Genomic DNA, 52,300 nt, shown 5'->3' on the forward strand with positions numbered 1-52,300 from the left:
ACAATTAAGACATCGACTCGTTCCTTATTTATATACAATCAATTATCTGACTCATACGGAAGGGTTGCCTTTGGTGATGCCGATGTATTATTTAAATTCGATGGATGAGCTGGCTTATGAAGTGCCTAATCAGTTTTATTTTGGAACAGAATTATTTGTAGCTCCAATTACAACAAAGTCCGATAGTGATTTAAAATTAAGTCAAGTCGTGGTATGGTTTCCTGCTGGCAAGTGGTATGATTTTTTTACTGGAGTTCGTTACCAGGGTGGAACGATGCTTAAAGTTTTTCGCAGTCAAACGGACTATCCTGTTTTTGCCAAAGCGGGAGGGATTGTCCCGATGAATCGAGATGGTTCTAAAAACGGGGAAGACGTACCAACGAATTTAGAAGTGCATATTTTCCCAGGATCTAATAATGAGTTTACCTTGTATGAAGAGATAGAAAATGCTTGTTTAGAGACGACCTTTAAACTTGATTGGAAGCAACAGCAATTGACGATTTCGTTAAGGGGTGAATTAGAGATACTACCTAAAAATCGTCAAATTACTTGTCTTTTTAGAAATGTGGAATTAGATTCAAGTCAGAAATTAGCCAGTTCAATCGAAGTGGATGTGAAAAATAAAACGGCGATAGTGGAATGGACAAATTTCGCAATCGATACCACGAAAGTAATTGATTTCAGAGGTATCAGAGAAGTTCAGCGTCAGCAGATTGTAGGAGAGGTATTTTCTAAATTAGATCAAGCGAATATTGGTTATTCACTAAAACGTGAGATTTATCAACATTTTATCACCTTTCAAGAAAGTTTGCCGTTAATTGGAATGATGAATAATTTAACCAATCGAATGTTGGCAGATTGCTTGTTTGAAATGATTTATACGATGGAAAGTTAGCACACAATCAATGGATTGTGTGTTTTTTACTGGATGTGAATCGCAAAAAGACTAGTCTTTTTAAATTAAATGGGTTATGATAAAGAAAAGAAGTAGCAAAGAGGTGGATTTCCAATGGTTAAATACCAACAAATCGCAAAAATTATTAGAAAAAGAATTCAAGAGGGTGTTTATCCGGTAGATTCGTTGATTCCAGATCAGGTAACCTTATCAAAAGAATTTGATGTTAGTCGTATGACAATGAAAAAAGCCTTGGATATCTTAGCGATGGAAGGGTTGATTTATCGTCAAAGAGGTGCGGGGACATTTGTAATGAAAAATGCACTGATTAATCAACTTGATACAAAAGCAGAAGAATATGATGGATTAACAAAACAGTTACCAGATAAAAAAATCACAAGTAAAATTATTTACTTTGATATTGAATTTCCAAGTGAAAAAGTGATGGAACAATTGATGTTAAAGGAAAATCAACCGGTCTATAAACTAATTCGCTTGCGCTACTTAGAAGGTCAACCTTACGTTCTTGAACATACGTATATGCCGTCAGATATTGTGACAGGATTAACGGAAGATATTTTATTGGGATCGATTTATCGTTATTTAAAAGAAGATTTGGGCTTGGTTTTTGGTGGAGCGTTTAGAAAAATACATGCAGACAAGGCTTCGGAGTATGACATTGATTATTTAGAGTGTGATCCGCATGATCCGGTACTTGAAGTAGAGCAAGTTGTATACTTACAAAACGGCAAACCTTTTGAATATTCAAGAAGCCGCCATCGTTATGATAAACGTAGTTACACTATTTTAGATGTAAATAAAAGCAGCTAAAAAGGAGAGCCCGAGGGCTCTCCTTTTTATTAATTGTAAATATCATAACTAATGACGGCGCTATTTGGTTTTTTAAATTCATGGCGTAAAAAATTTAAATACGTTCCTGGGGTTAAAATGCCATTCATAGATAACAAATCAATCCCAGATGGTCCAATAATGGAATCAGAAAGTAAGCAACAATTGGTTGTGAGAACAAAATAGGATTTAAAAGGCCCTCGATTGAATTTGTATAGTTTACTGTTTGCTTGGTAACAAGCTAGACTAGCGTAATCTTGATAGTTAGTTCGATCAACCAAAGGATCTTGAGCAAGAGCTAAACTATAATTTGATTTCCATTCATAACATTGAGCCTTGATGTCTTTAATTGCATTTGCGACATCTTGCTTTTCCTGAGGGGTTAACTGAATACCAAAACCAAACAATGTTTTTTGACTATGTTTAATGCAAAATGGAATATAAGACGCTTTGTCTGTTGTCAATAAAACGCCGTCCCCCATAGTGTCAAATAAGTGATAGGAATCTTCATCATAGTTGCCATAAGAAATGATTTCACCTTCAAAACATAGATCCATATGACCAATGGACCCAAAACTTTTTTCTGTAACGTGAATATAAATTTCTAAGTCGGGCATGATGTCTGATTTTCGTTCTGAAAAAACGGCTTTTTCACTGACTACTTCACTAGGTTTTAAAATTTTATTTGTTTCAGTTAAAACGCGTTTTGGAACAAAAGCTTCTAAAAAGATTGGAGGCGTAATTTTTATTTTACGTTTCAAGTGGTCGATGGTTGAATTTGGAAGGTAACTCATTAGCAATAAATAAAGGTTGCCACAACCTGAAAGAATAAAGTACACCCCAAAAGCAATTAAAATTTGTTCCAAGGATAGGAAAGGTGAGAAGATTAATAAAATACCTGTAATCGAAAGAAACAGTCCGCTTACTAAAAGCGTAAAACGTCCAACGAGTTGATTTTTATAATAAGTGCGATAACTAACTAGCTTTGCAAAGCCTTTTAACAACGTATAACAACCGAAAACAGTAAATAAAAATTGATACGACATTGTTGAAAAAAAATAAAAACTCAAGCCGAGTATAATTTTAATAAGACTATCTTTTAAAATTTTCAGGTCTAGTTTGCGTTTTAATAAAAATTGAGAAAAATGAGACAGGCTATCAATTAGCAATGCCAACATCATTAACAAGGTGAAAATAGAAAGCAAGGATGTGTTTATCTTTAAGATAATACTTCCAACGAGAATTAAGGCAAAACTCGATAAAAATAGGTAAAGTCGGTTTAAATGGGTTGTCGACATAGTAAGACCTTTCTTATAAAAATAATCTATCTAATAGATAAAATTGAATTCAATCGTTTTTCATTTTAACACTTAATAGGTAGAAATCAAACTATTGCCAAGATGATTTTTAGATTAACGCTTAAAAGTAACCCGTAAAAATCGTTTTTTTTATTTTTGGTATAGATTGGTTTGGGTCGTTTTCATTCTTTAATTCATTTTCATTCGAACTTATTTAAATATGTGTTATAATTATTGGTATAGCTATTTTATTATGAATGGTGGAGGTTAATACGAGATGAACAGCAATCAAAAATACTTAACTTTATTAGCAAAAGAATTTCCAACAATTGGGGAAACCGCGACTGAAATCATTAATCTGCAAGCAATTTTAAATTTACCAAAAGGCACGGAACATTTCATTAGCGATATCCATGGCGAGTATGAGGCTTTTCAACAGGTGTTACGGAACGGTTCAGGGAATATCAAAGAAAAAATCAAAGATATTTTTAACAATCGGTTGACCCAAAAAGAAAGGACTCAATTAGCCACGTTGATTTATTATCCCGAAGAAAAAATGACGTTGACGATTGAAGCCTTAAATAGCCAACAAGAAATTGACGAATGGTATAAAATCACTTTAAATCGTTTAATAGAGTTATGCGTTTTTGTAGCATCAAAATACACACGTTCAAAAGTCAGAAAAGCCCTTCCTAATGAATTTGCGTATATAATAGAAGAGTTGCTATTTAAGGCGAACGATTCTAATGACAAAGAGGATTATTACAATGAAATTATTCAAAGCATTATCGCGTTAAATCGTGGGTTTCAATTTGTAAGCGCAATCTCATATTTAATTCAACGATTAGTGGTAGATCATTTACATGTTGTGGGAGATATTTACGATCGCGGACCTTTTCCTGATAAGATAATGGACACGTTGATGGACTATCACTCAGTGGACATCCAATGGGGAAACCACGATATTTTATGGATGGGAGCAGCTAGTGGTTCACAAGTTTGTTTAGCGAATGTATTAAGAATTTGCGCACGGTATGACAATTTAGCAATTCTTGAAGAAGGTTATGGGATTCCATTAAGACCATTACTGACATTTGCAGAAAGAGTTTACTCAAAAGAAAGTGGAGCCTGTTTTGCACCTAAAATTGATCAAAAAACAACGCCATATTTAACCGACGAGTTGCAACAGATTACGAAGATTCATCAAGCGATTGCGGTGATTCAATTTAAATTGGAAGGCCCGATTATTAAACGCCATCCAGAATTTCAAATGGAAGATCGGCTACTGTTATCTAAAATAGACTATGACAACCAAACCATTGCCCTTAAAGGAAAAGTTTACCCTTTAACCAATGCTCATTTTCCAACGATTGACCCATTAGATCCCTATCGTCTAACAGAGGAAGAAGAGTACGTGATTGAGAAACTAAGCGAAGCTTTTCAACACAGTGAAAAGTTACAGCGTCATATGGCATTTCTTTATAGTCATGGCAGCATGTATTTAACATATAATAATAACTTATTGATTCATGGCTGTGTCCCTTTAAATGAGGATGGCAGTTTGATGTCTCTCAAATTAAATGGGGTTTCCTATCAAGGCAAGCAGTTGTTAGATCAATTTGAACAAGCGTTAAGAAAAAGTGCGCAGTCAAATGAAACGGACAAAATGGCAGAGTTAGATTTGATTTGGTATTTATGGACAGGAGCAGCTTCTTCTTTATTTGGAAAAGATCAGATGACAACTTTTGAACGTTATTTCATTGAGGACAAAGAAACGCATGTGGAAAAAAAAAATGCGTATTACCGTTTGCGTAATACGGAAGAATGTTGTTGTATGATTTTGGAAGAATTTCAGTTAGATGCTACTTGTGGACACATTATTAACGGACATACACCAGTCAAGGAACGGATTGGAGAAACTCCAATTAAAGCAAATGGAAAGTTAATTGTCATTGATGGTGGGTTTTCAAAAGCGTATCAAAAAACAACAGGTTTAGCTGGGTACACGTTGCTCTACAATTCCTATGGTATGCAACTAGCTTCCCATCAACCTTTTACTTCTCGGATGGATGCCATTGAAAATGAACGAGACATCATTTCAACAAGACGCGTCATCGATTTAGAATTAAAGCGTAAAAAGGTTAGCGAAACAGATATAGGTCAAGAATTAATGAAGCAATTGATTGACTTAAAGAAGTTATTAAAAGCATATCAAGAGGGAATCATTAGTCAAAGATAAGAATCAGAATAATTGATTCTTATTTTTTTATTCTTCAAAAGGGATAGGAAGTGGGATTTTATAGACTAACTAAGAAACTGTAAAAATAAATAAAGCGTAAATCCTAATAAAGTGTTAAAATAAATATTAATATTCTAGGGAAAATAAAAAAATAAGCAGACAAGTCTACTTATTTTTTGCTAGTTTATTCTAATGATGTACCTGTTTTTATTAATGAGAAGTTTCAAGTAAACGACAATCTGATTTGCGGACAATTAACTTACCGTGGTATTTTTCATCGAACTCTTTGTCTGAATTCAGTGCTATTACTAAGAAGGAATTCTCATAAACTTTTTCGATATATCCTTCAAACTCTTTTTCATTTAATGTGAAGATGATTTGATCAGCATACCCCATTGGTTTTCGCCTCCAATAAACTTTTTATTCATCAAAATGGAATAACATCATTATGCAGTAAATGATATAAATTATAAAATGCGAATTCGCATATTTTTTGAAAGTGAGGCACTTTATGGCAAATCTCGGTTCCACTATAAAAAAATTTAGGAAACAGAATAAAATGACCCAAAAAACGTTAGCTGAAAAAATTTGCTCCCAAAGTGTCTTGAGCCGCATAGAAAGTGGACTAGAAGTTCCAAATGCTGTAGTGTTACATCAATTGTGCGAACGACTGGGCATCTCTGTTGAAAAAGCTGTTTCTTCTAATGTGAATCATATTTCTTCAAATAAAGACACGTTAAAAAAGATGAGTGATTATTTTGACAATAACCAATACGATCAGCTAAAAGCATTTTTAAAACAAAATAATTGCATCAACGAATTTCACGAAGATGTTGATCTGCAGTTTTATTACTATTGTAAGGGAAGTTGTCGTTATTACGTAGACAGTGATTATAAAGGTGCACTAAATGATTTAACGATGGCCTTAGAATATACTTATTCTCCTAATAATCATTATTTTACAACCTATGAAGTGCTAATTTTAAGTTGTTTAGGGAAAGTTTACATTGATCTAGGACGAGAAGCCGAAGGAATGAACTTTCTTCACGATAGCTTATTGGCGATTAACAGTGTTTCAATGAATGAAAAGTCTTATTTGCTTACAAAGATATTCTATAACATTGCGTCCATTCATCGACAAAAGAAAGCCTACAGTGATGCTAAAATTTACCTTGAAAAAGGAATTCAGTTTGCGAACGACCTACACAATAGCTACTACTTATCAGAACTATTTTATGAAAAAGCCAGTATTTCTTATGTAGAAGGAGACCACAAAATGGCCTACTTAGATATGTCTGTCGCCTACGGGATTGCGCAAGGTGTTGAAAATAAGAAAATGACGTTATTAACAAAAGAAAAACTAATCAAGTGGGACTTTTATCCTGTTATTTGAAAAGCTTATATCATAGCCATTTTTAGAAAGTCAACAGAAATTTTGTCCCTAATGGTTGTAAAACTTTTTATAATGATTATAATATAGAGTGAAGTTCAAAAAATTAATATCAAAATTAGTTTTATGAAAATGAACATAAAAAGAGGAGGTTTTTTGTAGTGGGATTAGATATCGTTACACTAGCACGTTTTCAGTTTGCGATGACAACCGTTTTTCATTATTTCTTTGTGCCATTATCAATTGGATTAGCTTTAGCAGTTGCTGTCATGGAAACGATGTATGTTGTGAAGAAAAAAGATGTCTATAAAGACATGGCAAAATTTTGGGGACATATTTTCCTATTAAGTTTTGCTGTTGGGGTAGTAACAGGGATCATTCAAGAGTTTCAATTTGGGATGAACTGGTCAGACTATTCTCGATTTGTAGGAGATATTTTTGGAGCGCCACTTGCGGTAGAAGCGTTATTAGCCTTCTTCCTAGAGTCAACATTTATTGGATTGTGGATTTTTGGCTGGGATAAATTCAGCAAAAAAGTTCATATGGTCTTTATTTGGTTAGTGGTCTTTGGTTCGATGATGTCGGCTTTCTGGATTTTAGTAGCCAATAGCTTTATGCAACATCCAGTAGGATACGAATTAAACAATGGTCGCGCTGAATTAAATGATTTTGGTGCATTGTTAACAAGTCCTCAAGTATGGTATGAATTTAGTCACGTATTATTTGGTGCGGTAGTTCTTGGCGGCTTTGTGGTTGCTGGTTTATCAGCATTTAAACTACTTGCTAAAAAAGACACATCATTCTTTAAAAAGTCATTAAATATCGGCTTAACACTTGGCTTGATTGGTGCCGTTTGCTCTATTTTAAGTGGAGATTTACAAACAAAAGCTCTAGTACACGATCAACCAATGAAATTTGCTGCAACAGAAGGTTTGTATGAAGATTCTGGAGATCCTGCTTCATGGGCATTACTAGGCATTCATGACGTTGAAAAGAAAGAAACAACTTGGTCATTGGAAATCCCTTATTTATTAAGTATTCTTTCATTTAACAAACCAGAAGGTGCCATTCGAGGCATGCTGTCAATTAATAAAGAATTGATTGAAAAATACGGCAATCAGAATTACTTCCCACCGGTTCGAACTCTTTTTTGGAGTTTCAGAATTATGGCTGGTAGTGGGGTATTCTTATCACTAGTTGCTGTTCTGGGCTTATGGTTTAATAATAAGAAGAAAACGTTAATGGAAATGAACTGGTTATTACGTGTCATTGCATTTTGTACGTTTGTCCCATTTATTGCGAATACAGCAGGTTGGTTGATTACGGAATTGGGTCGTTACCCATGGACGGTATACGGCGTCTTTACGATTGCGGATAGTGTATCACCAAACGTTTCAACAACGTCGCTATTAATTAGTAATATTATTTACTTCTGTTTATTCTCAGGCCTTGGTGCCGTAATGGTTTACCTTGTGAAAAAAGAGATGGACAAAGGTCCTTACCATGAGCTAGAAAGTCAAGATCATGATTCTAAAGCAAATGTAGATCCATTTGAAAAGGGGGCTTTCGGAGATGAGTGATATCAGTAACTTACAGTTTTTGTGGTTTATTTTAATCGGTGTCCTATTCGCAGGCTTCTTCTTCTTAGAAGGATTTGACTTTGGCGTGGGGATGTCTACTCGTATTTTAGCAAAAGACCGGGAAGAGCGTTCACAAATTATTGAGTCAATTGGTCCTGTCTGGGATGGGAACGAAGTTTGGTTGTTAACTGCTGGGGGCGCGATGTTTGCGTCATTCCCATACTGGTATGCTTCTGTATTTAGTGGCTACTATCTAATTTTGTTTACAATCCTATTCGGTTTGATTATCCGCGGTGTATCGTTTGAGTTCCGTGGCAAAATGGAAACAGAAAAAGGGCGTAACTTCTGGGATTGGACATTATTCTTTGGAAGCATTATTCCACCATTCTTTTTTGGAGTTCTATTTACCAGTATGGTAAGTGGAATGCCACTAGATGCTGACGGAAATATGACTGCAACGTTTACGTCTTACTTTACACCCTTCTCACTTGTTGGGGGTGTTGCATTAACATTATTATGCTTGTTACATGGCTTTAACTACATCCGTTTAAAAACAATCGGTGAAGTAAGAGATCGTGCAGTAGCTTATGGGAAAAAATTATATTTAGTCTTGTTTGTTGGGTTAGTAGCATTTGCAGGCTTGTTGTATGTTTCAACTGACTTCTTTGATATTCACCCTGTATCAACACTAGCATGGTTAGTAGTGATTGTATTGCTAAGTGTACTAGCAACATACGGAATTTATAAAGACAAAGAATGGTTGTCATTTATCACAAGTGGGTTGACTTTAATTGCTTTAGTCGCATTATTGTTCTTTGGTTTATTCCCACGTGTCATGGTAAGTTCAATCTCACCTGACTTTGATTTAATGATTAAAACAGCTTCAAGTTCTCCGTATACGTTAAAACTAATGACATGGTTATCACTTTCAATCTTGCCATTTGTTATTGCGTATCAAAGTTGGAGTTACTACGTTTTCCGCAAACGAATTACTAAGGAAAAAGCGGTGAAATATTAATTATGATGGATAAACGCTTATTGGGTTTATCTGGCATGAAAAAAATGATGATAATGCTTGCAGGAATTTCTTTTCTGCAAGCTTTTATGATTATTTTTCAAGCTAGGTATTTGGCCCTTTCAATTACAGGATTATGGAACGGTGAAGGATTGTCTCATCAGCTGACCAGAATGCTGTACTTTTTTTTAGCTTTTGGTGGTCGTCATTTATTGACACTAATTAGAGAACATCTTCTAGATAAGTATTCATATGAAAAAGGCAAAGAGTTACGAAAAGCATTATTGAACCAAGTTTTTTCATTAGGGCCTAATATGGTTCAAAAATCAGGAACCGGAAACGTTGTGACAATGGCGTTAGAAGGTATCCGTCAAGCGGAAAATTACATCACCTTATTTTTATCAAAAATGATGAATATGATGATGATACCTTGGATTGTCTTAATTTATGTTTTCACATTAGATGTTGATTCAGGTGTAATCATGATTATTGTTTTTCCAATCATTATTCTTTTTATGATTATTTTAGGCTATGCTGCTAAAGGGAAAGCAGATCGACAATATGAAACGTACCGTATTTTATCAAATCATTTTGTGGATGCCTTACAAGGCTTGGAAACCTTAAAGTTACTAGGTCTAAGTAAGAAATACCGTAAAAATGTGCATGATGTGAGCGAAAGCTATCGAAAAGCCACCATCAGTACGCTGAAGATAGCGATTTTATCAACGTTTGCACTAGACTTTTTTACAACCTTATCCATTGCAGTAATCGCATTGTTCTTAGGGTTGCGTTTACTTGAAGGGGCGCTGTTGTTATTGCCAGCTTTGACAGTATTGATTTTAGCACCTGAATTTTTCTTGCCTTTAAGAGAATTTTCAAGCGATTATCACGCAACTTTAGATGGGAAAAATGCCATGGGGGCTATTTTGGATGTTTTAGCATTAGAGACGCCGACGGATGTTGAGGTTTTATCAGATGAGTCTTCTCTTTGGAATGCTGAAAGTACACTAAAAATCAACAACTTAAAGGTTTCCTACGAAAATAATGATCGTTTAGCCATTGATGAGTTGAATTTTGAATGGAAGGGCTTTGGGAAAATTGGTTTGATTGGAGCCAGTGGATCTGGGAAATCAACCTTTATTGATACAATTGGTGGTTTTTTACAGCCAATCGATGGAACTCAAATTGAACTAAATGGTACCAAAATCCCTCATTTTGCACAGCGTAATTGGCAAAAAGAAATGGTTTATATTCCACAAAAACCTTATTTGTTCCATGATACGTTAGCGAATAATATTCGTTTTTATCAACCAAAAGCAAATGATGAAGCGGTTTTAATGGCGGCCCAAAAAGCAGGGCTGAAAGAATTTATTGAAGAGCTGCCAGAAGGGCTGAATACCTTTGTTGGTGAAAGTGGTCGAATGATGAGTGGGGGTCAAGCCCAAAGAGTCGCGATTGCAAGAGCTTTTCTAGAGACGGAACGTAAAATTTTACTGTTTGATGAGCCAACTGCTCATTTAGACATCGAAACAGAAGTTGCCTTGAAAGAAACCATTCTGCCTTTGATGGAAAATCATTTAGTATTCTTTGCTACGCATCGATTGCATTGGACAAATGAAATGGATATGATTTTAGTTTTAGATCAAGGCAAAGTTGTAGATGCAGGCACTCACGAAGAATTACTAGCAAAAAATGGGGCGTATGTCTCCTTGATGAATCAAATGAGAGGAGAGCTACCAAATGAATAAAAAAATGATGCAAAAAATGCGTCAAACGTTTCGTGAAGATAATTGGGTGAAGCCTTATATGGCAAAATATCGTAAATTATTATACCTTGTTTTATTCTTAGGGTTTATGACGCTATTTTGTGGAAGTGCGTTGATGTTTGTTTCTGGGTACTTAATTAGTCGTTCGGCTAGTTTACCTGAAAACATTATGCTGGTTTATGTTCCCATTGTACTAACGAGAGCCTTCGGGATTGGCAGACCAACGTTTCGTTACGTTGAGCGCTTAGTGAGTCATAACTGGGTGTTAAAAATGACCTCTGATTTACGTGTGAAATTGTATCGTTCTTTAGAAAAAGAAGCAATCTTCTTTAAAGGAAAATACAAGACGGGAGATATTTTAGCTATTTTAGCAGAAGATATCGATCACATCCAAAACTTGTATTTACGAACTATTTTTCCAACATTGATTTCATGGGGTATTTATATTTTAGTTGTGATTGGATTGGGCTTCTTTTCAATTCCATTTTCGCTAATGATGTTGTTGATGCTAGCGGTTGTCACAATCTTAATGCCGCTAGTATCGGTTTTAGTGAACGGTGCCAGAATGTACGCTCAAAAAACCGCTCGTAATGGTTTATACGATCAATTAACAGATGCGGTTTTAGGTGTAGGCGATTGGCTATTTAGTGGCAGAAAGCATGACTTTATCACTAGTTATGAAGCGAGTGAAGCAGAAGTTCGTGATTACGATGAAAAAATCAAACGATTTGATCGTGTTCGTGATTTCTTAGTTCAGCTTTGCTTTGGGTTAATTGCACTAGCTGTTTTAGTTTGGACAAGTACGGTTTTTCAAGGGAATCATGGCGGTGGTGCCAACTGGATTGCCGCTTTCGTGCTAGCCGTTTTTCCATTAATTGATGCTTTTGCACCGATTCCTCAAGCCGTTTCTGAATTGCCTATCTATGAGGATTCAGTGGAACGTATGAACGCGTTACCGAAGATTGATGATTCTAATGATGAAGCAACTGAACGTGCGGCAGCAATAACAGAAGGTGCTTTTCAAGAACTTTGTATTCAACAGGTGTCGTTTTCTTATGAGAAGAGCCATAAAACAATTATTGATGAGTTGTCGATTACTTTAGCGAAAGGGGAAAAACTTGCGTTGTTAGGTAAAAGTGGCGCTGGTAAAAGTACGCTTGGCAAAATGCTTCGTGGCGATTTAATGCCAACAGCAGGCGAAATTACGATTAATGGTATTCCAACTTATGAATTTGGAGATAGGATTTCAAATTGGGTTGGAGTGATGAATCAAAGTCCGTATCTATTTGATACCACAGTACTAAATAATGTCCGTCTAGGGAATATTAAAGCAACGGATGAAGAAGTGATCGCAGCGCTTTATCAAGTTGGATTAGGTGAAATGATTGCAAGTTTGCCAGAAGGCTTTCATACACTAGTAGAAGAAGCTGGTGGTCGCTTTTCTGGAGGCGAAAGACAACGTTTAGCCTTGGCACGGATTCTATTGCAAGATACACCCATTGTGCTGTTAGACGAGCCGACAGTAGGCTTAGATCCAATTACAGAACAAAAGTTGTTAGATACATTGTTTGATGTATTGAAGGATAAAACGATTGTTTGGATTACCCATCATTTACAAGGCGTGAATCAAATGGATCAAGTAATTTTTCTTGAAAATGGGAAAATTGAGATTTTTGGCACCCCAACGGAGCTTTTAGCTACGAATGAACGTTACCAAAGGTTATATCGTTTAGATCGAGGCGAATAAACATAAAAAGAGGAAGTTCATCTTAGATGAACTTCCTCTTTTTATGTTGAAATTAATAATTTCGATTAAGTAACTGTTTTGTTAAAGCCAATAAAAGATGTTTTTCCGGTTGTTCAGGCAAACTATTGATGCCTTTCAAGGCTTTGTTTGTATAGCGTTCGGCTAAGTGTTTAGCTTCTTCAACGCCTTGGTATTTGTCAATTAAGGAAAGAACCATCGTGACATCTTCTTGACTCATAGCAGCCCCATTTTTTAAATAAGGAGCAAATTCCTTTTGATGGCCACGCATTGCTAAAATCAAAGGTAGAGAGTAAACGCCTTGCTTCACATCTTCTAAGACAGGTTTTTTTAAAACTTCACTGTTTTCAGTATAGTCTAAAATATCATCTAGAATTTGAAAGGCAATTCCAATATTATGTCCGATATGATGGCTGCTAGTAATTACTTTTAAATCAGCCTTCCCCATCTGAGCACCCTCAAAGCAACTTAGTGAAAAAAGTTGAGCTGTTTTGCCCGTAACGCGTCGTAAGTATTGGCGAAGAGTCACATCTGTGTTGTAGCGCAGATGCATTTGATCTAACTCTCCAATTAAGATGCGTTTCATTGTAAAGGCATTTAATTTTATGGTGCTAAAAGAATCTGTCGCATCGGCGATTAAGTCAAAATAAACCGTAAAAAGAAAATCTCCTGTATACACAGCAATATCTTTTCCGTATTTTGCTTGCACAGTCGGTGTTCCTCTTCTTGTAGGAGAGTCGTCAATAATGTCGTCATGTATCAGCGTTGCCATGTGTAGTATTTCAAGTGAAGCGGCAGTATAAATTAATTTTTTATGTTTTTTCTTTGTGGCGCTACCAAAACGTGAAAAAAGAATAAAGTAAGCAGGGCGTAATAATTTCCCACCAGAATGTAGGAGGTCATGAATGGTAGTTTCAACTTCTTTATTACGAATTCGAACTTTTTTTTCCATCACTGCGTAGCTTTCAGCTAAATCGTCTTTGATTGCTGGAAAATTTTCCCACATAGGATGAATTGGCATAGTTGGTTTCCTTTCAAGTAGCACGGATGGCCACTTCTATTTTATCGGTTTTTAAATGGATAGTATCATTCATAAATCTATCGCATTCTACCGCCTGTGTCAACGATTGTGAATTAAAAAATAAGTTTTTTTGGAGAGAAAAAGGAAAAAAGAAAAATTACTTGACATTAATCGGGGTTCATCGCATATTTAGGTAATAGAAGAATTTAATTTAGGTAAAATCAATTAGGATTGGTTTAGATGAAGGATGGGTTATATGAAAGTTAAAACTTTTTTAGAATTAGTTGAAATACAAGCAAAGACTGCAAGTATTTTGCCCTATTTTATGGGCATCATTTATGCGTGGTATCATTATCAAGAGCTTCATTTATTGAATCTGCTGCTCTTTTTTATTGCGATGTTTTTATTTAATATGGCGGTGGATGCGATTGACAATTATATGGATTATAAGAAAGCATCAAAGGAGCACAATTACCGTGAAGAGGTGAATATCATTGGACGTGAAAACATTCCAATTCAATTAGTAGGAATGTTGATTGTCATTATGGTTGTCATTTCAGCAGGGTTAGGCCTTTATCTAGTGAAACAAACGGGTTGGCCGTTACTTTATATGGGATTATATTGTTATTTTATCGGTATTTTTTATTCCTCTGGTCCAAAGCCAATTTCAAGCATGCCTTTAGGAGAAGTTTTTTCAGGTTTTACAATGGGCTTTATGATTTATTTAATCAGTATCTATGTAAATGCGTATAATGTGATGACGTTCGATAGTCAGACATTCTTTATTATTCTATTTGCATCGATTCCGAATATGTTTGCAATTGCCAATTTGATGTTAGCCAATAATATTTGTGATTTAGAAGAAGATGTGACGAACAAACGCTTCACATTGCCCTATTATCTAGGAAAAGCCAATGCGTTGAAGCTTTTTAAATGGCTGTATATTCTAGCTTTCGTATCATTAATTATTTCAGTTTATGTCGGAATTTATCCAAAAATGATGTTAGTGACATTACTTGCCATTCCGTTTGTTAATAAAAATGTCACCAAATTTTTACACCTACAAGATAAACGTAAAACCTTTGTCTGTGCCGTTCAAAACCTAGCCTTAATTACCACCTTACAAGTTGTTACATTTTTAATAGGAATATGGGTAGATTTTTAAATTCCCTTTCTCATTATAAAATTAAAAATTAAAAAACATTGAATCTTGTATAAAAGATTGCGATAATGTAAGTAGAAATTTGATTATTAAAAAAGGGGCTATAACTAACATGAACATTTTAAGAGGACAGGTTTCAGTAGATAAATACAATTTTGAACTAGTTGAAGGCGAGCCATCGTTAACTACGAACGTTGAAGTGAAAATTAATGAAGTCGTACCATCAGATGAAGCCGATAAAAATATTTTAGAAAACGGCAAAATTTTCCGTATAGAAGTACCATTTGCACTAGAATTAGATCGTTTTAAAATTGAAGGACTAATCAGCCAAATTGCTCAAATTGAAGAATTTTTTGGACAACCAAATGAATTGGAAGTAGATACAATGCGCGAACTTTCAAAACCTTTAATTGAGTATATTGAACGTCTAACTTATGAAGTAACCGAAATTGCTTTTGATGAACCTGGTGTGACATTAAATTTTGAATCGAATTAAAAAAGATTGAGAAGAATCATTCAAACTTGAGTGGTTCTTTTTTTATAGATAAAATTTAGATAAGAAGCCTTGCAATGCATCCTTTTGACTGAATTAAGAAACGTCTGTTTGTGAAAAAAATATCCAGTTTTATAAAGGTTTATGTTTTGTTTTTCACAAACAGGGTTGTTGACGAAAGGACTAGAAAGTTGTAAGCTATTCAATGGATAAACAAATATGAAACGTCATACATAAATGATGTAGAAAGAGTGATAAAAATGGCTAAAACAAAAATCGTTATTTTAGGTGCAGGCTATGCTGGTTTAAGAACGTTAAAGCAAGTTCAAAAGGAACACCTTGATGCGGAAATCACAATTGTAAATAAAAATGAGTACCATTATGAAGCGACTTATTTACATGAAGTTGCAAGTGGAGCAAACCCACCAGAAAAAATCAGCTTTCCAATTATGAGTGTTGTTGATCAAAAACAAACAAACTTTATTCAAGATACTGTTGTCATGGTCAACAAAGATGAAAAAACGGTTGAGCTAGCAAAAAATGGCACAATCGAATTTGACTATCTAGTCTTTGCCTTAGGTTTTGAATCTGAATCATTTGGTATTACCGGAGTAGACGAATTTGCTTTACCGATGGTTGATATCCCAACTGCTGTAAAAGTAAGAGAGCATATGCATGCTCAATTTGCAAAATACAATGAAACAAAAGACGAAACACTCTTAAGTATCGTTGTATGTGGTGCTGGTTTTACAAGTATCGAATATCTTGGAGAGTTAACGCAACAAATGCCAAAATTAGTTAAAGAATACAATTTACCAGCGGATAAAATTTCAATTACGTGTATTGAAGCAATGCCAACCTTATTGCCAATGTTTGTTGAAAAATTATCAACGTATGGCATTCAAAAATTAAGAGACCGTGGCGTTAAATTCTTAGTGGGCACACCAATTAAAGAAGTAACTCCAGAAGCAGTTGTTTACCAAGAAAATGATGAATTAAAAGAAGTAAAAGCTAAAACAATCGTTTGGACAACCGGCGTTAAAGGCAGCAGCCTTGTTGGAAAATCAGGCTTTGAAGAACGTCGTGGCCGTGTAATGGTAGCAGAAGATTTAACGGCCCCAGGTTACCCAACTATCTTTATTATTGGTGATTGCTCTGCCGTAATGGATAAAACTTGTGACCGTCCATTCCCAACAACCGCACAAATTGCGTTGAAACAAGCTGACAATGTAGCGAAAAATTTAGCTGCAAAAATAAAAAATCAACCAATTGTACCCTTTACATTTAAATCACAAGGCTCTGTTTGTTCAATTGGGAACAACGAAGCGATTGGTGAAGTAATGGGGCATAACTTGAAGGGTTACCCAGCATCAATGATGAAAAAAGTCATTGAAAATAAATCATTAATGACAACTGGTGGCATGAAAGTGATGTTTGAAAAAGGTCGCTTTGATTTATATCATTAAAAAGAATTAAAAAAGTTGAAAGGTGATGTTAAATCAATGATTTAGCATCCCTTTTTTTGTTTTTTAGCAATTAAAGCTAGTAAAAAAGAACGAGTTTGTTACAATAGGAGAGTAAGGATGTGTTCATTAGATGACAAAAGTCTTAGGAATTTTAGGAACATCAAATAAGTTCGGCATCACGGCTCAAATGTTACAAGCAGTCCTAGCAGGAGCAACATCAGATGGTTGTGACGTTGAAATGATTTGCTTAGCGGATTATCCACTAGAAATGAATCCTAGTAAAGAGCACAATCAAATTCTGGATCAATTGCACCACAAGATGCTAGCAAGTGAATGCTTGATTTTTGCAACTCCAACTTATTGGAAAGATGTATCCGGTTTAATGAAGCAGTTTTTAGATTGTATGAGAAGTCGGATGGTGCGTTTTGGGAAAAAAGACGGCGAAATGTTGCCAGATTTGTATGCAAAAAAGAAGTACATTTTATTAACCAACTGCTACACCAAAACACTAGAAAACTGTGTAACAGGAGTAACCGATTCTACCTTTATTGTGATGGATCGAGTATGCACGACGGCTGGAATGGAACTTGTTGGTGAAGCCGTTACAACAAATACTTTCGCTATGAAAGAACTGCCAGATTGGAAACATGCAGAGTGTGTAAAACTCGGAAAAAAAATCCAAATAAGCATTGAAAAGAGGGACTTTACTGTGAAACGTTACATTCAATTATTTTTTATGTTGGCATTCAGTACATTGATTACAATGGGAATTCAATCCTTGCTAGAAAACTGGCTTCCAATCACAGGTTTTTGGGGAAATTATGTCACATTTGTCTTAATCTTTTTTATCTTACTTTCTGTAGTCTTACATTACTTTTCAGTAAAAAAACATAAACGCAACTAACTATAAATGAAGAAACCACTTATTGGAGGAGATTTTTTTGGCTAAAGGATGTACATTTTATTTTGTTCGTCATGGGAGAACGTTTTTTAATGAATATATGAGAATGCAAGGGTGGTCAGATACGCCGTTAACTAGAGATGGTATATTTGAAGTTAGACAAAGTGCCAGAGGGTTGTCAGAAGTGAAATTTGCTGCTGCTTACTGTAGCGATTTAAGTCGAACGAAAGAAACAACTGAAATTTTTTTAGAAGAGAATTATCATTCAAGAAAATTACCAATTACAGAAATGGCTGAATTTAGAGAAGCTTTTTACGGTAGTTTTGAAGGATTAGATATTGCGGAATCATGGGAAACCATTGCGCACGAATTAGGGTACAAAACTGCCCATGAAATGCGTGAAAAAGCAACACTCGCAGATCGCATGGATGGAACGAAAAAAGCAGATCCAAGACACGATGCTGAGGATTTCTTAACTTTTTGGTTACGTGTAGAAAAAGGCTTGCTTAAACTAATTGATAAGCATCGTGATACTGGAGATCACGTACTTGTGGTTTCTCACGGCAATACGATTCGCAATATGTTGAATGGAATTGTTCCAGAATTAGATGTTCCGACTTCTTTAGATAATGCTAGCATTTCTGTGGTGAATTATCAAAATGGCCAATTTCATTTGGAAAGCTTTAACGATACCAGCCACTTTAGATAAGAAAATTGATTACAAGGGAGCTTTTAATTTGGAACCAAATGCATTAGTATTTTTTGATTTAGATGGAACACTTTTAAACCAACAGTCACAAGTAAATCCAGAAGTAGCAAGCGCGATTCATCAATTACGTGAAAATGGCAGTATGCCTATTATAGCAACGGGGCGTACGAATATTGAAGTTGATGAAATTATGGAAATGACTGGAATTAATTCAATCGTATCTATGAATGGTCAACACGTGACTTTTGATGGAGAAGAGGTCTATGCGTCTGTTTTAGAAACAGCAGTCTTAGATCGTTTAAAGGAAGCAACCAATGAACGAAATGAAGGCTTGTCGTTTTATTCAAATCGTTTAATTCGTTGTACGAGACACAACGAATTACTAGAAAAAGCGTACAATATGATTCACAGTCCAATCCCACAAATTGACGAATCGATTTATCATCGAGAAGATATTCATATGGCCCTTGTGCTAGCTGAAGCGGGTGATGAGTATTACCACCGTGAATTTCCAGAACTGTTCTTTATTCGCAATTCGCCCTTTAGTATGGATACGATTGTAAAAGGTGGGTCAAAAGCAAAAGGGATTGAAGCGTTGATTGAGCGATTAAACTTTCAGCATATTCCAACATTTGCCTTTGGAGACGGACGCAATGATATGGAAATGTTTGGCGCTGTAAAGCATCCGATTGCGATGGGCAATGCAATATCTGATTTAAAAAATATCGCGGAATTTGTTACGACGAGTAACGTTGAGGGTGGCATTATTACAGGGCTTAAGAAATATGATTTAATCTAAAAGCGGAGAGGGTCTGTGAAATTCAAGCACAGCCCTTTTGTTTTCTCCATTTTCATGTTAAAATAAAAAAAGAGAGTTCAAAAGAAGACTTCGTTTATAAGTTATTCTCCCGCGTCGCTTTAACCCGATGTTCATTGAAAGAAATTTTCAATTTTACTAGGGGGCGTTACGGATTCGACAGGTGTAGGTCGAGCTTGGATTGCGTTTCGTAGGTTACGACTACGTAAAAACGTTACAGTTAAATATAACTGCTAAAAACAATAATAACTCTTACGCTCTAGCTGCCTAAAAACAGTTGACGTAGATCCTCCCGGCATCGCCCATGTGCTCGGGTAAGGGTCCTATAATAAGTGGGATACGCAAAACTTTTCCGTCTGTAAGGTTTTGAAGAGATGATCAGACTAGCGACACATGATGCCTGTCAGGCGGCTAGTGTTCAGCGAAACCTTAATAGCATGACTATGAACGTAGACGTCTAAGTGCCGATATGCTTGGACAGGGGTTCGACTCCCCTCGTCTCCATATGAGTGAATACCTTTGAAATGTTGCTTTACCAACGTTTTGAAGGTGTTCTTTTTTTATTGACCAAATTTTGACCAAAATCATGACTTTAATAGTTTAGAAAACTGTGTAACGATTTCTTGATTTAATTCCTTTGTGACATGTAAATAAACTCCTGTAGTTGTTTCTGAACTTTCGTGTCCAAGTCTTTCTTGAATTGCTGGCAAACTGACACCTGATTGAGCAAGCAGACTAACATGTGTATGTCTAAATTTATGAAGAGTAATGGGTTTTGTAATTTTTGCTTTTCTCAAATACTCATTAAGGCGGTATCCAATACGACGTCTTAATTCAGGATAACCTGCATATTCTCCCTCGAGTTTCGCAAACACAAAATTTTCATTCAAATACCCAGGAAATTGTTTTTTGACATCTTCTTGTTTCAAGAAAAGCTGACTCAATATTGCTATTACTTCAGTATCAACAGCAATTAATCGGTTTGATTTAAATGTTTTTGGCGGTGTTAACTCGAATAAACTAACTGTATTTTTTTCACGGAAAAGAGTTTTACATATCCTAATTGAATTTTCTTTAAAATTTATATCATCCCATTGTAATGCTAGAAGTTCTCCTATACGCATTCCAGTATATGATAGTGTTAAAAAAATAGCATAATCGATTAAATTTTTTTCTTTTTTGATTACTTCAAGGAGCCGAATTAATTCGCATTTTTCTAAAAATTGTTCATCAAAGGTTAGTTCTTTCAGTTCTTGAACAGTTTTTCTTCTTAATGGAAGTTTCGCATAGGTTACTGGTGATTCTCTAATATATTCTTGTTCAATTGCGTATTTAAATACCATTCTACCGACGATATTTACAGTATCAATTGTTCCTTTAGCATATCCTTCATCAGCAAGGTCATTTAGCATGTTTTGATAAACTTTTCTTGTTATTGCTGATATTTGCAGTTTATTAAAAAAACGTAATAAATGCGGGATGCCAGTAGTTTTTCGATTAATAATTGTACTAGTTTTAACACCAGATACTTCATAAGATTCTAACCATTCATTTAAAACCTCTCCAAAAATTTTCCTTGGAACAGTCACTTTTTTTCCTTTTCCAATATCTCTGAGCATTTGTGAAGCTACAATTTGTGCTTCTTTTTTAGTTTTAAATCCTCTCCTTGTAGTATGTTTGTATTTTCCAGTTTCTGGGTCTATTCCAGTAGTCATTTTGAAAAGCCAAAACTCTCCACTGTTGTTTTTATACTTTTTAAAACTTGCCATATTTTTTTCCTCCAATTTTTGGAATTTCTAAAAATATGGTATACTCTATTTCTGAGGGAGAGCGCCATAGTTTTAGAAATTCATTTTTCTGAGCTAGGCCTCTTTTTTTAGTATAACCGATTCATCTATCAATTTGAATTGATTTTTGTAGGGGTTATCTTGTAACAGAGTCTCTAGTCTTTTTTCATTGTGGGGATTTAATTCTGTTTGTTCCATAAATACCTGGAAAAGTTCGTTAATTGAGATATTCGCATCTTCAAGGGTTTTTAAATAGACGAAGAGCGTTTGAGAAACAGAGTGCCTTAACCATAGTTCACTATTTAAAATAGTTTGTGCTTTTGGTTTCATTGAAATGTTTATTCCTTTAATATCTTTCATCAATTATGCCCAAGGACGCCATGTTTTCCATCGTGAACGCTTTGTGTCCGTTCCTCTATTTGTTACTCTCATATAGTCATTCATGATGCTTAGAAGTAAGGAATCAGCTAATAGACCAGTCGCAAAATGATAAGCGACTTCTTGAGCATTTTCTTGTTTACAGACAATTTCATAGCGATTCCAGTTTTGATAATAGTCAAAGTTAATGTCTTCATAGTAAGGATTTTGATTTAAATCAATAGCTGGATCATTTCGTTCAGTAATCTCTTTTGCTTGATAAAGTTCTTCAAGATATTTAAGATCCATGTCAGCTTTGATCTTTTTTAGTTGCTGTAATCCTTTTTCATAGAAGCGAAACATTTGACGAGAGTAATTAGAACCAAAATAGATTGTTTTACCAAAACTTTCTGCACTAGCAAGTGAAACTTCTTCCATAATTCTAGACTTACGAAATTTAGCAACGACTTCTTGTTTTTTGACCTTTTTCCAAAGTGCTTCTAAACGGAAGTAGGGAGTGTAATCATCAAGGGCAATGTCAATTCTTGTAAAGTGTCCGTTTAATTGAATGCAGTCTTTAAAAAAATGATTCCAATTTCTTTTTTGAGCTTTTAAAATTGACTCAAAATAGCGACAATCAGTTCCTGACATCATGAGCAATACTCCCATTTCAGGTCGTTTTTGGTTGATAAAGACTTTCATGAATTCGGCTCGTTGATAACATTCCGTATAGCCATTTAATCCTTTATCATAAAAAATGAACTGACCTTCGGGCATTTTTAGAATCTGGGTAAAAACTTCATGAAATTTGTCACATGTAAAAGTGACACTAATCCAGTCTACTGTTGCTTGTAGCCGTTCTTTCTTTGTCCTTTCTGCCCCCGTATTACTATACGGGGGCTTTAATGCGTAATCTTCCATAGTTATGCCTCCTAATAGGTAGTTGTCAGCAAGCTGCCAACTTGTCTGGTGAAGCATACTGCGGCTTTCGCGTTGCACGCCACGTATGCTTCACCAGAATGTTGGAATTGCTTTTACTTCGGGTAATTTTTTTCAAATGGATCAAATCCAATGATTTCGTGGATGGCCTGTTTAGGCACTCTTCCTAAACGTTTATTCTCATAAAATTGAAATCCATGATTCACTAAATGGATTTTTGCTTTTCTAATAATGCAGCTTGCAGTGTATTCGGAGTATCCGACAGTCATTAATTCATTTTTTGAAATCGTGGTTAGCATGTAATTCACTTCCTTTTTGAAAAAAGTAGGTAAAAAAACTACCTAAATGTATATTAGTATGTTTTATTTAACTTTTCAACAATAAAGTAGAAAAATATTTACTTTTATCTAGAAAGTTTGTTATACTCTATTTGGAGGTGTTGACATGGAAAATTTAAATAGAAATTTAGCAGAGAATATAAAAAAATTACGAAAAGAGAAAGGCATGACACAAACGGATCTTGCGGTTGAACTTGGCGTTTCAAAGCATAGTATTATTAGTTATGAAAAAGAGGGGACTTTTCCTACAAGTGATATTATTGGAAAGTTAGTTGAATTTTTTAGTATCTCACCAAATGAATTATTTTTGTATTCTGTAAACAATGATCAAAAAAGCACTGACAAAGAAAGAAAAGTTGAAGAACTGAAAGAGTTTAAAAGTATTGTTTTGGATAAGGTTATTGATTTACGTTATTCTGGTGAAGAAAAGCAATTTGGAGAAGAGCAATATATTGAAGGCGAAATTGATAGAGTTGAATTTAAAACTATTACACCCGAAGAGCAAGCTAAGACGTATCTAATTCAGTCTATGAATTTAAATAGTCTTTCTTTTGACTTGTTGGAAGAATTTTTTGAAAAATCGATTAATGAGCAAATTGCTAAAGTTATTGAAGGTAATTGGAAAGACTAGGAGAGTTGTAAAATTATCATAGTTAAAACTAACTAGTGCTCTATTATTAGTCTAATGAATAGAAACATACATCAGTTTGCAAGTATATGAACACCGCTATATTAGCATTCTACAAATCGTAGAATGCTTTCTTAATGGATTCTACAAAATTCAGGTAGCTAAAACTGATTTGTAATATAAACTGAAAGTAGAAAGGAGATTTGAAATGGAGTTAAGCACACAGTTAAAATCATGTAGAAATATGAATGGATGGACACAAAAAGATTTGGCAGAAAAATTAAATGTATCGGATAAAACGATATCTAGTTGGGAAACAGGAAGAACCTATCCAGATGTTTCGATGTTAATCAATCTTAGTGAACTATTTAATATTTCTTTGGATGAATTCATGAGGGGAGATTCAAAAATGATAAAAAAATTGACAAAGATTTAAAACTAAAAAAGACTTACAAAATTATTCTAATTATTGGGATAGTTTTAATTGTTGGAGGATCCATTTTCTTAAACTTATATCAGGGTAAAAATGAGTGGGTCGATCGATATAACCCATTTATTGAAATGAAAATTGGCTATGCTACATTACCACCAACCGTAACTTATAATAATGGAAAAGAGTACCATGACGATGGTAAATCAAGACAATTTCCTGATCCATATGAAAATATCTGGGTTGCAGATGATCCATTTGGAGATGGTATGAGATTAACCTTTAAGGCTGGTCAGTCTCCAAAAGGAAAAAATTATGCTCTTGTGCAGCACAAAGGAGCTTATGTTCGAAGAATATCCTTTGTTTCTTGGGACTCTATACCTGGTATATACAGAGATACATTAAACAAAGAGTATATTGAAATTCCCAAAGAAGTATAATCTTATTTTTTTAATTTAGAAGCATCTATAATTGGAAATTCAATCTATTTTAAAGCAAATAAACTTTAGTTAATGCATACTCAAAAATAATTGGGAAGAAAACAAAACTATTTGGTAATTTAAAAAATTATTTACGTTGAATTAAACACAACGTAAATAGTTTTTTATTTTGTCAATTATTGATGAACTAGATAAGTGTAGGCTGCTTATATAGAAATATACGATATTAGCTAATCAATTTCTTTCATAATCGAATAAAGCAAAGTTATTCTAAACTTATAAATTAAGAATAAAAATATTAGAAATATTTAATGATTAATTTTTTTCTTCTAGTTGTTAGTTACCAGTGGAGAAATAGTAATTCCAAAAAGAAACTGAATCAAATGAGGGTGAATAGTTTATACGATTCGATTACCAATAAGAAAATTTTTAACCGCGAGAGAGTAAAATACAAATTTATATAGTGCGAGCTGTCTATGATTGAAAATTAAGTTGATTTTTAAACAGATAAAATACAGTTAATTAACGTTAAAAGTAAAAAAGGAAGAATAAACAAAATGGAAAGTTAGTATATATTGTGTGAAACTATTTGTTCTATCAAAAACACAATTTTTGCATCAGTGATTCTATCAATCAACTTTTTTGTGGTATTTTTCATATTATAATAGATGTTTTGAAAATTTAAATTAGCAATAATATGATTTTTATGCAATCGATTGCTTTATTTTGTTCATAGAGAGGGGATTGAGGATTATTGGTAATAATGTGATATACAAATATGTTAATTTAATAAATTTATAAAAAATAGTTTTCCTGTCTGATTTAAAGGGATTTACAGCCTGAGTTCTATTTGTAACAGTTCCCTATTTTGATGCATTTTTTATTTTTTATAATAATTATGTATTGTAAATATAAAACAATAATAGTATTATTAACATAAAGTATTATTCAACGCAATCGGTTGTTTTGTAAATAGAAAGGATTTGATGGAATGGTAATAATAATGTCGCATACTGATTTTTGTATACGAGCATTAACGGAAGAATGTTATCTTTTTTTAAAGAAATATATTGAAGTAACGAAAGAAAAAAGATCTAAAAAACGTAATACAGTTGATGTATCCGTTAGGTATATCAGTGAGGAAAGGCATGTGATTTTGTTCACATTTCTTGGGAACTCAATAACCAAGGAATTAAATTACAAAATAGATTCGTATATGTATAAAAAAAATATGCTTAGAATGATAAGGTATATGAATGAATTTTTTATGAGAAGAGATGGATATTTATTTTTTCATGCCGCAGCAATAATTTCAGAGAATTTGCCAATTATTATTAGTGGGAACAAATTTTCAGGAAAAACAACTCTAACTCTAGCATTACTGGATTCTGATTCGCTTATTAACAAACTGTATGTATCAAATGATAAATTAGCAATCAAAAAAAACGGGAATATTTATGACGCATATTCATCGCCAATTTCTATGGGTATCAGGAGACCAACTTATGATATGTTTAATAAAAATGGTAGATTTAATTCATTAAATTTAGAAAAAGATGGCGACAAAATTGGGCATCTTACAACCCAACAGATTGAAGATGCTTTCGGTTGTGGGTCAAGTAATTACATTGATAAATTCAGAACTATTTTTAAGCCAGCATATAGTGAAGATAATAAATTTTGTGTAAATAAATTAGATGAAGAAGATAAATATCTATTCTTTAAAGAACAACATCTTGATAGATTGACAGATTGTCCGTTTGGAGATGATGACCATCACTATTTTGGAAAAAACGTTATAAAAAATAATGAAATAGACAGATACGTATCCTCAGAAATACAAGTTACAGAGATATCATATGGAAAAAATGATATTCAAAAATTGATAGAATATATTAAATCGGAGCTTAATTATGGATGAAAAAGTATTGATAAATGGTGAGCCAGAAGTAGGTAGTATTTATGGTGTTGAAGAACTATCGTCTATTTTAAAGGAGTTAGAAAAATATTCTACAGAATTGAATTACAAACCATACAAGACTATAAAAAAATTTGAGGATAAATTTTCTGGATTTGTTGGAACAAAATATGCAGTATCCGTTAACAGCGGTATGAGCGCTTTAAATACAATACTACAAGCTTTTTTTGGTGACAGGAAAGGGACTGTTATATCTAATGCTATAAACTTTTCAGGGACACACATTGGAATATTAAATAAAGGGTATCGATTAATATTGTGTGAATCGGATGAAAATATTAATACAGATTTATTGGATTTATTCCATAAAGTTGAAGAGTATAAACCGGAAGCAGTTGTTTTAACAAATATGAATGGATTAAGTCATGATGAAAAGTATATTAACCAAGAAATTAAGCGTATTTCTCCAAATACTATTTTTATAACAGATTGTTGTCGTTCCTTAGGCTCTAAATGTAATTATATACATTGTGGAGTATATAGTGACGCTTCGTTTTTTAGTTTTCAACGAAAAAAAATGATATCAACTTTAGGTGAAGGAGGAATGATTGTCACAAACGATTCTAGTATTTATGAAAAGTGCAAAAAAATTAGATCTTTTGGTTACTTTGAAGGCGAAGGAGAAAATTTTAAGTTAACTAGTTTTCAAGCAGCCGTTGGTCTTGTACAACTAGATAAATTAAATGATTTAGTTAACAAAAGACGTCAGATATCATTAAACAGAACAGACTTTTTGAAAAAGCATTTGAGAGGTTGGGTTTATCCAGTAAATAATGAAATCGATTACAACAGTTTCTATTTGTATACATTACTTGCCCCTGTAACTTGGGCTTCAGAACAACGTGATAATTTGATAGCACTATTATTAAAAAAATACGGAATAGGATGTGTAGTTGCCAATAAAGTTACGTATGAAAGTAGTAGTTGGGTGAGAAAGAATACTCAGCAAAGACTAACAAAGTCTGAAACAATTAGTAATCGAATTATTTGTCCGATTATTCATCCAATATTAACGAATGAACAAGAAAATTATATTAATGAATCAATTTTAAAAAGTATAGAAGAGGTGGAAAATAATGAAGGAAGAATATGTAACAATTAGAAAAGATATCCCAATGGAATTTAATGAACTAAAATTACTTAAATATGAAGGTGATCGAATAAAATGTGTGGAAAATGGTATTGTTATTCCTCCTTTTGAAATACTTATTCATCCAACAGCTAAGTGTAATTTAAAATGTTCATGGTGTATTGGGCAAAATATAACTGAAGATAAAAATGAACCAATTAATAATGTTCTAACAGCTGATGACAATTTAATGAATTTGGCACATTCAATTATTTCCTACAAAAAAGAAGTAGAAATAGATAACCAAAAAAAGATATTTGGAGTAGAAAGAGTTAGTTTTTCTGGTATTACTGGTGATCCAATGATGGCTCAAAGACAGTTGATTCCTGTATTAGATGAACTTCATTCAAACAACATACAAACAGGCATGTTTACTAACGGACTTTTAATAAATAAGAATAATATTGATACAATAAGCAAAATGGACTATATATTGATTAGTGTTGATGCTGGTAATAGCGATACGTACAATAAAATGAAAAATAATGGCAAATCGTCAAATTATTTTGAGCAATTAATGAAAAATATTGAAAGACTTAATGATTACAAAATAGCAAATAATAGAAGTATAGAGGTAAATGTCGGTTTTGTTTTAAATCAATATAATTATACTGAATTATACTCGTTAGCGGAAAATTTAAAATTTATTGGCGTTTCTAATTTAAGAATTAAAACAGATATTTCTCGTAAACTGTTAATTGATAGTAAATTATTTGATCAGGTAGAAGAACAATACGATTTGATAAGAAAGAATTTAGAAGATGAATGCTTTAAGCTAGTGGAACTTCATCGAATCTTTAATTCTGAAGATCGTGAAAGATATTTCTCAAAGTGTTTGATAAATAAACTGTATGCAAATGTTAGTTCAGATGGATATGTATATGCATGTAACTATCATCCTGCTATACGGGGAATTAAATTTGGAAATGTAACTGAAAAACCATTCAATATTATTTGGGAACAAGCAAATAAAGATTTTGATATTAGCAAATGTCCACGTACCTGTGATCCATTTAAAAATAGAGCTAATAATATGTTGAATAGTTACTTAAATAATGAAAGCTATAAGAACAAAGTAGATGAATATTTGGGAACAATATGAAAAAAATTCCATCTAGAACAAAAATATTTGTTGGAGAAGTAAGAGTTAGTAATAAAAGATACATTGTTAATTCAGTAGATCACTTAAAAAATCCTGAATTAATTATGTACATTCAAAATCAGTGTTATGAAGCAGGTTTAGCACCTAAAGTTTATTATACTAATGAGGTGTATATGATTCAGGAATATGTAGAAGAAGTAGAATTAACAATTGACAACAAGAGTTTATTTTACGGGGAAAATATTGCTAGATTACACTTTATGATGCAGTCCCTTGTTGTTGATACAAAAAAACTTCGTCCAATGAATAAATTCAGTTGTAATTATTCTGAGCAAAAACTTAAAAAAAATCATCAAAATAAAGATGCTCAAGTAATGCTTGAAGTTTATAACGAATTTTTTAATATGATCAATAATATCGATAATTTGTTACTAGATAGATATCTAATTCATGGAGATTTAAATTTATCTAATATTATGATTACAGGCGCGGGAGTGCAATTTATCGATTTTGATAATTGTTCCTATTTTCCACGGTCATATGAAGTATTAAGATTTTTTTTTCAATCGCTAGATTTTTCACAAAATAAAGAAAAAACTATTAAGCAATTATTTACTTATCTTACTGCCTATCACTCCATTAACAAATTGAAAATTCAAGAATGGAAAATTTCACTTCAGTTCTATTTAAGTATTTTAGTAACAGATGTTTCAATGATCGAAAATAAAATTTTTTTTAAAGAACGATCGAATTGTGCCCGATTTATTGCAGATAATTTTATTAGTTTACAAGACTGCATAAATAAAGCAACCAGTAAAGGAGAAAAAAAGATGAGAGCAAAATATAATACGCTAGTTATCCCATTTCTTTTTAAAGATGAACCACTATTTTGTATTTTAAAAAGAGAAGATATGAAAATTTGGCAATTTGTTGCAGGTGGTGGAGAAGATGATGAGGCAATTGAGTTAGGAGCAGCAAGAGAACTGGAGGAAGAAACTGGTTTGGATAAAATCAATGCTAACTTTCTTAAACGTTTAGATAGTCAAGGGACGGTTCCTAGCAACATTTTTAAAATATTTAAAGAAAGTTGGAAGGAAGGTTTGTATGTTATACCAATTTATACTTTTTCATACTTTATGGAAGACAGTGGGATTCATCTTTCTGAAGAACATTTAGAGTATAAATGGGTGACTTATGATCAAGCAGTAGAACTTTTGCATTATGATTTAGATAAAACCGCATTATGGGAGTTAAAGATGCGCATAGAAAATAATGAATTTTAACTTATGACTTCAGAAAAGAGTGGATAGTTTGAAAGCAAAAATTTCAGATAAGGAGAGCACCTATCAGCGTTTAATTCGAAGGGAATTAAGTATTGCAGTAATTGGTATTGGTTATGTAGGATACCCATTGGTTGAAGCGTTATCTAAAAAATTTAACGTAATTGCTTATGATAATGATAGCCAAAAAATTTCAGATTTAAAAATGGAAAATACCTTTTTCACGACTCGCGAAAAAGATTTAGCTAAAGCTACAGTTTATATAATTACATTTCCTACACCTATTAATGAAGATAAATCTCCTAATTTATTTTGTATAAAAGAAGCGACAAAAGCTATTGGACGTAATATGAAAAAAGGGAGTGTTATCATCTATGAATCCACAGTTGCTCCTGGGACAACTGAAAGAGTGTGTAAGGAATTATTAGAAACAACATCAAAATTAGCATTTGAAAAAGATTTTTCTTTAGGTTATTCTCCAGAACGAATTAGTCCTGGAACAGACGATGCAACACTAAAAGAGATAAATAAAATTGTTTCAGCATCAGATAAAAAAACGTTGAGATTAATTTCTCAACTTTATCGTGAAATTTTAAACAGCAAAATAGTTGAAGTATCATCAATTAAAGTTGCAGAAACTTCAAAAATAGTCGAGAACATTCAAAGAGATGTCAACATAGCCTTAATGAATGAGTTGTCAAAGAATTTTTATGATACAGATATTGATTTTAGAGAGGTATTAGCTGCGGCAGCAACAAAATGGAATTTTATGGAAGTCAAGCCAGGTCTTGTTGGGGGGCATTGTATAGGAGTTGATCCGTATTATTTTATTGACTACTCAAAAAAAGAAAAAATGAATATAAAGTTAATTGAGTTATCAAGAAAAATAAATGAATCAGAAATAACGTTTATTCTAGAATTAATTAACGACTATTCAAAAAAAAATAATTACCAAAATTGTAGCATTGGAGTATTTGGAATTGCCTATAAAGAAAATATTGGAGATATTAGAAATAGTAAGATGCTAGATTTATGTAATTTATTGCTGGAAAACAAAAAAATGGAATTATCAATAATAGATTTTGAAGTACCTCATGGAATATGTTCAGAAAAAATTGAAAAATGCCGTGTAAGCAACATATCGAATAAGTCTTTTGATATTGTATTGATTGGCAATTCACATGGCTCTTTTGATACTTTAAGACATCACTGGTCGAAGATTACACACTCCAATTCCAAAATAATAGATCTAACTGGGAAATATGAAACGTGGTTCTCTAGCGATGTAGAATATCGACATTTGTAAACGTAAATGGCGTAATTAGAAAGGTGATTTCTATTGAAAGTCAAAGGTATAGAGGCAGTAAAATATGCATTTTTTGATGTAGATGGAACGTTAATGAATGAAGAATATCAAATACCAATTGAATTATTAACTAATGTAAGTCGTTTAAAAAAAGTTGGAATACTTCCAATTATTTGCACTGGTAGAGAATTTTTATCAATGAAAAAAATTTGGGAAGAATATTTGTTAAGTGATTATTTTTATCATAAGGTTATTACCAACGATGGAAATTGTATATATGATACAAAAACTGATACATTTAGCATTATGGAAATAATTGATTTATCAAAAATTAAACTGATTTTGAAAGAGTATGAGTCTGTTTGTCGCTGGGTTATCACTTCACCACAGAAAATTCTTTACTCAAATAAATATGCATTAATGGAGTACAAAATGTTATTTATGTATTCTGGTAAATCTGAAATATGTACTGAATTTGATAAAATAGCGGGAAATATAAATAAAGAAGAACTTTTAGGCTTTTATATGTTTATTTCGGAACAAGATGCAGATAATCGGAAATTTGAAAGCTATGGATTAAAGAAAATGAACTACTCCAGAGGATATTCCTATACTAGTAACCAAACAAAACTTGATGGTGCACGTTATCTATTGAAAAAAGACTTTGAAGAAGAATTTTTCCTGCATTCAATGGCATTTGGAAACGGAAAAAATGATTATCTTTTATTTAAAGAAACAAGTTATTCAGTTGCAGTGCAAAATGCTCATCCAAAACTAATTGAGATTGCTACTGAATGCTTACATGAGCAATCATTAAGTCAATATGTACGGAAAATATTTAATTCATTAGAAATGAAATGATAACTAATTGAGCTATATACAATACAAGGAGGAGAATATGAAAAAAATATTTGAACTATCGGATGTATATTTGACCGAAAAAATAAAAATCACTTCTAAGGACAACACGGAGCAGCTCTTGGGAATGATTATCATGAATAGAATTACTAATATAGCTTTTAAAAATATAGATCTCAGTGAGGTAGAGTTTGAAGCATTCAAAAATCTAGAAATTCTATCTGCATCTAATAAAAGACAAGCACGGATTTTTAAAAGGAACTTGCGGTATGTTACAAAACTTCTAAAAGATGTTCAGTGTAATTATGCATTTTTAAAAGGAGCATATATGACAACCAGCTTATACGATTTAGGAGAAAGAAATTCAAACGATATTGATATATTGGTAGCTGCAGAAGACGTTGTGTGTATTCAAGATAAGTTATTAAAACATGGATTTATTCAAGGAAAGTATGATAGGGAGAGAAAAAAAATTGTCCCAGCTTCGAGAGAACGGATTATTAGACAAAGAATGAACTATGGACAAACTGTACCATTGGTGAAAATTCATGAAGACCAACCTTTAGAGATAGATCTGAATACATCTGTAGATTTTAAACCAGAGTTAAAAAAAGAAGTTGTTAAAGACTTGCTTAGTCAAAAAATTAGTATTTCAATCGAAGATTATTATCTAAATACATTAAATTTAGAAGATTTTCTTATTCACTTATGTTGTCATTTATACAAGGAGGCAACAACATATGATTGGGTAAAACGTCGTAAAGATTTGTGTTTGTATAAATTCAGTGACATTAATGTATTCCTAAACAATTACAGCAACACTGATTATTTTAATCGATTAGAAGCAAGAATTAAAGAATTGGAGTTAGAAAAGGAATGTTATTACGTTTTTGAAAATAGTACGATTGTGTATCCTAGATTAAATAATCTTTCAGGATTTGGATACTTTAAGCAACAGTTAAAACCAGATTCTTTAGATTTTATGAACCGCGTCATATATCCAAGAGAAAAAAAAATCTTTGAATATAGAACTAAAGATTTTAGTAAGCGCTTTTTATTGAATAATCGATTAGAAGACTTGGAAGAAATTACGTAGAATAAAAATATTGAAAGGATGATAAAAATGAGTAGATTTGAACAAATTAAAGATGTAATCGCTACAATTTCTTCTGTAGATACTAAAGAAATTGAATTAGGTGATTCTTGGAAGGATATTGGTATTGATTCTTTAAGATTAGTTGAGCTGATTGTTGCACTGGAAGATAAGTTTTCTATAAAAATTAAAGATTCAGAATTAAATCCACAAAATTTAAATAGTGTTGAAACAATTGTAGAGCTAATAAATAAGTACATGGATAAAAAGGAAAAAAAATAATGTGGGAATTTATAGAAAAATATTTAGAAGAAAATGAAAACTCAATAGTAGAGTGTGCAGATTTTTCATTCACATATAAGGAACTTCAGACAATTTGCTGTTATCATGGGGGGAAATTAAAAAGCGTTTTAAGCAAAGGTGATACCTGTATCATACTTTGTAAAAATAATTTATATAGTAGTGTTGCAATTTTATCATGTTGGTATGCAGGGGTCGTTCCTGTTCCATTAACAACAAATTATGGATATGAAATGTGTAGGGAAGTTATTAAAAATGTAACACCAGCGCTATTGATAACGGACTCGGATTTTAATATTAATTTTGATTTTATTTACCAAATTAATGAGGCAAAATTTGTTGGAGATTTAATAAGTCTATATTCTGATAGTGAGTTAAATGAAATAGCTGTAATTATGCATACCTCTGGAACCTTTGGTATTCCAAAAGGTGTCATGATAGAGATAGAAGGTTTAAAAAGAAATATTGAAGGTATTGTAGATTATATGGATATTAACATGAAAGATAAAATATTAATATCTCGACCTATATATCATATTTCTGTATTAACGGGAGAATTTTTAGTTAGTATTTTTAGAGGATTAGATATCTATTTTTCTGAAACTCAATATAATCCATTTCATTTAGTTCAACTTTTAGATCAGAAAAAAATCACTGTTCTCGGAGGCACTCCAACAATGTTAAGTCAATTATCCTTATATATGTTAAGAGGAAAAAGTAAACATATAATTGCAACGTTAATCATAAGTGGAGAATGCTTAAATGAGTTTGCTGCAAAAAAAATACAGAAAGAATTTTTTGAAGCCAATATCTATTCTGTTTATGGGTTAACAGAAGCAGCTCCACGAGTTTCTTACTTACCTCCAGAACTATTTAATAAATATCATACATCTGTAGGTATTCCACTTAAAAACACCAAAATTAAGATTATTTCTCCTGAAACAGGGATGGAACTTGAAAATAATCAGTCTGGTCTAGTTTTCGTTAGTTCTCTTAGTATTATGAAAGGTTATTACAGAAATAATCAATTAACTAGGACAGTCTTAAATGAAGGATGGCTAAATACAAAAGATATCGGATATAAAAATAGCGAAGGATTGCTGTTTATTCTGGGACGTGTAGATAATATGATAAATAAATCAGGAATGAACATTTACCCTCCTCAAATTGAAAATAAAGTGATGGAATTAGAAGAAGTTGAAGAATGCTTAGTATATAGTATTAAAAATGATGTTAGTCAAGAGATTGTTTTAGATATTGTACCAACTAATTTAAATATAGAAAAAAAACAAATTTATAAAAAGTTGGCCAAGATGCTTCCTCAGTATCTAATTCCTTCACAAATTAACATCGTGGAAAATATTCCTAAAACTGCCTCTGGGAAAATACTACGCAAATAAGGATGAAGAGAAGGTAATTAGTATGAAAAACAAAAAAATAAAAGTTTTACCGACTGTAGATAATTATTCTTTAGATTTAGTGAATTGTTTTGAACGCTCATTTGGTTTGTGTGTCAATATGAAGGGATACAGTTTCTCTGATTTATTATTTATGATGAACGATTTTGTCAGAAGTTATGGGATTGCTGGTAAAGAGTTTAGTATATTTGAACGAGAAATATTTTTATGTGAACAATTATTTCATCTAGATATCAAAAAGAACGTGGTCTTCAATGAACTTAAAACTTGTATTAAAGATTGCTTGGTTAAAGATTGTTTAGTATTAGTTCCTGGAAATTTAAAAGAACTGTACTACGCAGATCAGTATAAGGAAATTGATTGGCCACATTTATTTCTTATTACAGGATTTGATGAAAAAAAACAATTATTTTATTTGATGGACAGCACACAGTTGAAAAGTAATGATCCTCAGGAAAAAGAATTTGTAATTGATCAGGACTACTTAACCAAAATATTTATAGGTTATTTTGAAGCGTTTCAAACAACTGGGCCTTCATTTATCTTGTCAGTGGATTTTTCTAAGTCGATTGAAAAAAAAGAAAAAATTGTTCAAAATTGTTTTGAATTAATATTATCTAGATATGAAAAAAAGTTGGTATATCAAGAAGTTATTTTGATGAAGCAAATCAAAAATATTCAAAATGAAATCTATTCGATATTTAATATGCCTAAACGAAAAAAGTTTTTATATGAAAGACTCCGGAAACTATGTCTTGAATACTATTTAATTGATGAAGAAACTTCAATAAATATGATTAATGAAGAAAATAAACTTATAGAATTATGGCAAATGTATATTAATATATTTTACAAAAATAAGCTTCAAAGAGTATCTTTAATAGACGAAGATTTGCTTAGTCAAATAAGAATAAAAGAAGAGTATCTAGAAAGAATAATCAAAAAAGCTACTAGTAAATTTTTAAATAATTTATCTGCAAGTAAAGGAACACAAGATGTTACTAAAGAAGGTGGTTTTAATTTTGAAAATAACGAAGATAAAATTATTTTCAAAAAAGAAAATAAATATTGTTTTACGTTTCAAGAGAATAAACTCTATAATACGTGGATTGACGATGAATGCCCTAAAGTATTTATAGATAAAAGGAACAATACAGATTTTAACATACGAATATGTATCAAAGAAAATAGCTATAACACAGATTTTGTAGCAGGCATATATATTAGAACAACAAGTGATCTTTTCTTTTTTGGAATAGATTCTTGTCGAAGAATAAATATTGATAAAACAAAAAAAATCAATTCAATAAAGCAGTACATTGGTGAGGTTAAAAAAGCAGATTTAAGAATACGGTTTGAAGATGGTGAATGTAATTTTTATTACAGAATAAATGAAGAATATATCCTTTTGCATAAAGAAGTGTTAGAGGATGAAATGATTGAATACGGTCTTTCGTGTAAAACATACACAAAAGCACAACCGTTAAAAATTTGTTTCGAAGTACTAAATGATTGTGAGCGTGCAAAAATATGATTGTTGTTAAAAATATAAAAAAAAATTTTGTTAAAGTTATTAAAGAACCAGGTGTAAAAGGAAGTATAAAATCTTTATTCAATCCTAAGAAGGAAATTGTTCAAGCTGTAAATAAGGTTAGTTTTAACATGAAAGAAGGAGAAATTATTGGACTAATGGGTCCAAATGGTGCAGGGAAATCGACATTAATTAAAATATTGACTGGAATTCTAACTCCAACTGATGGATATTGTAATATCAATGGTTATATTCCTCAAAAAGATCGACAAAATTATGTTAAAGAAATTGGTGTTGTCTTTGGGCAGCGCACACAATTATGGTGGGATTTGCCATTAGAAGAATCGTATAGTGTTTTAAAAGAAATCTATGAAGTTTCAGATGCAGATTTTAAAGAAAGAATGCAATATCTAAATGACGTATTAGGGTTAGAAGGTTTTATAAAAAGCCCTGTTAGAACTCTATCATTAGGTCAAAGAATGAGAGCCGATATAGCTGCAGCATTGCTTCATAATCCAAAAGTATTATTTTTAGATGAACCTACAATTGGTCTTGATGCGACTGTGAAAAAAAAAATCCGTCAAGCAATTAAAGAAATAAACGTAAAGTACAAAACCACAATTATTCTAACTACTCATGATCTAACTGATATTGAAGTCCTTTGTAAACGAGTATTAATTATTGATAAAGGGATTAAAATATTCGATGGATCTATAGAAGCTCTGAAAGCATCTTTTGGAAGAACCTATGAATTAAACTTTGAAGTTGTTGAGAATGAAAGTATAAATAAGCTGAATTACGCTAATAAATTTAAAACGACAAAAAAACAATTTAAAGTTTTACAAAAAGACAATTTTGTTACAGTGGCTTTTGATTCTGAAGAATTTTCAATACATGATGTAATTCAATACACTCTTGAATGTGTAAAAGTACAAAATATTACAATCAAAGATACTGATATAGAAGAAATCATTCGTCTTATCTATGAAGGAGCAACAATTAATGTTTAATAGGATAAAAAAATATAAGCCATTTATTCGAGCAGGAATACAAGAAGGACTTTTTTACAAAACCAATTTTATTTTTTTGGTTATTGGTAACATTTTAAGTGCATTTATTATGTATTTTCTTTGGAAGGCAGTATTTATCTCTTCTAGTAGTCAGTCTATAAATGGATTTAGCTTTCAAGATATGACTATTTATATCTTTCTTTCTTTTTTTACGACTACTATAACATCTAGTAATAAGAGTCGAGAAATTTCTGATGAAATTCGAGATGGTTCTATCTCATTAAAACTCTTAAAACCATTAAATTTTAGTTTACTTTATTTATTTACTGAGTTAGGTAGCAAGCTGATTGAATCATGTTTAATAGCTTTGCCAATCCTTGGAGGAGTGAAAATATACGAATTTTTTATGATGGGATCAATTAGTTTTAATCCAATGAAATTTTTTATTTATATCATTACCGTAATTATTGGTTATCTTATTAATTTTTACTTTAACATTTGTTATAGTTTTTTAGCTTTCATATTTAATAATTTGTGGGGCACTAACTTAATGAAAAATTGTCTTGTAAATTTGTTATCAGGAGCTGTAGTACCGTTATCTTTCTTGCCTAATTGGTTAGGTGAATTAGCTAATAGTTTACCCTTTTCTTCATTAAATTATACGCCTGTAATGATATTTTTAGGAAGATATAAAGGAAATCAAATTTGGGAAAAGTTACTATTACAACTCTTTTGGTTATTATTTTTTATTGGTTTATCAAAAGTTATTTGGTATAAAGTTGTGAAATATTTAAATATTCAAGGAGGATAGACAATTTTGAAAAAGATTAGACGACTACTAAATATGGAAAAAATATTTATAGCACAAGATTTAAAAAGAATAATGGAATATAAAAATGATTTTTTGATAGGGATTGTGAGTGTAATAATTGTTCAAGCCACGAATCTGATGTTTTTGAATATTATTTTCTCCAATATTCCAACATTAGGAGGCTGGAGTTTTCAGCAAATCTTGTTCATTTATGGTTTTTCGCTAATACCAAAAGGTATTGATCATCTGTTCTTTGATAATTTATGGGCATTAGGGTATTTTATTATTAGAAAAGGTGAGTTCGATAAATATTTAACACGACCATTAAGTCCTCTTTTTCAAATATTAGTAGAAAAATTTCAATTAGATGCATTAGGTGAATTATTTATTGGTTTAGTATTTATAGTAGCCTCAAAAAATTTTGTGAAAGTAGAATGGAATTTTTTTAATCTTTGCATTATTGTTTTATCAGTTATTTTTAGTACTTTAATATATACATCTATAAAAATTGCTACATCCGCGTTGGCATTTTGGATTAAACGAAGCGGGAATATTACTTTTATGTTCTATATGTTAAATGATTTTGCTAAGTATCCTACAACGATTTACAACGGGGTAATTCGTGCAGTAATCACATATATCGTTCCTTTTGCTTTTACTGCATACTATCCCGCAAGTTATTTTCTTACAGGGGAGAACATCATCTTCAATATAGGAGGGTTATTTTTAATATCTAGCATATTTTTAGCGAGCTCTATTTTCATTTGGCAAAAAGGATTAATTGTCTATGAAAGTGCAGGTTCTTAAAATTTCCTTTTTACAGAAATAATTTTAAAATTGGTAGGATTAGTTATTAATTGTAATCAAGCAGCTATGAGAGAGTAATGTGTGGAAATGAGTCTATTGCTGATGGAACTATTGATTTAGTCAAAGATGAATTTATATAAATAACTCGAAAATCGGGAAATCTAGACAATTAACATTAAAAGCCACCCTTCAAAAACTAACATACTTACAAATGGAGCAAAATGTAATTTGATTAATATGAGCTTGCTAATTATGCATAGCTGCTAGCATTTGATGAAGGGCATTTATTTAGTAGAAAGAATTATTTTCTTACATGAAAAATTAGAGCAATCACATATTGGAAGATAGTTGAAAAGAATTTCTTTATTAGTAATAGGCAATTTAAAGTTACGTATTCTATTTTTTGTTTATACATAATAAATAACTAAAAGTTCTACTAGATAAGACATTTTTAATGTTAATCAAAATATCTTATCAAGTAGAACTTTTGAACGGAAAAATTGAGTGTTCAGTAATTGATAATTCTTTAGAAAATATAATGTCGATTAGTAACATGTTCAATTAATAAAATCCAAAAAAAGGATGTGTCACACTCAATTCTATTTTCAAAAGGAGATTTAGAGTATACCAATATTTGAAGATTCATTACTTGAATTAATTGGTGTGACACATGACCAAATTTTGACCAAAATCCTTCAATTATCACTTGATTTTAAACAAGTTTAAATGCAGAGTAAACTTTATTGAAATTAGGTCAATTAAGCTTATATAGATTTATAAATCTTATTACACAGTCAAAACTCATTCCGTCTCCATATTAAGGTTATTTAGAAGATAACCAAAAAAGAAAACTGATAAAAACGATTATTTAAAATCGTTTTTATCAGTTTTTTTGTTTTATAAATTTTTTAAATCATACATAAGGTACGTTAAAAGCCGTTTAAATCATTAAAAAAAAGGGGGTTCTTTTTTTATATGGAGGTTTCTAATAATCTTTTTTAGAAAGTTTCATGAAATGCTATGAAGTTTATCAAGGAAACTTAGACTGAAAATGAAGATAGTTCACAATAAGAGACAGGACATAGGCTATTAAAAGCCATATCTAATCGTAGATAAAGAAGTCAATTCTTTTAGTTGTTTAGATTGAGAATCTGATAAAGGAACTCCATCATTTCTGACAGCTTCAGAAATAGCTAGGTTCATACGACTTAAAATAAAAGGCACTGAAGTTCTTTTTTGTTTGAACTCTTCAAGATAATCTTCTAGTACTTTTTGTAGAAATTCATTTTCACAGTCTGTTTTTAAATCAGTTAATATATCAGTGATAAGGTTTTCGGCTTGTTTTCCTCGTTCGTTACCACCAGAAAACCAATTTAATTTCTTCATCTAAAATCACTCCTTAACGGGACATTTTTTTAATGAATCTTTTTCGTTCTATTGAAATTAAACACTATTACATAATAGCATAATTACTAAGTTATAAACTAGAACAATCTGTCAATATATGTAGCAGCATGGTTGAATCGTACAGAGAATAGTTAAAAGCTTTTTTCAGGTCCTTCTTACCTAGGGGAGATACAGTGAATAAATCTTCTGGACATGTTCAGAAGATTTTTCTCGTTTTTATTATAAAAATTTAGTTATTTATTGTATCTAAAAAACATAACACAGAAAAAATAATTTTTATCTTCTATAATTTTTAATGTCCAAAAAATAGCAACTAATTACATAGTTGTTTGTTATATAATTCGTCGGTTAGATAAGGATTGATAGTTTTAAAAATTGATTTTTTCTTTTTTAAAAGCTGTCTTTGGTGAGCGGTTGTAGAGTGATGAAATCAATGTGAGTAACTCTAAGGTGTTATAAAATAAATGGTTATCTAATTTTAAATAAATTAAATAAATTTAAATCTATCTTTTAATAATTAAAAACAAATAGATTCTTGTTGTAATGTTTTGTTTTTTTAATAATTATTAGAAATAATCTCATTGACAATCCTCGTTATTTATAGATATAATATTTATGAAAACAATTTAAATTATAAATAAAAAGGGGAGATTTATATGTCAGGAGCAATTTCGGTCACACCCGAGCAACTGAAATCACAAGCAAAGGTTTATCAACAAGCATCATCTCAAATTCAAGATGCCATTCGTAAGGTTAATTCAATGAATACGCAAATTGGTCAAGAATGGAAAGGACAAGCGTTTCAATCTTATTTGGAACAATACAACCAATTAGAAGGAAACGTTAAAAAGATGGAAGAATTATTGATTAGTATCAATAGTCAATTGACTAAGTATGCTGATACAGTAGCTCAACGTGACCAACAAGATGCAGGTTCTTTTGGTTTAAATTAATTTTGACAAAAAGCGTCAGTGCAATTCATTGCGCGGGCGTTTTTTCTATTAGTAAGGGGGAGAAGTAGATTGAAAATGAAATTAATGAAATATCTTCCTATTATTTTGATTGTTGTGAGTAGCGTATTGTTCTTATTCACTTTTTCCTATTTAGGATTTAAAAGTGCAAGCCTTCAACAAACGTCCAATGAAAAAGTCACGAAAATGCAATATGTACTTGTAAACGAAGATAAAGGAACACTTTTTGAAGGGAAAAAATATTCTTTAGGAACAGATTTTGTCACATTAATTAATCAAGATACAGCAAATCGTTGGGAAACAACAACTAGAGATATCGCGAGTCGAGGGGTTCTGGATGGACAATTTGACGCACAAATTATTATTCCGCAAGATTTTTCTGAACGAATTCTTGCATTGCAAAGTATAAATCCTGAAAAAGCACTAGTAGAGTATCAAGTACGAGAAGGTCAAAATGAAATAACCAATCAAGCGATTCAAGTAAAAGTAAACGATATACTTAAAGATTTCAACCAACGCATTGTTCAAATGTATTTTTCAAGTATTGTAGGCAACCTGTCAGAGGCTCAACAAAATGTTAATCAAATTGTTGGAGTAGAAACGAACCATAAAAATAATTTAGAGAAAAAAGTTTATTTACCTTTTAAAGAGGTTCCAACCAATTTTTCTAGTGTTATTGATACTGCGAGTATCTTAGATGAAGAAAATAAACTATTTACGTCAGAACAGGAAGCATTTGTTCTATCTGTGAAACAGCTAATGGAAACGAATAGTGCTAGTTTAGAAGATAATAGCAAATCAACTGAAGACGTCCAAAAAGCTGTGAACGATTATGCTGATGAGGGAAATGAAAAATTGGAACTCTCAATTAAACAGTTTAATGAGCAATTTGAGTTGCAAAAAGAACAATTAGAAAAGCAATGGCAAAATGATTCGAAAGGTTACAAAGAACAACATGACGGTTTTGATGATCGCATAAAAGATCAGCTAGATTTATTTTTTGCTAAAGGACATGAAGGATCTGAGGATTCAGGTGTCTACGCTAATTTTTTAACAAATGCGTATTCGTTTAAAAAAGAACAGAGCAAGAGAATTACGGAATTAACAAGCGAAATAGCGGACTTAGAAGAGCAAGTAAAAAAATTATCAACTTTGAAAGAGGATATTGCGGAAAAATATTACAATAATAGAGAAGCTAATCCAGACACAGCAACAGAAGACGAAATAAAACTGGCTATTTCAAAATTATTAACACCGACAGATAAAGAATCAGAGATAAAAGAAGAGGGCGATTATTTAAAGGCTGTTGCTAACGAGCTGGAACACTTACAAAATGTTGCTTTACCCTCAGCTACTGATTTCCCAATCCTATTACAAAAACTTATGAATAAAGGCTTAGTTACACCAGAAGCAAGCGCAAAGCTAAGTGCTTCTTACGATATTGTTACTCGATATGCTCCTGATTTGACTGGTAATGGCAATCAATTTAACTTGTTATCAACTGATCCAAAAGATAATCTATCATCAGATTTTTCTGTAATGAACACAGTCGATGTGAGCTTAAAACCAGGGGAAAATCAAAAATTACAATTCAATCACACTTTTAAAGCTGGGAGTACTGGGTCAGTTGAAGTGATTAATTTAGAAGAAATCAGAGGGAATTTAGAAAAATTAATGAACAGTCAATTAACTGATTCAGATTATACAGCTGCAGTAACGATTGAGGGGACACAATTAAATATAGCCATCATACTTAAGGAAATTGATGAAGAAATCGATAAAGAAATGGATGCTAAGGCAACGCCAAATGCTCCAGGGAACGACCATATTTCATATACCTTTGAATCTAAAATCAAATGGGAGTATCCACACAGCGATACCGATACCGAATATTTTCAATGTCACTATTCTTGGACATTAAATAAATCCATGACATCAGGTCAGTTAGCTAGTTATATTGATAAAGATCAACCTTTAAAACAAGACTTACCTGAACTCTTTAGTCTTTTTACGCTCTTAACATCAACGGCTGATAAATTAACAACCATTTATGCAGATCCAACAAATTTAGATATCGTTCATTTTTCTGAGTTCGTTACAAGTCATCCAGATAAATCATTTAATGAGTTAGCTACTCAAAATTCTGTTTATTGGCTTTACAATAACGTAACAGATTCTAAAATGATTGCACAAATTTCAGATTCACTTTATGAAAAGTATAAAGCAAATGGAAATGAATTATACACCGATGTTGAAGAACAAATTAAGCAATTAAAAGCGACAATTGGTACGCAAGACGATAAAAATGAAAACGAAACCGCGACTTTATACGGTACGTTAAATCTTATGACGGTTCCAGAAATGATGTTACAAGAAGCCTCTTTATTAGGTTCTTGGTTTGATACAGCAAATAAAGAAATCGACGCAGCATACAATTCGTGGACTGAAACCGAAAAAGTAGCAGCAGAATCTGTTATCACTGAAACGAACGCACATCCTGAAAAAAACGATACTACTGGAATAAACGCTGAGACAGAAAACTTAGTGAAAAGCATTCAATCATTAGCTAGTAGCTCAAAAGAAACCGCTAAAAATACAGGAGAAGCAGCTGCAAAAGTTAAAGATGTAGGACCTATTATCCAGTCATTAAAAGAATCTACAAACAAGGTTCAGACTAATGCAAACACTATTTTAACTAGTTTAGATAAGACTGTTGTTGAAGTACACGAAACAACAAAAGAGAACAATAAGTATGCGGAATCTTTTGATAAAGTTCTTTCTAATACTAGAGATGGAGGAACAGACAATTCAACCGTGTTCAACTTTCTTTCAAACCCGATTCAAGAAAAAGGCGATTTTGGAAAAACAAGGCAAAATTCGTTAATCCCATATTATGCAACGCTTATAGCTTCTTTTATTATTATCTTAGTGGCGATTGCAATGCAAAAATACATGAGAAGAAGAATTGCTACTAAGACTGATTTACTCATAAATCCTTCAAGAGCTTGGTACAATACGTCGAATATGGTTGTGATCTTGCTTAGTAGTGTTGCGCTATCATTTATATTTGCGCTTAACTTAAGTCTTGTTGTGGGGATAGACTCAAAAATAGCATGGTTTAGTTATGCCTTCTTAGTTTTATTTGCAGGTCTATTGATTACACTTGGCTGTATGAGACAGTTCCGATTACTGACCCTTTATCTATGCGGTGGACTATTAGGATTATTTTTAATGCTGACTCCGTTACTAGGAGTTGTAACGAAAACAGGTTCCTTTACAAATATAGTGTACCGACTTTCACCATTGCAAAATATTCAAAATGGATTCACAGCGCTATTAAATGGAGGAAGTATTGGTTGGGTAAGTTACATGATTCTAGCGATAGTAGCAATTGTTGGAATTCTATTAAATTTTTGGGTGAAACCAGATGATAGAAAAATGAGTGCATGATTCTTTCTATTATTGATATGAGGAGAAAAGAGATGCAAAGTAGACAAATTATTAATTTTAAAACTATTTTAAAAGGGATGATGTTCCTTGCCTTGTTTATGTTCTTACAAAGCGTTCCTAGCTATGCAGCTGCGGGAGATCTAAAAATAAATAATCAAGTGATTTATGAAAAAAATGCAGAAAGCCAAAAAAATGCTACTACTTTTACAATTAATCAATTGTTTATGACGGATATGTCGAATAAAGATCAGCAATTAAACAAAGAACAAACAGAAATAATTGCAAGTGCTCAAAAAGAATTGTTTTTAAAAAAGACACCAAAAGAACAGACGATTGAACAACACGTAACGCCTATCCTTTTTTCAAAAGATTATACCTTAAACGATCATCTTGATTCTGATGAATTGAAATTAGGAAAAGAAAATCATGTTGTTTTTATTCTAGGTGGTATTGTGGGCGGATGCGTTGTTCTTGGCTTAGGAATCTTATTAGGTCGCTCATTTCCATCATGGGTAAAAAAAGGATAGAAAGGCGGAAATTTTATGAGAAAAGACACCTCTATTAGTATTGGACTACATGTGGGCAAACAAATTATCGATTTACAGATTCCGATAAAAGTATCTGTAAATCGTTTAAAAGAATTATTGAAGGAGTCGCTGGAGCTGGCAAATATTTTTTTGCCGGATTCATTTGAGTTAGAAATACTAAATAAATCCATTCAATTAAAAGAAGAAGTCCTCCTTGCTAATTATGCACTAGGTGACGGAGATCAATTGCTTGTTAAAGAAACTATGGAAAAGTAAAGGGGCGTAAAACGTGAGTGAAGTAAAAGATATATCGGAAAAAATAGACATTCAAATTCAAAAAGATAAGGTACTTGTTACATTACAAGCCAATCAATACCGCTTGTCAGAGCTGGATCAATTTCAGCATGTTCTTCAAAAAAAGAATACTCTTTTGGCAGGAGAAATTATAGAGAAAACAGAGGAACAACTCATTCTTTCTTATGAAAAAGATCCATATGCAGTCACTATTGAAGAAACAGTAAAAAAATTGACGCCAGTTAATCGATTGCTCTTAGCACAAAAAATACGTTTTATAGAGTCCTTTAATCAGACAACTATCCAACCGTTTATTCATCCAAGCAATATTTTTCTTTTTGGTGAAGAGCTACTGATTGCTCATCGAGGATTTATGAATAGCGTTGTGCCACACGTAACAACTGAAGAAGGTTTTTTAAAACAGTATCGGGCTCTAATTCTTTTTATTCTTCACCCTAAATTAGATTATGAACGACTGATTGAAGGTGCTGGAACGTTACAAGATCCACTTTCTAAATCAATTCAATCTGCCCTTTCGATAGAAGAAATTGATCAAAAGATTAGCGAGCAAGTAGTTATTCAAAAAATGAAACAAGACCACTTAAACAAAATGGTCAATAAAAAAAGCTATTCTTTATTTAAATGGGGAAGTCTGGTTTTATTTGTAGCAACGCTTATCTTAGGCTTTTTTGTGGGAGATTTTGCATTGAAAAAAGTTCCCACCCAAGAACGAATTATTACAGCAGAATCTAATTATATTGCGAACGATTATGCAGAAGTATTAAACACTCTTAAGGAGGATACACCTGAAACATTGCCTAAAAGTGCCCAATATGTTTACGCAGTAAGTTCGATACAATTAGATAACTTATCCAATGAACAAAAAGAGATGATTTTAAACAATGTGTCTCAAAAATCAAATGAAAATACATTGCTCTATTGGATCTATATCGGCAAAGGTTCATTTGAAAAAGCTCTTGATATTGCACAAAATGTGGGAGACAACCAACTTATTTTACACGCATACACTAAACTGTATGAAGCAACAAAACTAGACACAAAAATGAATGGTGAAAAGAAACAAGAATTACTGACTAAATATGAAGAAGCGATTGCTAAGTATATGAAACTGTTAGGAGGAACACCGGATGATTCTGAAAACGAATAACATAGCGAATGATTCGATTGTTCCTATTGATGATCAAATGAAGGCTAATCCAACTACGCTTTTTGAGGTGTTTTATTTTGGAGAGCGGTTTTCTCATTATCAGCTAACAACAGCTAACCCGGAATTAGTGATTGATGGACATGTAGTCGTTTATAACGGTCAGGAAATTTTAATTGACGATCAACCCTATGAAAAAACAAATGCCAACTTTATTGTAATGAAGCCAAACGAGTATCAAACGATTGTTACAAATAAACCTAAAAAAGATTTTACAATTTCTTCGATGTCTTCATCAGCGATAAGCATAGAAACAGCAGCGTTTGTTTCGGTCACAGTTAAAAATAAAATGCCGCAATACAATGTAGCGATATACGCAAATAAGGAAAAAATCTATTTTAATGGAAAGTTAGTTGAAAAAGGATCCTTTGACTTTGTTACTGGAAATCAGTTAGTAATGGATAAACTAATTATAGAAGTTCGGGAAAATCAATTAAAGCTAACAACTTTAGGAACGGAGTTCACGTTGAATCCCTTTGAACTCATTGAACAAAGCTACAAACCTGAATACCCATCTGAATTTCCATTATTCAGACGAAGCCCTCGCATCCATCTAAAAGAACCAAAAATGGATGTAGAGGTAATGTCTCCTACCCCAAAAGAAAAAGAAGGAAAAAACGAATTAGTAAGAACCCTTGTCCCTCCTTTGGGAATGGTGGTTTTAAGCGGCGCTACCAGCTTTTTAAGTGGTGGGAATCCAATTATGATGCTAAGTATGGGGGGAGCTAGTTTATTAACGGCAGGGTTTTCGGTATCTAGCTATTTTACCAATAAGAAAGAAACAAAAGAGAAAAACCAACAAAGCGAAAGCTCTTATAAACAATATCTCATCCAGAAGAAGGGCGATGTTTCCCTTTTACAGCAAGAGCAAGAGCACGCACTTACGTATATGTACCCATCAATGAATGACCTTGCCTTAATGGCTAAAGATTATGAAGCTCGAATTTATGAACGAATGACAACCAACGAAGATTTTTTAAAAGTTCATGTTGGAACTGGAGAAATTCAATCAAGCTTTGCTGTAAAGTATCAACCAAATGAAGAGAGTGAATTGAGTTCGCTAGCAGAAAAAGAACTCGTTTGGCCATACCAACAATTAGAATCAGCTCCGATTGTAATCCCTTTAATGGATCAAACCGTTGGGCTAGCAGGAAATTATCCAGTATTGCGAACAGCGATCCAAACGCTATTGTTCCAAATTTCAATGCTGCATTCGTATCGAGATGTTGAATTTGTGACATTGGTTCCAGAAAATGATTATGATCTTAACTGGCATGCTTGGAGATGGTTGCCGCATCTGAAAATTCGCAGCTTAAATTTAAGAGGAATTATCCATAACGCTCAAACCCGAGATATGGTGCTCAACTCCTTTTACCAAATTTTAACAAAAAGAAGACAAGAACTAAAAGAAGCTGGCAATGAAAAGATTCGGTTCCAGCCTCATTATGTGTTCTCTATTTTAGAAGAAAGCTGGTTATCAGGACATGGACTAAATGAATTTTTAGCAGAAGATATGAGTCCCTATGGTGTGACGGTGATTTGGGGGAAAGATGCGTTACCAATGCTCCCAGAAACAACGACAACTTTAATTGATTACCAAAGCAGTGAATCCGCAATTTTGATTAACCAAAACAATGAATATGTGAATCAATCCTTTGTACCGACCCATTTACCTACCGCTTATCCAATTGAAGAAGCACTGCAGCGGTTAGCGAATTTACATCATGTTGAGGTAGAAAAAAATGCTGTTCCTGAAAGTCTAGATTTATTAGAACAGTATGAAGTGAAAAGAATTGAAGAATTAAAGATTAAAAATCGTTGGTTAGATGCTGAACCAAACAAATCTATTCGCTCATTAATTGGATGGCGAGGAAAATCAGATTTTGTATATTGGGATTTACATGAACGAGCGCATGGACCACATGCATTAGTTGGAGGAACAACAGGTTCAGGGAAATCAGAATTTTTAACAACTTATCTAATTGGTTTAGCAATTAATTTTTCACCAGAAGATATTGGAATGTTGATTATTGACTGGAAAGGTGGCGGAATTGCCAATACCTTAGATAAATTACCGCATTTTATGGGGGCAATCACCAACTTAGATGGGGCTGGAACTGCTAGAGCGTTAGCAAGTATCAAGGCAGAATTAAATAAAAGACAAAGAGAGTTTGCTAAATATGGTGTGAATAATATCAATGGTTATATGAGTTTATACAAGCAAAGAAATACACCAAAACCAGATGTCGTTTATCCTAATAAACCACTCCCACATTTAATTTTAGTCTCAGATGAATTTGCGGAATTAAAGGCGAATGTTCCAGAATTCTTAGATGAATTAACATCTGTTGCTCGGATTGGTCGTTCCTTAGGTGTTCATTTAATTTTAGCTACCCAAAAACCATCGGGCGTGGTTAACGATCAAATTGAAGCAAATAGTACTAGTAAAATTGCACTAAAAATGGCAAGTGTTCAAGATTCTAATGAGCTTTTAAAAACACCAGATGCTGCTCAAATTACGAATCCTGGTAGAGGGTATCTTAAAGTTGGAGAAAATGAAGTATATGAACTTTTCCAAAGTGGTTATGCAGGGGTTCTTTATGATCCAGATCAGACTATGGAAGAAGTTGTAGATGAACGTATTTTTAAAATTAATGATTTAGGTCAAACAGAGTTACTTTATGATCCAGATGAAGATATTGTGCAAGGAAAAGATACAAGTGATTTGCCAACACAATTAGAAGCTGTGATTGAAACGATAGAACAAATTTTTGAACAATCAGAGTTTACCATTCCTGATAAACCTTGGCTACCTAATCTTAGTGAACAAATAGCAACACCGACTATTGAGGAAGCAGAACAAAGAAATGTAACGATTCCACTTGGTTTGTTAGATATTCCATCTGAACAAGCGCAAAAAATTTACCATTATAATTTAGAAAAAGCAAGTCATACAGCTATATTTTCAAGTCCTGGTTATGGTAAATCAACACTGTTACAAACATTAATCATGAATTTAGCACATCAAAATACACCAGAACAAGTCCAATTAAACTTATTGGATTTTGGGAACAACGGATTGTTGCCATTAAAAGATTTACCACATGTAGCAGATATTGTCACGCTAGAAGAAGATGAAAAACTACAAAAAATGTTAGATAGAATTTCTGGATTGTTGGCTGAACGAAAAGGTTCCTTTAAAAAAAATGGTGTTGCTAGTATTATGCAGTATGAAGCAAAAACGGATTCGAAGTTACCAATCATTGTGAATGTTTTAGATGGGTATGATGGATTGAGCTTAGAAGATAATCGAAAAGATAAAATTGACGAAGTGTTACTTCAATTATTAAGAGATGGTGCAAGCTTAGGCGTTTATTTAATTTTAACTGCTAGCCGTTCAGGTAGTATTCGTATGAATATGATGAGTAACATTGCAACTAAAATTGCGCTATACTTAAATGATGAAACGGAGTTAAGCACATTACTGGGGAGAGAGACTCTTGCTCCACAGGCAATTAATGGTCGAGGACAAGTCATGTTGGATACGCCAACAGCAGTTCAATTCTATTTACCGATTCAAGGAGAAGACAGTTCTGATCTATTGGAAAATCTTGAAAAAGAAGTCACTCGAATGAATCATGATTGGACTGGGAAACGTCCTGAGAAGATACCGATGGTTCCAGAAGAATTAACCATTCAAAATTTTAGTTCATTTGTAAAAGAAATAGATGCCGATAATTTATACCTTGGATTAAATAAATTATCTTCATTAGTAGAAAAGTTTCCACTATTCCAAGGAAAGAGTTTAGGTATATTTACCGCATCGAATAAACAATTTAGGTTGATGATGCCATGGTTTATGCAACTAATCAGTGATTGGAAAGAAGAGAAGGACATCATTTTAATTGACGCAGCCGGAACATTAGAGGAAAATTCAACGAATGTATCAACTTATATTGATCGAATGAAAGTCACACAACAAAACTTTGAACTAAAAGAATCGTTAGAAGTAATGTTGTCAAATAATTCAAACCAAAGAGTCGTAATAATAAATGGTGTTGCAGAATTAGTTGATAAGCTTTTCTTAAATCCAGAGGAAGTCGCTTTTCTTTTAAATGGTGGCAATGATCATTTGCAACTTATAGTTATAGATAGCTTATCCAAAGTTGGGAATACCTATGGTGGCTTGACGAATATGGTGAAAGAGAGTGTGTATCAAATTCTATTTGGTGGTAGCTTACAAAATCAACTATTTATAGAGAATTTACCGTATACGCAAAAAAATGTTGTGGTTCCTCGAAATGTTCTTCATAGTTTGAAGGATGACGTTTTTGAAGATATTGTTGTACCAATGGAGGTAGGAGAATGAAAGAAAAAATGAACACTCCCTTTTTGCCTCTAGGGAGCATTTTACGATTAGAAGAACCTGAAGATAACCAAATGCTTTATTTAGTAGTTGCCAGAGCAATTGCCAAAAATGAAATGGATGAAATTTTTTCAAGATATAAAGTTGCGCCTCATCCATTTGGTGACGTACCTAGTCAAGAAGTATTCACGATTAGCGCTGACCAAATTGCTGAAGTTATTTTTGAAGGATATTCCGATCAAAAAGATCAAGAATTTTTAGATGATTTGTTACTAAAAATGGCTAATGGTCCTATAGTTGTTCCAGAAGCGCCAGAGCCAGAAGAGATTCAAGAACCTGAACCAATCATTGATGAAACTGAACAATTACAAAAAGATCCATTTTATAAATTCAGAGAGTAAGGAGAGAGAGTATGGGGAAGATAGCATCGAATCAAGGAGCGGCTCAAGATGCAGTTTCAGGAATTAGCAAAGTTTCTGTTAAAAGTGGAAAGACCTGTTCTTTGGGAAGAAGTAATATTTCTAGTATGAAGCAGGGAGTCAAAGTAAGTAATCAGATTTTATCCGATTTATCGAAATTAGTCAGCTGTGTGAATGAACAAGCCAATAAATTCCCTAAACTTGCGGCAGTTATTGCGTCTCGTGACAGTCAGACGAGATTTAAGTAGAGAGGAGAACCTATGGTACAAGATAAAAATGAGAAGTTAAGATCTGAGTACACTCAAAAAATTGTTGAGAAAGAACGTCAAATTGACGATTTAAATAGAGATAAACGTCAGATTCAAGAAGTAGTTGAATCATTAGAAACGGAGCTAACTCGAAACTTTAGACAGCTACAAGAATTAAATGAAGAATTAATAAAAGAGGGAAGTTCTTCTGCTCGCTGGGAACAAGAAGAACTTAACGGAAAGAAAAAGCATTTCGGACAATTTTTTAAAGAACAAAAGCAAGAATTGACTGAAATGTATACAAGAACAACAGAACAGCTAAATGAAGAACGCTCAAAAATCCAAAAAAAAAGGAATGAAGTCTCATGGGATTAGTCTATTCAAGCAGAGACTCTTCGAATTTACTGAGTTCGTTATCTAGTAATTTAGGGACGGCGAAGAGTACGGTGAATGAATTAAAATCAGGCAGTCAACGGTTGACTGCC

Annotated in this window: 46 protein-coding genes, 1 other RNA gene and 1 pseudogene (1 of these 48 running past the window's edge); 40 read left to right on the forward strand and 8 right to left on the reverse strand. The window is 32.5% G+C overall.

All coding sequences use genetic code 11. From position 1 onward, the window contains the following. Both CDIMF43_RS04840 and CDIMF43_RS04845 read left to right on the forward strand, forming a co-directional pair. Positions 1-895: the 3' end of a glycoside hydrolase family 31 protein gene (locus CDIMF43_RS04840; RefSeq protein ID WP_109841336.1), read on the forward strand. Its footprint begins 1,442 nt before the window's first position; 895 of the gene's 2,337 nt are visible here — the last part of the coding sequence; its start codon lies beyond the left edge, outside the window; the stop codon is at positions 893-895. Positions 896-1,009: 114 nt separating this feature from the next. After that, positions 1,010-1,726, forward strand: coding sequence for a GntR family transcriptional regulator (locus CDIMF43_RS04845; protein ID WP_074401427.1), 717 nt, complete (start codon positions 1,010-1,012; stop codon positions 1,724-1,726). A 29-nt stretch (positions 1,727-1,755) separates the two neighbouring features. On the opposite strand, the gene CDIMF43_RS04850 is transcribed toward CDIMF43_RS04845, so the two are convergent. Further along, positions 1,756-3,042 carry an HdeD family acid-resistance protein gene (locus tag CDIMF43_RS04850; RefSeq protein WP_074401428.1) on the reverse strand — a complete coding sequence of 429 codons (1,287 nt, stop codon included), beginning with the start codon at positions 3,040-3,042 and terminating at the stop codon, positions 1,756-1,758. A gap of 277 nt (positions 3,043-3,319) precedes the next feature. Here CDIMF43_RS04850 and CDIMF43_RS04855 point away from each other — a divergent pair, with 277 nt between their 5' ends. Continuing rightward, positions 3,320-5,281, forward strand: a complete 1,962-nt coding sequence (locus CDIMF43_RS04855) for a fructose-1,6-bisphosphatase (protein WP_109841337.1) — start codon at positions 3,320-3,322, stop codon at positions 5,279-5,281. Between the two features lie 210 nt (positions 5,282-5,491). On the opposite strand, the gene CDIMF43_RS04860 is transcribed toward CDIMF43_RS04855, so the two are convergent. Continuing rightward, positions 5,492-5,677, reverse strand: coding sequence for a hypothetical protein (locus tag CDIMF43_RS04860; RefSeq protein WP_074401430.1), 186 nt, complete (start codon positions 5,675-5,677; stop codon positions 5,492-5,494). A 115-nt stretch (positions 5,678-5,792) separates the two neighbouring features. Here CDIMF43_RS04860 and CDIMF43_RS04865 point away from each other — a divergent pair, with 115 nt between their 5' ends. The 5 genes from CDIMF43_RS04865 to cydC all read left to right on the forward strand — a co-directional run bounded on the left by CDIMF43_RS04865 (position 5,793) and on the right by cydC (position 12,779). Then, complete coding sequence (locus CDIMF43_RS04865; RefSeq protein WP_109841338.1) at positions 5,793-6,674, forward strand: helix-turn-helix domain-containing protein; 882 nt, start codon at positions 5,793-5,795, stop codon at positions 6,672-6,674. Between the two features lie 158 nt (positions 6,675-6,832). Next, positions 6,833-8,251 (forward strand): cytochrome ubiquinol oxidase subunit I, encoded by a 1,419-nt coding sequence (locus CDIMF43_RS04870; RefSeq protein ID WP_074401432.1) that lies wholly within the window; start codon positions 6,833-6,835, stop codon positions 8,249-8,251. A gap of 1 nt (position 8,252) precedes the next feature. After that, positions 8,253-9,269 carry a cytochrome d ubiquinol oxidase subunit II gene (gene cydB, locus CDIMF43_RS04875; RefSeq protein WP_034573695.1) on the forward strand — a complete coding sequence of 339 codons (1,017 nt, stop codon included), beginning with the start codon at positions 8,253-8,255 and terminating at the stop codon, positions 9,267-9,269. A 2-nt stretch (positions 9,270-9,271) separates the two neighbouring features. Continuing rightward, positions 9,272-11,014, forward strand: a complete 1,743-nt coding sequence (gene cydD / locus CDIMF43_RS04880; RefSeq protein ID WP_109841339.1) for a thiol reductant ABC exporter subunit CydD — start codon at positions 9,272-9,274, stop codon at positions 11,012-11,014. A gap of 4 nt (positions 11,015-11,018) precedes the next feature. After that, complete coding sequence (gene cydC / locus CDIMF43_RS04885) at positions 11,019-12,779, forward strand: thiol reductant ABC exporter subunit CydC (RefSeq protein ID WP_193553777.1); 1,761 nt, start codon at positions 11,019-11,021, stop codon at positions 12,777-12,779. A gap of 52 nt (positions 12,780-12,831) precedes the next feature. Here the strand turns inward: cydC and CDIMF43_RS04890 are convergent, their stop codons facing one another. Further along, on the reverse strand, positions 12,832-13,818 hold the full coding sequence (locus CDIMF43_RS04890; protein ID WP_074401435.1) for a polyprenyl synthetase family protein: 987 nt from the start codon (positions 13,816-13,818) through the stop codon (positions 12,832-12,834). 256 nt (positions 13,819-14,074) lie between these two features. On the opposite strand from CDIMF43_RS04890, the gene CDIMF43_RS04895 reads away from it, so the two are divergent. From CDIMF43_RS04895 to ssrA, 7 genes are all read left to right on the forward strand, one after another. After that, positions 14,075-14,983 (forward strand): prenyltransferase, encoded by a 909-nt coding sequence (locus tag CDIMF43_RS04895; RefSeq protein WP_109841341.1) that lies wholly within the window; start codon positions 14,075-14,077, stop codon positions 14,981-14,983. A gap of 109 nt (positions 14,984-15,092) precedes the next feature. Further along, positions 15,093-15,476: a DUF1149 family protein gene (locus CDIMF43_RS04900; protein ID WP_074401437.1), complete on the forward strand. Its 384-nt coding sequence runs from the start codon at positions 15,093-15,095 to the stop codon at positions 15,474-15,476. A gap of 257 nt (positions 15,477-15,733) precedes the next feature. Then, complete coding sequence (locus CDIMF43_RS04905; protein WP_109841342.1) at positions 15,734-16,939, forward strand: NAD(P)/FAD-dependent oxidoreductase; 1,206 nt, start codon at positions 15,734-15,736, stop codon at positions 16,937-16,939. A gap of 130 nt (positions 16,940-17,069) precedes the next feature. Then, positions 17,070-17,843, forward strand: a complete 774-nt coding sequence (locus CDIMF43_RS04910) for a flavodoxin family protein (protein ID WP_109841343.1) — start codon at positions 17,070-17,072, stop codon at positions 17,841-17,843. A 37-nt stretch (positions 17,844-17,880) separates the two neighbouring features. Further along, entirely contained in the window at positions 17,881-18,549 is a 669-nt protein-coding gene (locus CDIMF43_RS04915; RefSeq protein ID WP_074401440.1) for a histidine phosphatase family protein, read from the forward strand. After that, the gene (locus tag CDIMF43_RS04920) at positions 18,500-19,348 is read left to right on the forward strand and encodes a Cof-type HAD-IIB family hydrolase (protein WP_227001207.1); all 849 of its coding nucleotides are present in this window, start codon (positions 18,500-18,502) and stop codon (positions 19,346-19,348) included. The genes CDIMF43_RS04915 and CDIMF43_RS04920 overlap by 50 nt, the downstream gene beginning before the upstream one ends. A 159-nt stretch (positions 19,349-19,507) precedes the next feature. Continuing rightward, positions 19,508-19,873, forward strand: a transfer-messenger RNA (tmRNA) gene (ssrA, locus tag CDIMF43_RS04925). A gap of 77 nt (positions 19,874-19,950) precedes the next feature. Here the strand turns inward: ssrA and CDIMF43_RS04930 are convergent. From CDIMF43_RS04930 to CDIMF43_RS04945, 4 genes are all read right to left on the reverse strand, one after another. Further along, on the reverse strand, positions 19,951-21,135 hold the full coding sequence (locus CDIMF43_RS04930) for a site-specific integrase (protein ID WP_109841344.1): 1,185 nt from the start codon (positions 21,133-21,135) through the stop codon (positions 19,951-19,953). Between the two features lie 93 nt (positions 21,136-21,228). After that, complete coding sequence (locus CDIMF43_RS04935; protein WP_135017044.1) at positions 21,229-21,513, reverse strand: hypothetical protein; 285 nt, start codon at positions 21,511-21,513, stop codon at positions 21,229-21,231. 3 nt (positions 21,514-21,516) lie between these two features. After that, positions 21,517-22,431: a replication initiation factor domain-containing protein gene (locus CDIMF43_RS04940; RefSeq protein ID WP_162532914.1), complete on the reverse strand. Its 915-nt coding sequence runs from the start codon at positions 22,429-22,431 to the stop codon at positions 21,517-21,519. A 113-nt stretch (positions 22,432-22,544) separates the two neighbouring features. Continuing rightward, complete coding sequence (locus CDIMF43_RS04945) at positions 22,545-22,748, reverse strand: DUF3173 family protein (RefSeq protein WP_109841347.1); 204 nt, start codon at positions 22,746-22,748, stop codon at positions 22,545-22,547. Positions 22,749-22,893: 145 nt separating this feature from the next. On the opposite strand from CDIMF43_RS04945, the gene CDIMF43_RS04950 reads away from it, so the two are divergent. The 16 genes and pseudogenes from CDIMF43_RS04950 (at position 22,894) to CDIMF43_RS05020 (ending at position 38,908) form a co-directional block, all read left to right on the forward strand. Continuing rightward, on the forward strand, positions 22,894-23,418 hold the full coding sequence (locus tag CDIMF43_RS04950; RefSeq protein WP_109841348.1) for a helix-turn-helix domain-containing protein: 525 nt from the start codon (positions 22,894-22,896) through the stop codon (positions 23,416-23,418). A 205-nt stretch (positions 23,419-23,623) separates the two neighbouring features. Then, positions 23,624-23,774 (forward strand): annotated as a pseudogene (locus tag CDIMF43_RS13800) (helix-turn-helix transcriptional regulator); the annotation flags it as partial. Between the two features lie 202 nt (positions 23,775-23,976). Then, the gene (locus tag CDIMF43_RS13805; RefSeq protein WP_227001203.1) at positions 23,977-24,285 is read left to right on the forward strand and encodes a hypothetical protein; all 309 of its coding nucleotides are present in this window, start codon (positions 23,977-23,979) and stop codon (positions 24,283-24,285) included. A 991-nt stretch (positions 24,286-25,276) separates the two neighbouring features. Then, entirely contained in the window at positions 25,277-26,206 is a 930-nt protein-coding gene (locus CDIMF43_RS04960) for a 6-phosphogluconolactonase (protein ID WP_109841349.1), read from the forward strand. Beyond that, positions 26,199-27,365 (forward strand): DegT/DnrJ/EryC1/StrS family aminotransferase, encoded by a 1,167-nt coding sequence (locus CDIMF43_RS04965; RefSeq protein ID WP_109841350.1) that lies wholly within the window; start codon positions 26,199-26,201, stop codon positions 27,363-27,365. Before CDIMF43_RS04960 ends, CDIMF43_RS04965 begins: the two co-directional genes overlap by 8 nt. Beyond that, positions 27,340-28,494: a radical SAM/SPASM domain-containing protein gene (locus tag CDIMF43_RS04970; protein WP_109841351.1), complete on the forward strand. Its 1,155-nt coding sequence runs from the start codon at positions 27,340-27,342 to the stop codon at positions 28,492-28,494. Before CDIMF43_RS04965 ends, CDIMF43_RS04970 begins: the two co-directional genes overlap by 26 nt. Next, on the forward strand, positions 28,491-29,777 hold the full coding sequence (locus CDIMF43_RS04975) for an NUDIX domain-containing protein (protein ID WP_109841352.1): 1,287 nt from the start codon (positions 28,491-28,493) through the stop codon (positions 29,775-29,777). Before CDIMF43_RS04970 ends, CDIMF43_RS04975 begins: the two co-directional genes overlap by 4 nt. A gap of 28 nt (positions 29,778-29,805) precedes the next feature. Continuing rightward, the gene (locus CDIMF43_RS04980) at positions 29,806-31,080 is read left to right on the forward strand and encodes a nucleotide sugar dehydrogenase (RefSeq protein ID WP_162532915.1); all 1,275 of its coding nucleotides are present in this window, start codon (positions 29,806-29,808) and stop codon (positions 31,078-31,080) included. Positions 31,081-31,113: 33 nt separating this feature from the next. Next, the gene (locus CDIMF43_RS04985) at positions 31,114-31,941 is read left to right on the forward strand and encodes an HAD-IIB family hydrolase (RefSeq protein WP_109841354.1); all 828 of its coding nucleotides are present in this window, start codon (positions 31,114-31,116) and stop codon (positions 31,939-31,941) included. Positions 31,942-31,978: 37 nt separating this feature from the next. Further along, a complete protein-coding gene (locus CDIMF43_RS04990; RefSeq protein ID WP_109841355.1) occupies positions 31,979-33,034 on the forward strand; it encodes a nucleotidyltransferase family protein in 1,056 nt (351 codons plus the stop codon). A 27-nt stretch (positions 33,035-33,061) separates the two neighbouring features. Beyond that, positions 33,062-33,313 (forward strand): acyl carrier protein, encoded by a 252-nt coding sequence (locus CDIMF43_RS04995; protein WP_162532916.1) that lies wholly within the window; start codon positions 33,062-33,064, stop codon positions 33,311-33,313. Continuing rightward, positions 33,313-34,731, forward strand: a complete 1,419-nt coding sequence (locus CDIMF43_RS05000) for a class I adenylate-forming enzyme family protein (RefSeq protein WP_109841357.1) — start codon at positions 33,313-33,315, stop codon at positions 34,729-34,731. Before CDIMF43_RS04995 ends, CDIMF43_RS05000 begins: the two co-directional genes overlap by 1 nt. 22 nt (positions 34,732-34,753) lie before the next feature. Next, complete coding sequence (locus CDIMF43_RS05005) at positions 34,754-36,283, forward strand: hypothetical protein (RefSeq protein ID WP_109841358.1); 1,530 nt, start codon at positions 34,754-34,756, stop codon at positions 36,281-36,283. Beyond that, positions 36,280-37,290 carry an ABC transporter ATP-binding protein gene (locus CDIMF43_RS05010; RefSeq protein ID WP_109841359.1) on the forward strand — a complete coding sequence of 337 codons (1,011 nt, stop codon included), beginning with the start codon at positions 36,280-36,282 and terminating at the stop codon, positions 37,288-37,290. The genes CDIMF43_RS05005 and CDIMF43_RS05010 overlap by 4 nt, the downstream gene beginning before the upstream one ends. After that, positions 37,283-38,101: an ABC transporter permease gene (locus CDIMF43_RS05015; RefSeq protein ID WP_162532917.1), complete on the forward strand. Its 819-nt coding sequence runs from the start codon at positions 37,283-37,285 to the stop codon at positions 38,099-38,101. Before CDIMF43_RS05010 ends, CDIMF43_RS05015 begins: the two co-directional genes overlap by 8 nt. A gap of 15 nt (positions 38,102-38,116) precedes the next feature. Further along, on the forward strand, positions 38,117-38,908 hold the full coding sequence (locus CDIMF43_RS05020; RefSeq protein ID WP_162532961.1) for an ABC transporter permease: 792 nt from the start codon (positions 38,117-38,119) through the stop codon (positions 38,906-38,908). Between the two features lie 1,089 nt (positions 38,909-39,997). Here the strand turns inward: CDIMF43_RS05020 and CDIMF43_RS05025 are convergent. Continuing rightward, complete coding sequence (locus CDIMF43_RS05025) at positions 39,998-40,294, reverse strand: bacteriocin immunity protein (protein ID WP_109841361.1); 297 nt, start codon at positions 40,292-40,294, stop codon at positions 39,998-40,000. A gap of 677 nt (positions 40,295-40,971) precedes the next feature. On the opposite strand from CDIMF43_RS05025, the gene CDIMF43_RS05030 reads away from it, so the two are divergent. The 9 genes from CDIMF43_RS05030 to CDIMF43_RS05070 all read left to right on the forward strand — a co-directional run bounded on the left by CDIMF43_RS05030 (position 40,972) and on the right by CDIMF43_RS05070 (position 52,190). Further along, on the forward strand, positions 40,972-41,268 hold the full coding sequence (locus tag CDIMF43_RS05030; protein ID WP_109841362.1) for a WXG100 family type VII secretion target: 297 nt from the start codon (positions 40,972-40,974) through the stop codon (positions 41,266-41,268). 75 nt (positions 41,269-41,343) lie between these two features. After that, positions 41,344-44,736 carry a type VII secretion protein EsaA gene (gene esaA, locus CDIMF43_RS05035; RefSeq protein ID WP_233218339.1) on the forward strand — a complete coding sequence of 1,131 codons (3,393 nt, stop codon included), beginning with the start codon at positions 41,344-41,346 and terminating at the stop codon, positions 44,734-44,736. Between the two features lie 32 nt (positions 44,737-44,768). Then, the gene (locus CDIMF43_RS05040; RefSeq protein WP_109841364.1) at positions 44,769-45,263 is read left to right on the forward strand and encodes a hypothetical protein; all 495 of its coding nucleotides are present in this window, start codon (positions 44,769-44,771) and stop codon (positions 45,261-45,263) included. 15 nt (positions 45,264-45,278) lie between these two features. Further along, positions 45,279-45,539, forward strand: a complete 261-nt coding sequence (locus tag CDIMF43_RS05045; RefSeq protein WP_109841365.1) for a type VII secretion protein, YukD family — start codon at positions 45,279-45,281, stop codon at positions 45,537-45,539. 13 nt (positions 45,540-45,552) lie between these two features. Beyond that, positions 45,553-46,725: a type VII secretion protein EssB gene (essB, locus tag CDIMF43_RS05050; RefSeq protein ID WP_109841366.1), complete on the forward strand. Its 1,173-nt coding sequence runs from the start codon at positions 45,553-45,555 to the stop codon at positions 46,723-46,725. Further along, positions 46,706-51,151 carry a type VII secretion protein EssC gene (gene essC, locus CDIMF43_RS05055; protein WP_109841367.1) on the forward strand — a complete coding sequence of 1,482 codons (4,446 nt, stop codon included), beginning with the start codon at positions 46,706-46,708 and terminating at the stop codon, positions 51,149-51,151. The genes essB and essC overlap by 20 nt, the downstream gene beginning before the upstream one ends. Beyond that, positions 51,148-51,549, forward strand: coding sequence for a DUF4176 domain-containing protein (locus tag CDIMF43_RS05060; protein WP_109841368.1), 402 nt, complete (start codon positions 51,148-51,150; stop codon positions 51,547-51,549). Before essC ends, CDIMF43_RS05060 begins: the two co-directional genes overlap by 4 nt. Positions 51,550-51,560: 11 nt before the next feature. Next, positions 51,561-51,815, forward strand: coding sequence for a hypothetical protein (locus tag CDIMF43_RS05065; RefSeq protein WP_109841369.1), 255 nt, complete (start codon positions 51,561-51,563; stop codon positions 51,813-51,815). Positions 51,816-51,827: 12 nt separating this feature from the next. Then, a complete protein-coding gene (locus CDIMF43_RS05070) occupies positions 51,828-52,190 on the forward strand; it encodes a hypothetical protein (protein WP_109841370.1) in 363 nt (120 codons plus the stop codon). The last annotated feature ends 110 nt before the right edge of the window (positions 52,191-52,300 follow it).

Source organism: Carnobacterium divergens (genome assembly GCF_900258435.1).
Classification (GTDB): domain Bacteria; phylum Bacillota; class Bacilli; order Lactobacillales; family Carnobacteriaceae; genus Carnobacterium; species Carnobacterium divergens_A.

What these genes read in the sequence shown, in the direction of transcription:
- CDIMF43_RS05060 (WP_109841368.1), top strand. Translation starts at nt 51,148, where the DNA reads ATGAAAGAAAAAATGAACACTCCCTTTTTGCCTCTAGGGAGCATTTTA.
- CDIMF43_RS04970 (WP_109841351.1), top strand. Translation starts at nt 27,340, where the DNA reads ATGAAGGAAGAATATGTAACAATTAGAAAAGATATCCCAATGGAATTT.
- CDIMF43_RS04860 (WP_074401430.1), bottom strand. Translation starts at nt 5,677, where the DNA reads ATGGGGTATGCTGATCAAATCATCTTCACATTAAATGAAAAAGAGTTT.
- CDIMF43_RS04990 (WP_109841355.1), top strand. Translation starts at nt 31,979, where the DNA reads ATGAAAAAAATATTTGAACTATCGGATGTATATTTGACCGAAAAAATA.
- CDIMF43_RS04850 (WP_074401428.1), bottom strand. Translation starts at nt 3,042, where the DNA reads ATGTCGACAACCCATTTAAACCGACTTTACCTATTTTTATCGAGTTTT.
- CDIMF43_RS05005 (WP_109841358.1), top strand. Translation starts at nt 34,754, where the DNA reads ATGAAAAACAAAAAAATAAAAGTTTTACCGACTGTAGATAATTATTCT.
- CDIMF43_RS04905 (WP_109841342.1), top strand. Translation starts at nt 15,734, where the DNA reads ATGGCTAAAACAAAAATCGTTATTTTAGGTGCAGGCTATGCTGGTTTA.
- CDIMF43_RS04895 (WP_109841341.1), top strand. Translation starts at nt 14,075, where the DNA reads ATGAAAGTTAAAACTTTTTTAGAATTAGTTGAAATACAAGCAAAGACT.
- CDIMF43_RS05015 (WP_162532917.1), top strand. Translation starts at nt 37,283, where the DNA reads ATGTTTAATAGGATAAAAAAATATAAGCCATTTATTCGAGCAGGAATA.
- CDIMF43_RS04945 (WP_109841347.1), bottom strand. Translation starts at nt 22,748, where the DNA reads ATGCTAACCACGATTTCAAAAAATGAATTAATGACTGTCGGATACTCC.
- CDIMF43_RS04965 (WP_109841350.1), top strand. Translation starts at nt 26,199, where the DNA reads ATGGATGAAAAAGTATTGATAAATGGTGAGCCAGAAGTAGGTAGTATT.
- CDIMF43_RS04960 (WP_109841349.1), top strand. Translation starts at nt 25,277, where the DNA reads ATGGTAATAATAATGTCGCATACTGATTTTTGTATACGAGCATTAACG.
- CDIMF43_RS04950 (WP_109841348.1), top strand. Translation starts at nt 22,894, where the DNA reads ATGGAAAATTTAAATAGAAATTTAGCAGAGAATATAAAAAAATTACGA.
- essC (WP_109841367.1), top strand. Translation starts at nt 46,706, where the DNA reads ATGATTCTGAAAACGAATAACATAGCGAATGATTCGATTGTTCCTATT.
- CDIMF43_RS05000 (WP_109841357.1), top strand. Translation starts at nt 33,313, where the DNA reads ATGTGGGAATTTATAGAAAAATATTTAGAAGAAAATGAAAACTCAATA.
- CDIMF43_RS04855 (WP_109841337.1), top strand. Translation starts at nt 3,320, where the DNA reads ATGAACAGCAATCAAAAATACTTAACTTTATTAGCAAAAGAATTTCCA.
- CDIMF43_RS04865 (WP_109841338.1), top strand. Translation starts at nt 5,793, where the DNA reads ATGGCAAATCTCGGTTCCACTATAAAAAAATTTAGGAAACAGAATAAA.
- CDIMF43_RS04930 (WP_109841344.1), bottom strand. Translation starts at nt 21,135, where the DNA reads ATGGCAAGTTTTAAAAAGTATAAAAACAACAGTGGAGAGTTTTGGCTT.
- cydD (WP_109841339.1), top strand. Translation starts at nt 9,272, where the DNA reads ATGATGGATAAACGCTTATTGGGTTTATCTGGCATGAAAAAAATGATG.
- CDIMF43_RS04920 (WP_227001207.1), top strand. Translation starts at nt 18,500, where the DNA reads ATGGCCAATTTCATTTGGAAAGCTTTAACGATACCAGCCACTTTAGAT.
- CDIMF43_RS05010 (WP_109841359.1), top strand. Translation starts at nt 36,280, where the DNA reads ATGATTGTTGTTAAAAATATAAAAAAAAATTTTGTTAAAGTTATTAAA.
- CDIMF43_RS05030 (WP_109841362.1), top strand. Translation starts at nt 40,972, where the DNA reads ATGTCAGGAGCAATTTCGGTCACACCCGAGCAACTGAAATCACAAGCA.
- CDIMF43_RS04935 (WP_135017044.1), bottom strand. Translation starts at nt 21,513, where the DNA reads ATGAAAGATATTAAAGGAATAAACATTTCAATGAAACCAAAAGCACAA.
- CDIMF43_RS04995 (WP_162532916.1), top strand. Translation starts at nt 33,062, where the DNA reads ATGAGTAGATTTGAACAAATTAAAGATGTAATCGCTACAATTTCTTCT.
- CDIMF43_RS04910 (WP_109841343.1), top strand. Translation starts at nt 17,070, where the DNA reads ATGACAAAAGTCTTAGGAATTTTAGGAACATCAAATAAGTTCGGCATC.
- CDIMF43_RS05025 (WP_109841361.1), bottom strand. Translation starts at nt 40,294, where the DNA reads ATGAAGAAATTAAATTGGTTTTCTGGTGGTAACGAACGAGGAAAACAA.
- esaA (WP_233218339.1), top strand. Translation starts at nt 41,344, where the DNA reads ATGAAATTAATGAAATATCTTCCTATTATTTTGATTGTTGTGAGTAGC.
- CDIMF43_RS04975 (WP_109841352.1), top strand. Translation starts at nt 28,491, where the DNA reads ATGAAAAAAATTCCATCTAGAACAAAAATATTTGTTGGAGAAGTAAGA.
- cydC (WP_193553777.1), top strand. Translation starts at nt 11,019, where the DNA reads ATGATGCAAAAAATGCGTCAAACGTTTCGTGAAGATAATTGGGTGAAG.
- CDIMF43_RS04845 (WP_074401427.1), top strand. Translation starts at nt 1,010, where the DNA reads ATGGTTAAATACCAACAAATCGCAAAAATTATTAGAAAAAGAATTCAA.
- CDIMF43_RS05040 (WP_109841364.1), top strand. Translation starts at nt 44,769, where the DNA reads ATGCAAAGTAGACAAATTATTAATTTTAAAACTATTTTAAAAGGGATG.
- CDIMF43_RS04940 (WP_162532914.1), bottom strand. Translation starts at nt 22,431, where the DNA reads ATGGAAGATTACGCATTAAAGCCCCCGTATAGTAATACGGGGGCAGAA.
- CDIMF43_RS04890 (WP_074401435.1), bottom strand. Translation starts at nt 13,818, where the DNA reads ATGCCAATTCATCCTATGTGGGAAAATTTTCCAGCAATCAAAGACGAT.
- CDIMF43_RS05045 (WP_109841365.1), top strand. Translation starts at nt 45,279, where the DNA reads ATGAGAAAAGACACCTCTATTAGTATTGGACTACATGTGGGCAAACAA.
- CDIMF43_RS04900 (WP_074401437.1), top strand. Translation starts at nt 15,093, where the DNA reads ATGAACATTTTAAGAGGACAGGTTTCAGTAGATAAATACAATTTTGAA.
- CDIMF43_RS05070 (WP_109841370.1), top strand. Translation starts at nt 51,828, where the DNA reads ATGGTACAAGATAAAAATGAGAAGTTAAGATCTGAGTACACTCAAAAA.
- CDIMF43_RS13805 (WP_227001203.1), top strand. Translation starts at nt 23,977, where the DNA reads ATGAAAATTGGCTATGCTACATTACCACCAACCGTAACTTATAATAAT.
- CDIMF43_RS05065 (WP_109841369.1), top strand. Translation starts at nt 51,561, where the DNA reads ATGGGGAAGATAGCATCGAATCAAGGAGCGGCTCAAGATGCAGTTTCA.